Origin of the sequence: Paenibacillus mangrovi, assembly GCF_022898935.1 — a bacterium.
GTDB lineage: Bacteria > Bacillota > Bacilli > Paenibacillales > Paenibacillaceae > Paenibacillus_AQ > Paenibacillus_AQ mangrovi.
In genome coordinates this window covers 115,343-173,013 of record NZ_JALIRP010000004.1, presented here as the reverse complement: position 1 = coordinate 173,013, position 57,671 = coordinate 115,343, and the positions used below count along the sequence as shown (strand labels likewise).

The 57,671-nt window shown below is 42.2% G+C and carries 55 protein-coding genes and 5 pseudogenes (2 of these 60 running past the window's edge); 10 read left to right on the top strand and 50 right to left on the bottom strand.

Going from position 1 to position 57,671, the window contains the following annotated elements; translation table 11 throughout:
- Positions 1-903, top strand: the 3' portion of a protein-coding gene (locus tag MUG84_RS11470; protein ID WP_244725153.1) for a Gfo/Idh/MocA family protein. The gene continues 369 nt to the left of window position 1, outside the view; 903 of the gene's 1,272 nt are visible here — the last part of the coding sequence; its start codon lies off the left edge, out of view; the stop codon is at positions 901-903.
- 80 nt (positions 904-983) lie between these two features.
- On the opposite strand, the gene MUG84_RS11465 is transcribed toward MUG84_RS11470, so the two are convergent.
- Both MUG84_RS11465 and MUG84_RS11460 read right to left on the bottom strand, forming a co-directional pair.
- A complete protein-coding gene (locus MUG84_RS11465; protein ID WP_244725152.1) occupies positions 984-1,292 on the bottom strand; it encodes a hypothetical protein in 309 nt (102 codons plus the stop codon).
- Between the two features lie 20 nt (positions 1,293-1,312).
- Positions 1,313-1,546 carry a hypothetical protein gene (locus MUG84_RS11460; protein ID WP_244725151.1) on the bottom strand — a complete coding sequence of 78 codons (234 nt, stop codon included), beginning with the start codon at positions 1,544-1,546 and terminating at the stop codon, positions 1,313-1,315.
- A 113-nt stretch (positions 1,547-1,659) separates the two neighbouring features.
- On the opposite strand from MUG84_RS11460, the pseudogene MUG84_RS11455 reads away from it, so the two are divergent.
- A pseudogene (locus MUG84_RS11455) lies at positions 1,660-2,036 on the top strand (fructose-bisphosphatase class II); the annotation flags it as partial.
- Between the two features lie 53 nt (positions 2,037-2,089).
- Here the strand turns inward: MUG84_RS11455 and MUG84_RS11450 are convergent.
- Genes MUG84_RS11450 through MUG84_RS11440 form a run of 3 tightly spaced genes read right to left on the bottom strand, consistent with a single transcriptional unit; the run spans position 2,090 to position 5,388 of the window.
- On the bottom strand, positions 2,090-3,094 hold the full coding sequence (locus MUG84_RS11450; RefSeq protein ID WP_244725150.1) for a phosphotransferase: 1,005 nt from the start codon (positions 3,092-3,094) through the stop codon (positions 2,090-2,092).
- Positions 3,091-4,227, bottom strand: a complete 1,137-nt coding sequence (locus MUG84_RS11445; RefSeq protein ID WP_244725149.1) for a glycosyltransferase family 4 protein — start codon at positions 4,225-4,227, stop codon at positions 3,091-3,093. Before MUG84_RS11445 ends, MUG84_RS11450 begins: the two co-directional genes overlap by 4 nt.
- Before the next feature lie 60 nt (positions 4,228-4,287).
- Positions 4,288-5,388, bottom strand: a complete 1,101-nt coding sequence (locus tag MUG84_RS11440) for a glycosyltransferase (protein ID WP_244725148.1) — start codon at positions 5,386-5,388, stop codon at positions 4,288-4,290.
- A 902-nt stretch (positions 5,389-6,290) separates the two neighbouring features.
- Between MUG84_RS11440 and xerS the strand changes: the two genes are divergently transcribed.
- Positions 6,291-7,361 carry a tyrosine recombinase XerS gene (xerS, locus tag MUG84_RS11435; RefSeq protein WP_244725147.1) on the top strand — a complete coding sequence of 357 codons (1,071 nt, stop codon included), beginning with the start codon at positions 6,291-6,293 and terminating at the stop codon, positions 7,359-7,361.
- Between the two features lie 1,269 nt (positions 7,362-8,630).
- A complete protein-coding gene (locus tag MUG84_RS11430) occupies positions 8,631-8,876 on the top strand; it encodes a phosphatase (RefSeq protein ID WP_244725146.1) in 246 nt (81 codons plus the stop codon).
- A gap of 419 nt (positions 8,877-9,295) precedes the next feature.
- Here the strand turns inward: MUG84_RS11430 and MUG84_RS11425 are convergent, their stop codons facing one another.
- The 4 genes from MUG84_RS11425 to MUG84_RS11410 all read right to left on the bottom strand — a co-directional run bounded on the left by MUG84_RS11425 (position 9,296) and on the right by MUG84_RS11410 (position 13,959).
- Complete coding sequence (locus tag MUG84_RS11425; protein WP_244725145.1) at positions 9,296-9,751, bottom strand: hypothetical protein; 456 nt, start codon at positions 9,749-9,751, stop codon at positions 9,296-9,298.
- A gap of 53 nt (positions 9,752-9,804) precedes the next feature.
- Positions 9,805-11,493 carry a site-specific integrase gene (locus MUG84_RS11420; RefSeq protein WP_244725144.1) on the bottom strand — a complete coding sequence of 563 codons (1,689 nt, stop codon included), beginning with the start codon at positions 11,491-11,493 and terminating at the stop codon, positions 9,805-9,807.
- On the bottom strand, positions 11,494-12,777 hold the full coding sequence (locus MUG84_RS11415; RefSeq protein WP_244725143.1) for a tyrosine-type recombinase/integrase: 1,284 nt from the start codon (positions 12,775-12,777) through the stop codon (positions 11,494-11,496).
- 189 nt (positions 12,778-12,966) lie between these two features.
- Positions 12,967-13,959, bottom strand: a complete 993-nt coding sequence (locus tag MUG84_RS11410) for a DGQHR domain-containing protein (protein ID WP_244725142.1) — start codon at positions 13,957-13,959, stop codon at positions 12,967-12,969.
- A gap of 132 nt (positions 13,960-14,091) precedes the next feature.
- Between MUG84_RS11410 and MUG84_RS11405 the strand changes: the two genes are divergently transcribed.
- The gene (locus MUG84_RS11405; protein ID WP_244725141.1) at positions 14,092-14,433 is read left to right on the top strand and encodes a helix-turn-helix domain-containing protein; all 342 of its coding nucleotides are present in this window, start codon (positions 14,092-14,094) and stop codon (positions 14,431-14,433) included.
- A 39-nt stretch (positions 14,434-14,472) separates the two neighbouring features.
- Here the strand turns inward: MUG84_RS11405 and MUG84_RS11400 are convergent, their stop codons facing one another.
- The 8 genes and pseudogenes from MUG84_RS11400 to MUG84_RS11370 form a co-directional block, all read right to left on the bottom strand.
- Complete coding sequence (locus MUG84_RS11400) at positions 14,473-14,889, bottom strand: hypothetical protein (protein ID WP_244725140.1); 417 nt, start codon at positions 14,887-14,889, stop codon at positions 14,473-14,475.
- Positions 14,890-14,931: 42 nt separating this feature from the next.
- Entirely contained in the window at positions 14,932-16,329 is a 1,398-nt protein-coding gene (locus MUG84_RS11395) for an ATP-binding protein (RefSeq protein WP_244725139.1), read from the bottom strand.
- A gap of 128 nt (positions 16,330-16,457) precedes the next feature.
- The gene (locus MUG84_RS11390; protein ID WP_244725138.1) at positions 16,458-16,700 is read right to left on the bottom strand and encodes a hypothetical protein; all 243 of its coding nucleotides are present in this window, start codon (positions 16,698-16,700) and stop codon (positions 16,458-16,460) included.
- 69 nt (positions 16,701-16,769) lie between these two features.
- Positions 16,770-17,258: pseudogene (locus MUG84_RS27650) on the bottom strand (DUF6615 family protein); the annotation flags it as partial.
- Between the two features lie 521 nt (positions 17,259-17,779).
- Positions 17,780-18,397, bottom strand: a pseudogene (locus MUG84_RS11385) (tyrosine-type recombinase/integrase); the annotation flags it as partial.
- Positions 18,398-18,450: 53 nt separating this feature from the next.
- Complete coding sequence (locus tag MUG84_RS11380) at positions 18,451-19,116, bottom strand: P-loop NTPase family protein (protein ID WP_244725137.1); 666 nt, start codon at positions 19,114-19,116, stop codon at positions 18,451-18,453.
- A 935-nt stretch (positions 19,117-20,051) separates the two neighbouring features.
- Entirely contained in the window at positions 20,052-20,597 is a 546-nt protein-coding gene (locus tag MUG84_RS11375) for a GNAT family N-acetyltransferase (protein WP_244725136.1), read from the bottom strand.
- Positions 20,590-20,754: pseudogene (locus MUG84_RS11370) on the bottom strand (cupin domain-containing protein); the annotation flags it as partial. The pseudogene MUG84_RS11370 and the gene MUG84_RS11375, both read right to left, overlap by 8 nt.
- A gap of 1 nt (position 20,755) precedes the next feature.
- Between MUG84_RS11370 and MUG84_RS11365 the strand changes: the two are divergent.
- Positions 20,756-20,990: pseudogene (locus MUG84_RS11365) on the top strand (lysine transporter LysE); the annotation flags it as partial.
- Positions 20,991-22,275: 1,285 nt separating this feature from the next.
- Here the strand turns inward: MUG84_RS11365 and MUG84_RS11360 are convergent.
- Entirely contained in the window at positions 22,276-23,211 is a 936-nt protein-coding gene (locus MUG84_RS11360) for an NHL repeat-containing protein (RefSeq protein ID WP_244725135.1), read from the bottom strand.
- 90 nt (positions 23,212-23,301) lie between these two features.
- The gene (locus MUG84_RS11355) at positions 23,302-24,123 is read right to left on the bottom strand and encodes a phytanoyl-CoA dioxygenase family protein (RefSeq protein ID WP_244725134.1); all 822 of its coding nucleotides are present in this window, start codon (positions 24,121-24,123) and stop codon (positions 23,302-23,304) included.
- 127 nt (positions 24,124-24,250) lie between these two features.
- Here MUG84_RS11355 and MUG84_RS11350 point away from each other — a divergent pair, with 127 nt between their 5' ends.
- Both MUG84_RS11350 and MUG84_RS11345 read left to right on the top strand, forming a co-directional pair.
- On the top strand, positions 24,251-25,120 hold the full coding sequence (locus MUG84_RS11350; protein ID WP_244725133.1) for a helix-turn-helix domain-containing protein: 870 nt from the start codon (positions 24,251-24,253) through the stop codon (positions 25,118-25,120).
- 215 nt (positions 25,121-25,335) lie between these two features.
- A complete protein-coding gene (locus MUG84_RS11345; protein ID WP_342346114.1) occupies positions 25,336-25,503 on the top strand; it encodes an AraC family ligand binding domain-containing protein in 168 nt (55 codons plus the stop codon).
- An 89-nt stretch (positions 25,504-25,592) separates the two neighbouring features.
- Here the strand turns inward: MUG84_RS11345 and MUG84_RS11340 are convergent, their stop codons facing one another.
- The 3 genes from MUG84_RS11340 to MUG84_RS27485 all read right to left on the bottom strand — a co-directional run bounded on the left by MUG84_RS11340 (position 25,593) and on the right by MUG84_RS27485 (position 28,366).
- Entirely contained in the window at positions 25,593-25,925 is a 333-nt protein-coding gene (locus tag MUG84_RS11340) for a phytanoyl-CoA dioxygenase family protein (RefSeq protein WP_244725131.1), read from the bottom strand.
- A 520-nt stretch (positions 25,926-26,445) separates the two neighbouring features.
- Positions 26,446-27,918, bottom strand: a complete 1,473-nt coding sequence (locus MUG84_RS11335; protein WP_244725130.1) for an Msr family ABC-F type ribosomal protection protein — start codon at positions 27,916-27,918, stop codon at positions 26,446-26,448.
- 256 nt (positions 27,919-28,174) lie between these two features.
- On the bottom strand, positions 28,175-28,366 hold the full coding sequence (locus MUG84_RS27485; protein ID WP_342346113.1) for a putative RNA methyltransferase: 192 nt from the start codon (positions 28,364-28,366) through the stop codon (positions 28,175-28,177).
- A gap of 579 nt (positions 28,367-28,945) precedes the next feature.
- Here MUG84_RS27485 and MUG84_RS27645 point away from each other — a divergent pair.
- Complete coding sequence (locus MUG84_RS27645; RefSeq protein WP_425313218.1) at positions 28,946-29,077, top strand: ArsB/NhaD family transporter; 132 nt, start codon at positions 28,946-28,948, stop codon at positions 29,075-29,077.
- 645 nt (positions 29,078-29,722) lie between these two features.
- Here the strand turns inward: MUG84_RS27645 and MUG84_RS11330 are convergent.
- The 23 genes from MUG84_RS11330 to MUG84_RS11220 all read right to left on the bottom strand — a co-directional run bounded on the left by MUG84_RS11330 (position 29,723) and on the right by MUG84_RS11220 (position 51,056).
- Positions 29,723-30,235, bottom strand: coding sequence for a DUF3189 family protein (locus MUG84_RS11330; protein WP_244725471.1), 513 nt, complete (start codon positions 30,233-30,235; stop codon positions 29,723-29,725).
- Positions 30,236-30,656: 421 nt separating this feature from the next.
- Positions 30,657-30,824, bottom strand: coding sequence for a site-specific integrase (locus MUG84_RS11325; protein WP_280521303.1), 168 nt, complete (start codon positions 30,822-30,824; stop codon positions 30,657-30,659).
- 243 nt (positions 30,825-31,067) lie between these two features.
- Complete coding sequence (locus MUG84_RS11320) at positions 31,068-31,934, bottom strand: class I SAM-dependent methyltransferase (protein ID WP_244725128.1); 867 nt, start codon at positions 31,932-31,934, stop codon at positions 31,068-31,070.
- Between the two features lie 212 nt (positions 31,935-32,146).
- A complete protein-coding gene (locus MUG84_RS11315; RefSeq protein ID WP_244725469.1) occupies positions 32,147-33,370 on the bottom strand; it encodes a serine hydrolase domain-containing protein in 1,224 nt (407 codons plus the stop codon).
- 155 nt (positions 33,371-33,525) lie between these two features.
- A complete protein-coding gene (locus tag MUG84_RS11310; protein WP_342346112.1) occupies positions 33,526-33,684 on the bottom strand; it encodes an SRPBCC domain-containing protein in 159 nt (52 codons plus the stop codon).
- 3 nt (positions 33,685-33,687) lie between these two features.
- Positions 33,688-34,263: a DUF3995 domain-containing protein gene (locus MUG84_RS11305; protein WP_244725127.1), complete on the bottom strand. Its 576-nt coding sequence runs from the start codon at positions 34,261-34,263 to the stop codon at positions 33,688-33,690.
- 5 nt (positions 34,264-34,268) lie between these two features.
- On the bottom strand, positions 34,269-34,730 hold the full coding sequence (locus tag MUG84_RS11300; RefSeq protein WP_244725126.1) for a hypothetical protein: 462 nt from the start codon (positions 34,728-34,730) through the stop codon (positions 34,269-34,271).
- A 27-nt stretch (positions 34,731-34,757) separates the two neighbouring features.
- Positions 34,758-35,444, bottom strand: coding sequence for a response regulator (locus MUG84_RS11295; protein WP_244725125.1), 687 nt, complete (start codon positions 35,442-35,444; stop codon positions 34,758-34,760).
- 24 nt (positions 35,445-35,468) lie between these two features.
- Complete coding sequence (locus MUG84_RS27480) at positions 35,469-36,929, bottom strand: sensor histidine kinase (protein WP_244725124.1); 1,461 nt, start codon at positions 36,927-36,929, stop codon at positions 35,469-35,471.
- 703 nt (positions 36,930-37,632) lie between these two features.
- On the bottom strand, positions 37,633-37,944 hold the full coding sequence (locus MUG84_RS11285; protein ID WP_244725123.1) for an RNA polymerase sigma factor: 312 nt from the start codon (positions 37,942-37,944) through the stop codon (positions 37,633-37,635).
- A 330-nt stretch (positions 37,945-38,274) separates the two neighbouring features.
- Complete coding sequence (locus MUG84_RS11280) at positions 38,275-39,129, bottom strand: GNAT family N-acetyltransferase (protein WP_244725122.1); 855 nt, start codon at positions 39,127-39,129, stop codon at positions 38,275-38,277.
- 515 nt (positions 39,130-39,644) lie between these two features.
- Positions 39,645-40,811, bottom strand: coding sequence for an ABC transporter substrate-binding protein (locus MUG84_RS11275; protein ID WP_244725121.1), 1,167 nt, complete (start codon positions 40,809-40,811; stop codon positions 39,645-39,647).
- 638 nt (positions 40,812-41,449) lie between these two features.
- Complete coding sequence (locus MUG84_RS11270; RefSeq protein ID WP_244725120.1) at positions 41,450-41,947, bottom strand: VOC family protein; 498 nt, start codon at positions 41,945-41,947, stop codon at positions 41,450-41,452.
- A gap of 217 nt (positions 41,948-42,164) precedes the next feature.
- A complete protein-coding gene (locus MUG84_RS11265; RefSeq protein ID WP_244725119.1) occupies positions 42,165-42,620 on the bottom strand; it encodes a MarR family winged helix-turn-helix transcriptional regulator in 456 nt (151 codons plus the stop codon).
- Positions 42,621-43,309: 689 nt separating this feature from the next.
- Positions 43,310-44,851, bottom strand: coding sequence for a DUF1349 domain-containing protein (locus MUG84_RS11260; RefSeq protein ID WP_244725118.1), 1,542 nt, complete (start codon positions 44,849-44,851; stop codon positions 43,310-43,312).
- Between the two features lie 77 nt (positions 44,852-44,928).
- A complete protein-coding gene (locus MUG84_RS11255) occupies positions 44,929-46,032 on the bottom strand; it encodes a sensor histidine kinase (protein WP_244725117.1) in 1,104 nt (367 codons plus the stop codon).
- Positions 46,016-46,711 carry a response regulator transcription factor gene (locus tag MUG84_RS11250; RefSeq protein WP_244725116.1) on the bottom strand — a complete coding sequence of 232 codons (696 nt, stop codon included), beginning with the start codon at positions 46,709-46,711 and terminating at the stop codon, positions 46,016-46,018. Before MUG84_RS11250 ends, MUG84_RS11255 begins: the two co-directional genes overlap by 17 nt.
- Positions 46,712-47,681: 970 nt before the next feature.
- Entirely contained in the window at positions 47,682-48,452 is a 771-nt protein-coding gene (locus MUG84_RS11245) for an ABC transporter permease (RefSeq protein WP_244725115.1), read from the bottom strand.
- Positions 48,453-49,211, bottom strand: a complete 759-nt coding sequence (locus MUG84_RS11240; protein WP_244725114.1) for an ABC transporter ATP-binding protein — start codon at positions 49,209-49,211, stop codon at positions 48,453-48,455.
- 15 nt (positions 49,212-49,226) lie between these two features.
- Positions 49,227-49,577 (bottom strand): DUF1048 domain-containing protein, encoded by a 351-nt coding sequence (locus MUG84_RS11235; protein ID WP_244725113.1) that lies wholly within the window; start codon positions 49,575-49,577, stop codon positions 49,227-49,229.
- 9 nt (positions 49,578-49,586) lie between these two features.
- On the bottom strand, positions 49,587-49,934 hold the full coding sequence (locus MUG84_RS11230; RefSeq protein WP_244725112.1) for a DUF1048 domain-containing protein: 348 nt from the start codon (positions 49,932-49,934) through the stop codon (positions 49,587-49,589).
- The gene (locus MUG84_RS11225; protein ID WP_280521299.1) at positions 49,931-50,239 is read right to left on the bottom strand and encodes a PadR family transcriptional regulator; all 309 of its coding nucleotides are present in this window, start codon (positions 50,237-50,239) and stop codon (positions 49,931-49,933) included. Before MUG84_RS11225 ends, MUG84_RS11230 begins: the two co-directional genes overlap by 4 nt.
- A gap of 355 nt (positions 50,240-50,594) precedes the next feature.
- Positions 50,595-51,056: a M20/M25/M40 family metallo-hydrolase gene (locus tag MUG84_RS11220; RefSeq protein WP_244725110.1), complete on the bottom strand. Its 462-nt coding sequence runs from the start codon at positions 51,054-51,056 to the stop codon at positions 50,595-50,597.
- A gap of 326 nt (positions 51,057-51,382) precedes the next feature.
- Here MUG84_RS11220 and MUG84_RS11215 point away from each other — a divergent pair, with 326 nt between their 5' ends.
- On the top strand, positions 51,383-52,306 hold the full coding sequence (locus tag MUG84_RS11215; protein WP_244725109.1) for a hypothetical protein: 924 nt from the start codon (positions 51,383-51,385) through the stop codon (positions 52,304-52,306).
- A 1,491-nt stretch (positions 52,307-53,797) separates the two neighbouring features.
- On the opposite strand, the gene MUG84_RS11210 is transcribed toward MUG84_RS11215, so the two are convergent.
- The 5 genes from MUG84_RS11210 to MUG84_RS11190 all read right to left on the bottom strand — a co-directional run.
- Positions 53,798-53,953 (bottom strand): hypothetical protein, encoded by a 156-nt coding sequence (locus MUG84_RS11210; protein WP_244725108.1) that lies wholly within the window; start codon positions 53,951-53,953, stop codon positions 53,798-53,800.
- A 220-nt stretch (positions 53,954-54,173) separates the two neighbouring features.
- On the bottom strand, positions 54,174-55,361 hold the full coding sequence (locus MUG84_RS11205; protein ID WP_244725107.1) for an epoxide hydrolase family protein: 1,188 nt from the start codon (positions 55,359-55,361) through the stop codon (positions 54,174-54,176).
- Positions 55,362-55,446: 85 nt separating this feature from the next.
- The gene (locus MUG84_RS11200; protein WP_244725106.1) at positions 55,447-56,391 is read right to left on the bottom strand and encodes a helix-turn-helix transcriptional regulator; all 945 of its coding nucleotides are present in this window, start codon (positions 56,389-56,391) and stop codon (positions 55,447-55,449) included.
- 289 nt (positions 56,392-56,680) lie between these two features.
- Positions 56,681-57,136: a carbohydrate kinase family protein gene (locus MUG84_RS11195; RefSeq protein ID WP_244725105.1), complete on the bottom strand. Its 456-nt coding sequence runs from the start codon at positions 57,134-57,136 to the stop codon at positions 56,681-56,683.
- A 55-nt stretch (positions 57,137-57,191) separates the two neighbouring features.
- Positions 57,192-57,671 carry the 3' portion of a LacI family DNA-binding transcriptional regulator gene (locus MUG84_RS11190; protein ID WP_244725104.1) on the bottom strand. Its footprint extends 525 nt past the window's final position, so the window shows 480 of its 1,005 coding nt (coding positions 526-1,005); the start codon falls outside the window, past its right edge; the stop codon is at positions 57,192-57,194.

The window sequence follows — 57,671 nt, the reverse complement described above, 5'->3', positions numbered from 1 at the left end:
ACGATCTGCCATGTACTGAGATATACGTCGTTTTGGAGTACGATCAAGAAAGTGATCCAGGAAGGGCGTATCGGCGAAATCGTATCGATCCAATTAAACGAAAATGTCGGCTACTGGCATATTGCCCACAGCTTCGTTCGCGGAAACTGGAATAATTCCGATACCTCCAGTCCGATGATTTTGGCTAAATCGTGCCATGACATGGATATTCTCTCCTGGTTGATGGACCGTTCATGTCTTCGGGTCAGCTCATTTGGTTCCTTGAAGCATTTCCATGAAGGAAATGCGCCTGCTGGCTCCGCAAACCGCTGCCTGGAGTGTGCCGTGGAGCCAACTTGTGCGTACTCTGCTCCACGTTTTTATCTGAGTGATGATTTCAAGGGCTGGGCCCGTCATTTTACACCTGAACTGACAAAACCTAATATTATTAAAGGGCTGCAGGAGACGGACTATGGCCGCTGCGTGTATCGAAGCGATAATAACGTCGTCGACCATCAGGTGGTGAACATGGAGTTTGAAGGCGGTGCGACGGCCATGTTCAGCATGTGCGGATTCACATTTGAGCAGGAACGTAGAATCCAAATCATGGGCACTCAAGGAGAACTGCGTGGTGAAGGGGACCACATTACGTTGTATGATTTTTTAACACATCAAAAGACTACCATTGAGATCCCTGTTCAGACTAGCGGACACGGCGGCGGCGACAGCGGCATTGTCCGGGACTTCCTGAACCAGGTGCGCGATAATAACGGTCTAGAGAGCCTAACTTCAGCAGCTGCATCCGTCCGCAGCCACATGATTGCTTTTGCCGCGGAAAGCTCCCGTCTGAGCGGAGGGCAAGCGATTGAACTGAATGAATTTATGAGCCGGTGGTCACCTGCCGAGACTATTTCAGGGGAATAGACCCATTAACTATTGAAATTTTGAAAAGATCTGTTTTCTTCCCATTAAGGAAAGAGGACAGATCTTTTTTTGCCGAGTGATTAGTCCAGTACATTCATGGTTTCAATATGTTCTCTTGTTTCGCCCGTGCCAAGCTTGTAGAGCAGCTGGTAAATATCCTTTACGTCACGTGCGTACATATCGTTATCATAGTCATAATGCTCGGGAATGCCGGGGTAATGCATACGGAAATAGGTTTCCATATCAAAATGATACATAGAGCTAAATATATCACGAAGCTGATTGGCTTCTTCAGGGGTAGCTTCAATGACAAGTTCATAAGCCGCCTCATCTTGACGTTCCATAATAGTTCTGGACTGTACGGACACATAATATTTCTTTTTATCCAAAGACAAACACTCCTAACGAATTAAGTTAGTCCTTTTACATCCATATACCACCAGAGCAGGCCACCAATGAGGACTAAAATGGGGAAGGCCAAATAGAGAATAACAATGGCATTAGCCATTAACGGATGCTTGGCGACTGTAGGATGAATATGATCTTTGCTATGTTTTGCTTGTTCACGCATGATGGACACGGACATGAATACTGAGATTGCGCATGCAATTACAGCAATAATGATCAATATGGTATAGATCAAGTTGATTTCTCCCTTGTCAATCGTTTTAATTAATTCATATGATTTACCTGTAAGATAAAATTATTCATGTGCGGTGTTGGTGGGTGCACTGGTACTACACTGGGAAAAGTTATGGTGAAAAAGTATGCAATCGCCGCGGACCTCGAGTGGAATCGCCGTGGATCCTTTAGAAGGAACCGAAACGGTGGCAAGCGGGCTAAACAATGCCATCTCCGTAATTGCTGCGGCTCCGGAAGGGGTTTTGGCCGCTGCTGCACTCAAATGTATGGGCGGGGAAATGCAGGGACGTCATCTGCCAGATGGTCTGGAAGAAACGGAACGCTGCATCCGAATGGGGATTTCCAACCCAAGCCAACTGCTGTATATGGACGATATGGTAGGCGGGGACAGTGTCTTTTTCGTAGCAACAGGCGTAACACCAGGAGGACTTCTGCAGATCATCAGCTTCTTGCACACCATTCATAAAATAGAGATTTCAAGTGAGATTTTGACGGAAGCAGCGATGTAAGTGAATTTTGTGGGGTATTAATGAACTACCGACCTCTAATGCCCTGCATTCTTGGAGCTATTTCGCACGGCATATTTATCAAGTTTTTTTAGAAAAGGACCGATCCTTCTTTCGGATTTCAGTGCCCATTGTAACCTGCTTTGTGTCAATGGAAATCTCTTAAAAGAGGATAGCACTAAATAAGTAGAAAATGGAAACCGCAGCCAGACTCGAATAAGTTTGTAATCGTCCATATTCAGTTGAGAAACTTGACGGTATCCATCCAGAATAGCGGCAGCTATCGAAAAATCCCATTCATAATCTTTGCATGAATTATAAATGACCCTATATAAATCGTAAGCTCGCAAATTGACATGCAAAGTTTCAAAGTCGATAAGGTAAGTGCCTTTATCATTTAGAATAAAATTGCTTGGACCGCCGTCCCCATGGCACAATACTTTCATATGACGCGGATTACGGCGGAAGGTATAATATCCACTATTTTGCAGTAGAGTTTTCGCCGAGATTGAATAACCTATGATCTCCGGTCCGTTTTTTTTGATAAATTGGCTAATTGGCAAACTATATCTGTTTTTTTTCGCTTTTGAAATCTTGTTTTTTATAGAACGTTCCCAGGAACTAAATGTTGAATACCATGTTCCAATCTCACTATTATCGAATGTTCCCATAAGATTAGCACGACCTGCCTTGTGAAAGCGTGCTAAGGCGATACCACAAGCTTGCATATCTTTTAGAGAGTGAGGAGATGGTTTTCTTCCTGAGATCCAAGGAGTTAGTACAAAAAGCTCTCCTTTTGGTGAAATTGCATGCGGTTTGTGTCCTTCAGGTGTTTGTGGATTTCGCCATGCCAGGTGTGAACCTTTTCGCCGGACTCTCAGCAAACTTTGATCAATCCATCGAAATCGAGCAACCTGTTTTGGCATCCGCTTTAAACTGAACGTATTACCATCCGTAGTAACAATTCGATATATTCCTTTTTGTATTTTCTTTTGCTTGCTTACTTTCACCCCAAATTGTTTAGCAATACTGGGTACGTTCATTTTATTTTCTCCTTCATAAGGCTTGTAAATAATGACTTATATTTACCAGAGATAGCCGGCCATTTATATTGAGTAGCAGTAGTTCTGGCATTGATCATCCTTCTCTTGGATTGTGAAGGATGATCCCAAAATTCCTTGATCGCCCGGGCTATACTCACACTATTTACGGCATGAATGATTTGGGCATTTCCCTTGTTCACGAATTCCTTTAATCCTCCCGATCGTGTAGCAACAAGCGGAACACCATTTGCCATCGCTTCCAAGGCGACCAGACAGAACGATTCTGTTTTGCTTGGAACAATAACGGCACCATAAGAAGCATACATCTCTTGAATCGTTTTATACGGACTGCTTTTAACCCAGCGAATTCGTTTTGTGATACCAACTTGCCTTGCTAAAGACCGTAGTTTTTGCTGATAGCTTTTTGTTCCACTACCAACAATCGTCAAATGAACACTTTTATGTTCATTCGATAATAGCGCGATCGCTTTAAGTAATGACTCAATTCCTTTGGAAGGAATTAGTCTCCCAGCGTAAAGCAATTTAGTCGGAGCACCATTTGACTTCTTCGATACCGGTTTTACGCCGTGTGGGATGACTGTAATTTTATTACTGGCAGCATCTGGATAATGCTTTCTAATGGCATCCGCCAGCCAATGGCTCGGAACGATGATTCGTTTTGCGATTCGAACCAACTTTGTTTGATTTTTCCCACTTGGTGAAGATAGGCTTTGAGATGCGATTGAGTGACACGAATAGACAATAGGAATGCCAAACTGATCTCTGGCTTTTTTTGCGGTGTTGGCAAATTCAGTACTATGCACATGAATGAGATCTGGTTTAGTATAACCCATTCTTGACGCAACACGAATGATAGCGTCTGCATTGAAGGAATTTTGGGTGCGATTGAAGTATTGCGAATTATTAGGAAATCTCAGAATACGCAAATTGCGATTCGGGTTCGATATCGTCAATCGGTTGGAATTACCAGAGCACAGAACCGTGACTTTCATACCTGCCTTACTTAATGTCCTCGTCAAATGAGTGGCGACGATCCCCAATCCTCCGATGATTTTAGGTTCAAACTCATAAGACATGACCCATACTTTAAGTTGTTTGGTTTCTTCTTTCATTGGTTCCCTCCTAAATTCATAACGCGACGAACTGGGTTGGAAAAGAATCATTCTTGATTTTCAATGTGACGGCATAACCTCCTTATATAATTGGAGTAACCGAAAACCAACGTTATTAATGGAAAATTGACGCTTAACTGTTTTAATGCCATCTTTCCCAAATTCCCTGGCTCTGTTTGGATCACTTAACAGTTTGTTTATATCAGTTGAAAGCTTTTCGGTTGAGATAGGCGCGACTGCTCCATGATCACCGAAGTGGTATTGAATCATCTGATTAATATTTTTCTGGTGAACAATACCACAGTATCCTGCAACGCCTGCAGAAATAACGGGTTTTGAACAAGCCATAGCTTCAAGTGCAACACGCCCTGTTCCTATAACGACATCTGCGGTATAGTAGGCGTTTTGGATGCTAGACATTGGAGGACGAATGATGACAGCTCTTCGACCAAGACGATGATTGACTGTAGCCGCAAGCTGAATCAGGTTTGAACGACAGGGTCCCGGACCAACTAGAATAGCTATAAATTTATCGTTTTTTTTAGCGATACGTTCAGCTGCTTGGATCACGTTTTTGGCTATAGGATATTTATCAGGCGAGAATCTTCCAGCATATACAACAATTTGAGCAGAGGATGGTAAAAGAAGAGACTTTCTCCAGTGGTTTTTATTCAATGAAGGACGAAATATTGCTGTATCAATCCCATTAGGGATCACCCGGATCTTGTTCTTAGGGATTTTCTTACTAGCCAACCAATGGGAGAGATTAGGAGATACCACAATTATACGTTTTGATGTTCTTGCCGCAGCTAATAAGGCATTCTGACGATGATAAGTTCCATGTACTGTAATGATCAAAGGAATGTTATGCTGTCGAGATAAGGCTGCTGCTAGTGTAAATGAGTTGGAATCATGGGCGTGGATTAGATTGTAACTTTTTTTAGCTATGATCAAGGACAAAAAGGATACCTGTTTCAATTTATTTCCTGTTGGCAAAATATGAAGCGAAATCCCCGCTCTTTTAAATGAGTCTGCAAGCGGTCCTTTATGAGCTGCAACACCCACTCGAATCCCATGTGTCAGTAGAATTTGGGATATAGAAAGAATATATTTTTCGGTCCCCCCAATATTCAACCGTGATACCAACATTAAAATGTTCATATTTCACCTTCCAAAATTAAGGACTTGCGTTAGTCCTGATATAAGACGGCTAAACGCTTTCTATGATTTAAATCTATAAATTGCTGGACGTGGGGTACTTTACACTATGAAGTTTTTTTACTCATTTCTTTTAATCCCTCCTGACTTATCTAGATTTCCATTTCATATTCTATGTATTTTTCTTTGTGCCCGAGAAGGTAATCGTACTAATTCATACAAATGGACCTTTCTCTCAGGCATACTTGTCATCAAAAAAAGAATCCGGTATTAGGGGGATGTAATTAAGGACTTTCAAGGATAATAGAAGATTTGTGAAACGGATTTCGAAACAGCATGGAAGGGGAGGTCGATCAACTGCATAATCAAATATATTGTATAAATTGTATAATACAATTTGTGAAATGATTGTTGTTAGATGTTAGGCGACAAGAACATATCTTTACAAGATCATAGATTGTTACACGTAATTGAGAGACATTATCAATTATATATTGAGGATTTGCTAGGTCAGAGAAGTTTGTAATTGGCTTGGATTTATCAAAGGCGAAAATAATTTCGTGAATTAATTATATTTTGAAGGTCGAGCGGGAGCGGGATCTTTTAACTTTGAGGAAGATTCCTCGAAAAAATATGGCTGGGCCGGAGCCGACAGTTTCCTATAGTTGTTTTCTTTTTATACATAAACACAAAACTCGTTATGGCGACTTTTTTGCATGCACATATTTATCCATATTAAATGAAAAATATTTCGGGTGATATAGACCGATGAAGTCATATTTATCCATATACTTAACTTATTATTATAGGAAGAGAACACGAGCCAATATAATTACGTAAAATAATAATTTGACGAATAAATAATGAATATTATATTATAATATTATAAGGAGGTGGTTCTGATTATGGATAAAAGCATAAAATCACATTACATGAATCGGATTGACGATAAATTAACGGAGTTACCTTGGTACGTCTCTGAATACATAGATAGCCGTAAACGCAAATTGTCGCATACAACGCTCCTGAATTATTGTCACGATTACATTATCTTTTTTGATTGGCTCGTTTCGGAGAAATTTTCGGCAGCAACCCGTAAAGAAGTTTCATTAACCTCATTAGAAAGTTTAACGGTTCGTGAAGTTGAAAATTTTTTGTCGTTTTTGGAGTATCAACTTGGCAATACTAAATACACCATTAACCGCAAGCTGTCTGCGTTAAAATCACTGTTTGATTATTTGCAAAATAAAGCGGAAACATCGGATTTAAAGCCATATATCCAGCGTAATGTCATGGCCAAGATCGAATTTAACTCCGTTAAAGAAACCCAGGAAACGATCGCTAACCGCATTGAAGGCAAAATACTCCGTGAAGACGATTTTGAATTATTCCGGCAATTTGTCGCCCATGATTATGGGGTGCAGAATCAATCCAACCTTAGAATATTTCGTTTCCATGAAATTAATCGTGAACGGGATACGGCGATTGTATCTTTGATCCTGGGATCCGGACTCAGATTGTCTGAAGTCGCAGGAATCAACGTTGATGATTTGGATGTGAATAAAGGTTTGGTTCGTGTATTGCGTAAAGGTAATAAAGAGCAATATGTTTATTTTAGCCAACAAGCATTGCTTGATTTGGAAAATTACCTGAAGATCAGAGAAACGCGTTACGAAGCGGAAAAATCCGAAAATTATTTGTTTATAGCAGCGCCAATCGGTCGTAAAGGAAAAAGCCGGCGATTAACACCAAGATCAATTGAGAAGTTGATTGAAAAGTACGCTGCAGCTTTTGGAAAGCCGACGTTGACGGTGCATTCCTTAAGACACTCCTTTGCGACACGGTACCACCTGGAGAATAACGATGTACCGCGATTAAAAAATCAATTGGGGCATTCATCGATACAGACGACCATGATTTATACACACTTAACAGATGAAGAGATGAGAAATGCAGTGAATAATATGGACAGGTAAAAACGCGATGTTATGCGGTTTTCTTCAGACATGTTCACAAAACTCGTATTTTATACATATGTCTATAAGTAAGCTTAAACCCTTTATGTGATTGAATTTGTATGGATTGTGTCACAATCATAAGGTTTGACTGTATCATTCGTTTTACCACTTCCCCTGGATTGGATCTACTTCTTATAAAAATAAGATTTATTTTTAAACCGATAAAAGAAAAAGCCGGTTCTCTTGTCAAGAACCGGTTTGTGAATTTCATGTGCCACAGTCTCGTCAATATCATCCCGATACATGCGAATGGCCTTTACTGAAGTTCCGAAGCCCACATCCTTCTCGCCTGCCTGTAAACCTTTGAAAATCCGTCTGCGAAATCATTTATTCTTTGGTTGGTATTGCCGGTCTATATTCGCCCACTCACAATCACCGGACATAATTTCTATATGGGAGTCAATAATAAAATAGGTTGCCATTAAAGCAACTTCTTAGCCTTTAGCGGTGGTTATTTGATCTCATATGCTGCATAACAAAAGCCAACTTGTTCTAAAGCAGTACCTTGTCCAGCATACACATCGATATTTCCTACTCTATCATAAACGTCAAAACTTTTACCTTCATAATCATCATATGCAACTATCTGATTGTTTTTTCCTTTTGTATTTACCGAATAACCTGTTGTTCTACTCCGATCACAACAAGGATTTAGCCCCGACTTACTACATCTGCGAAGACAAGTGCATCTTTAGGGAGACGGCAAAAAGGACTCCCCGGGCTTCCAGCTGGCTAGCCTTTTTTGTTAGCTTTCAGTTCAGTTAATCCTGCTATAAACATCATTATCCCAATCAGAAGAAACGAAAATATAGTACAGTACAACAATGGTTCATATACGTTTGTTAGATTAATATTATTGAAAAACTTATGAAATAAGAAGTATCCTAGAGGGACACTGAAAAATATTAAGATGAATGATAATGTAAACCATACATTAAATTTTCCCATAAAAACCCTCCCTTCATTTTTGGGCGCTTCGGCTGCAGCACATCGATGTGTGATGTACTGAATGTAATGTAACCATCATTGCGACTAAAATTGATAACGATAAGATCATTAATAGAGTTTTTTTGTCACGTAAATAAAAAGCATAGACTATCCTTTCCTTCCTTTTTTAGTACAAGTATACTAGAATTAACAATCAAGAAATTTCTTATCTATTACTGTAAAGTATTTTTCGATGTATGTAAATTACAAAAGTAGATATATTTAGGAGGTTATGAGTTAATGAAGAAATTATATGTTGGTTTGACCCTTTTGTTGTTTAGTGCCATTATCTATAGTTCAAGTTTAATTTCTGCGGCTATTTACTCTCAAGTTCTAGTAAAAGAAGGTGTAGGGTGGGACTCAAATTATGGTATTTTTAAAACTGCTCTAATGGAAACAGGGGCCATGCCTATTACAATAGCAATTTTCTCGGGAATACTAGGAATAGTATTAATTATCAAATCACTAAAAAGAAAACCAACTTAATGTCAAGAACCGGTTTGTGAATTAATCACGTTATTTAATGGAGTCTTTCGTTACGTTGTATACATGTGCCACAGCCTCGTCAATATCATCCCGATACATGCGAATGGCCTTTACTGAAGTTCCGAAGCCCACATCCTTCTCGCCTGCCTGCAAACCTTTGAAAATCCGTCTGCGAAATCATTTAACGTGGAAAGTGCTGATTTTATGTACAATCTCGGATGATTTCAAGCTCTTCTTTGGTTGGTATTGCCGGTCTATATTCGCCCACTCACAATCACCTCAAGGCGATTATAATGCGAATGCACGTTCTAATTCGAGTCTTGACATCACACTTCAAACTGCAAGGATCTCCTTAACTCGGAACTAAAAAATTAGGGTATCTCATTGTCACTTAATGACTTATGAAATACCCCAAACATTTATTTGAAATTTTCAAACTGAGATTTAAGCCATGTCTGATTCTGCACTGCAATAAACTGCTCAGCATTAATAAGCAATTCCACAAGTTCTAACTTTGATAACTGCAAATATCGTGACTTAACCCTCTCTAGATCCCGATCTATTTTGATGTTTCTAAAATCAACATCTCCTACCTTAATTTTAGTCCTCTTTGATGGTTTAGGTTTGTTTTTCGTGTGTTTTAAGTAATAGTCGTATAGATCCGTATTGTTTTTGACGCTATTTGGGTGAATACCCTTTCCCGATTCATCAAATTCCTTTGATCTTTCTGCAATATTTCGATAGGAAATTGTTTTTGAATCCCTAAGCAAAGAATGAATTGCTTTAACACCAAGTTTAAAGATTCTACTTTTTGATTCCTCATTATTTTCTATTAACCATGGCTTTTCAGTTGTTGATCTTAATTTTTGGCTCATAACGATCATCCTTTTGACAACGCTCCATAAGTTCAATTTCTTTCAATTCATTTTTAGCCTACAGTATCTGAAATTTGTTGATGTGTAGGCGCCGAGTAGTACTCAGTTACAGATATGTCTTTTTGATGTAACAGTGATTTTACAATATCGATCGGAATCTTTTCCGTTTGAACAGCATGCGTAGCGAAGGCGTGTCGAAGTAAATGAGCTTTTAAGACAACTTGATTTCCTTCACTTGTCTGAATTATAGTCCCATGGAGTAAAAAACGGATGATTGCATTGATTGTAAATTCATTGATATGCCGACCCTTGTATTGAAAAATATAACGTTTTTTGCTCATTAAATGCTTCCGAGTAGCAGCACTATATTCTACTTCGGGAATCGATGAGGAATTATACGATTCCTTTAGAAGATTAACAATATCACTCATGAAACGGTATACTTCCTCAGGCATGTAGTAATTTTCTTCTTCCTCGCGACCCTTAGGTATTAATCGGTATATATAATTTTTACTTGGTGGTGTCACGCTATTATCAACAGTAACAATACAACAGTTCTTGTCATAACTAATTTGTAATAGCTCGTTCATTCGGGCGCCGGATGAGGTGATAATATCAAGTGCAAATCGAGCAAAAGTACATGCTACGTAAATTGGCTCTAAATTAATTAACAATTTATCAAATTTTCTTGAGTTTCGAACTATAAATACACTCTGTGTTAATAACCCGGGATTCCTGATTTGGAAAGGTGCCTGACCTTGCACTGCATCTTCATATCCCCATTGATTTAAATACTCGACTATTTTTAGCCGTTCATTATCTTCTAAATATTCTTGGTCCCATATACCAATTAATCTAAGGCGAAGTATTTCAAGAAACCATAGTCCATCTCCTGGTCTTCCGTCATCCAGGTTCTCAGCTCTAACAAATTCCAGAAAAACTTCATTTTCTGATGAAGTTCCTACTTTATAGTATCGGCCGAAGCTCTCTTTATCCCATAAGACAAAATGCCATCGCTCATTAGTATATTCGGATTCATCATAACTAAATTCTAGTGGTAATGTTATTCGATCATGCCTAGCCTTCTCTAGGACGTCTCTCATAGCTTTGCGGAGTCGATGCACCTGGTTCCACCTGAAATGGCTTTCCGCCCTTATTTCAGGCAACTGAGGCGTTACAGCAGAGGTTTCAGTTTTCCTAGTTTCTTTCGCAACATCAAGAGCTTTGGTTCTAACTGAAAAATCACGATTGTCAAAAGGCAACTTTGGAAAGAGAAATTTAGAAAAATAACTTTGTTGTTCGTTAGTAAACTGTGTGGTTATCCATTTTGACACGTTAAAAATGAAACTTCCGTAGGCTGTGAGAAAGGACTGTCTCTGTCGATCTGTATGATCAGGCATTAAGCTGCCAGTCAAGTATTTTTCGACGACTGAGTAATTAAACTCAACCATTTCAGACAGCTCTGCAGCTGCGAAGAGGTTTTTCAGTCTAGCATTAATAGTACTCATTAAATTATAAATCGACTGTGGCGACAGTTTTCTATCAGTTACACTTAACAAGCTTAGACCCATATGATTCTGCCAAGGGGTGCCAACAATATTTGAAACAAAGTATCTTAATGAGTTGGGATCAACGCTGTCCCAATAATAGTTGCCATCATAATCCTTTAGTTCTAATAACGCAGAATCGATTTTCCCAAAAAGTAATTGGTACCATTGTTTAAGTTCAAGTTCATTTGTCATCTATTCCATTCCTTCATAAAAGTCATTTAACCACTCTTCTTCAAAATGTTTATCTTGGATAGATACTATCTTGGAAGCTGGAACATCTTTATTAGTCTTTTTATTTTTCAAGTATTCTTTTTCACGGCGTGTATATGTTTGAATCATCTGTTCATGAATATCGCGATATTTTTCTTCATCATATAAATGCTCATATATATTAATCGTTTCGGAATCCCGCCATTTCATGTAACCAATCAATTGCTTTTTTTTATCCTCAATTTCAGCCTTTGAGGTAGAAGTTTCGTAAATTCCTCTAAGTCGAGAAGTCACAAACCAATGTCTTGCTTTATGAATGTTCAGTTTCATCCCTGAAGTGGAGATTATTTTATGCCAATGATTATAAAACGCATTATATTTATACTGGTCTCCTCTTTGGGAAATGAAAATAAAGTCATTATCAGATAAACTCTCGAACTTCACTTGATTTTTGGCGGATTTTCTTCTCTCTGTATTTATATAGCGAATTAGCAGCTTTAAGGTTTCAGGGGAGATGCGAACAAACTTAGTTCTTCTCCTGAAGCTTCCTTTGTTAAAGGCTGATAATTCATGTTTATCCATACGATTCCGGTAATCCCCGATTGTTAAATCCAATATCTCACTGATTCTGGCACCGGTTTCAAATAAGAACCGGATAATTACTTCATCTCTTAACGTCCAATTTGATTTTTCCCCAGCATTATAAACTTTATAAGGTAAATCCCAATCACCAATAACTTCGGGTATCCATTCATCCTTCATAATTTTGAAATACGATTCAGTAATTTTCCTGTAATTCACAGGTTCTTCAGTACCAGCGATCTTCGGCATGCGCTGTCGACCTTTTCTTTCTCCTGGAATCTCAAAATCCTGTTCTATAAGATCTAGATTTACCAAAGGGTTACCATGTTCATACAGGCCCAGTTTTATCATAGCTTTGTAAAATGCCTTAATCGCAGCTAAAAAGTGATTAACCGTTTTTTTGCTCTTGTTTGTTAGAAACACTTTTTCATATGAATCCTGGTCTCTAACTTTGCAACCTAATTCTTTTTGAAGGTATTGTTTAATAGCGGACTTGACAGCTAATACTGAACTGTCCCATAAAATTCTTTCTCCTTGGAAAAGACTTTTCGTTTTTAGCCAATAGAAAAAAGGCTCCAAAGCATTCAGATATGAAAGCGATGTACTCTCACTTACTCTTCCTAGTTGGTAATGATAATACTCTGTAAGAGGCATAAAATGATTTTTCTCGTCATCAAATACCATTAGTGAATATCTGCTCTCAATATCTGGCGGACAAAAATAGTGCTTGAATCTATTGGACACTAGTAATAACCCACTTCCTATTAATGATTCACAAATATTATAAAGGTTACATGTCTACAAACCGATATGTAAATAATTCCAAGCAAAAGAGGACAATTCATATATCCTGAATGTCCCCTTTTCGTTGTATTAACTAATCATAATCTCTGTAATCTCTTGAGATAATGCCCTCGAACCGGTTAACCCTTTAATAAATCTTAATGAACCGGTAGTAGACCAATCGATTTGTTTTAACTTCTTTACTGATTTGATAAGTGACGAGTAATCAATTGACTTCTTATTACTGCTCAGATGTTTACTTAAAATATTACCAGCTGCAATGGATAAAGCATCCATGCAAACGATATGAGTTAGTCTATGGCCCGAATAGTCCAGCCATTCGGTGGGTAGCGTTTCCTTAACAGCTGTAAAATACATCAGAGCTATGTTTAGTTTCTCTTCTTTAGATAGAACAACTAACTGATCTTCTTTAAATAAGAAATGAAGGGTACGGTAAAGATTTTGAAGAGTGATATGCCTGCCCTTTACTCTCTTACCTATAATGCTGCCGATAAGTATAAAAGGACTTTCTTTGCGTGTTAACAACTCAGTTGCAACCCAGCTAAGATCATCTGTATCTCTTCGGAGGTATTTACTTAAAGACGGACCAATGCCTTTCGCTTTGGTATTTATTGTGTCAAAAAGTTTAATCTCTTCGTCATCATCAAGGGCGTGGAATGCAAGGAATGGGATTGCAATATCAGAATTTGTCTCTTGAACATACTTCCTTATTCCACCTAATCGATGTTGTCCATCCATTAGAGAAGCTTTCCCCTTACAAACTAATCTCCCGTAATTAGGTCGCATTTTATCGTAACACGTGAACTCCCAATTACCACAGGCATTAAGCAAAACTGGTGTAAATAGCGCATCTTCCCCTTTGGACAAATAAACGGCAAAGTCATGACAGCGCTTTGGATCAACTGGGCGCTGATAACCCTTACCGTTTGGATCATCATAGGGTTTTACAAAAGTGATGTTCAGCGCTATGGCTGCCGGTAAGTGGCTTTGATAAGCAACTTTTCCCCGCATCTTATATTGCAAGACATTTTCAATTACATTATTAACTGGCAAATTACTCATGATGTCATCTCCATGAAGTTTCTCATATTAAAATATAGTACTTATAAGTACTTTTATCAATGGTATTTATAGTTAGATGCTCTGTTTATGCTACATTCACTTGCCTAATGTATAAATTAGGTGGTGATTTGTATGGCAAGCCTGGCAAAATTAGTCGGGGAACGGATTAGACAAATTCGTAAAGCACAGAAGATGAGTCAAGAGGGACTTGGAGAATTAGCAAACTTACAGAGTTCTTATATTGGTGGAGTAGAGCGTGGTGAGCGAAATGTCTCAATAGAAACTCTGGAAAAGATCATAAAAGCACTTAACATGTCATATTCAGAGTTTTTTAGGTTCGGTGAAATTGGGACATCTTCTAAGCTCTCTAAGGAAGAATTAATTGAAGTATTTAGCGGGGAATTACTAACAAGAGACATCTCTGATGTTAAAGAGATATTTGAGATCTATAACATAATTAAAAAAGGCAAGTAGTCACTGGTACTGTGAACTGCTTGCCTCTTTTTTATCTAACTATTTCGTTTCAGTACCAGCTGCAGCTTCGTTGAAAAACATTCCTCTACTTAATCTCTTTTGGATTTCATTAAACCAACCTTCAATTTCTTTCTCCTTATCAATTGCACATAAATGATCATATGTCATAGTTGCTGCAACCTTATCATTCAGCCATTTCTTTATTTTTGACTCTCCCAATTCTGAGATTCCACAAAGCAACTTTGGTACATCATCGAAATCACCAAAAGTAACATCTAGATTCATTACATGCTTGATACATTCAGGATGAATATAATTCTCCAGTTCTTTCTTTGAAGTAATAAAAGCAATTGAGCCATCCTGTCTTTGGTTAACACTATTTGCAGAGAACAGATATTTGGGTTCTGCAGGAGGTTCATAATCCCTATCATAAATGTGTACTTCAATAGCTCCCAAATTTTTGAGATAACGATGCTTAACCCACTCTGCTAACGAACTTCAACCTAACGGTAAGATAGTTATTCTTGGATCATTATTTATGTCCGGGAAAGATGGCTCTCTTTGATGTAATACTTTACTAATGTGTTTTAGGAAGTTTACATCGTTAGATCCTTCAACACATATTATTACAGGTGTAATTGCTGTGGACACGTCTGGAATGATACCAAGAGCAGAAGAAACCTGTTCAAAAACAAATTCTGAATTCTCAAGAACAACTTTTTGGCCTTCTGGGTTATTTGTGATATATCTTAGTGAATCAATCGGTATTTCACCAGCTAAAGCTGGAACGTGGGTTGTAATCAACACCTGACAATTATCCTCGTTCGAAAGTTCAAGCAATGTCTTAATTATTTTGAGTTGATTTGAAGGATGTTGAGACGTTTCTGGCTCTTCGATTGCATATATTACTGGTACCGAGGATTGACCGCCTTTTCTCTCTACTTCAGCTTTAAAAAAGCTAAGTAATATTAATCTTCTGACCCCACTGCCTCTTTTATTAATCGGAATGGAATTATCGCCAGTGAGTGAAAGTTTAAATAAACTATCCCATTTTGGATCATTTTTAAAAATAGGCAGTAATTCATTTGCTAATGCAGAGTCAAATCCTTGCAGGTGCTGAAGAGTGCGATTTGCAACTTCTTCAACGTTACGTCGAATCTCTTCAACTATTTGAGTGATTTCATTTTCTACTTTCCTAATTGCCTCAGAAATGGCCAATTTCATTGGATCTTGAACTTCAGAATCGTCGTCTTTACTTGGGCGATCTGCTTGAAATAATGCGTAAATTGGCAACTTCTGATTAAGACTCTCCCAGATACTTTTTCCATCTTCTTTGTTCAGTTGTAAATATCGTTCAGAAAGCTGTAATTGGCCATCATAGTGTTGGTATATTGCTTTTCGAATAGATGAACTAGATCGGAGATCCACATTACTTTCATCAATTTCGAGTTCCTTGATACGTATTTTAAGATCTGTAATTTTTAACTGCAGTAGATCGTTCAAATGAGGTTTATTAGGATGAACGCATTTAATGTGGACACTTTCCTTTGGAGATCTGTTGGAACAATCATAGAATTTATGTATTTCAAGATTACCTTCATTATTTAATAAATACTCATGTACAAGACTTGTTGTAGACGTTGAATCAATGACTATACTTGCTGGAACGTCTGTAAAAACGCAGCCTATCCGAACTAACTTATTATCGCTATGAACACATGAATCGTTTGAATCAACTTTCACTACCTCATTATTGAAGAAAATTTCCATTGCCTCGAGTAAAGTTGATTTACCTGCATCGTTTGCACCTATAAAAGCAGTGAAATTGGAGATATCTATACGTACTTCATGTTTATAAGATCTGAAGTTCTCAATAATCAACGTTTTTAACTTCATACGGCCTCCAAGGTGTTACTAATCTGTTTATTACTTTCTAAAACACTGTTTTTGGAACAATGTCTGTATTGATTAGTAGAAGAGAAGATAATAAGCACATTGATGATATGTTAAAAATGTTAAAAGTACTAGGGAATGGGCACATTCGTCCCGTTAAATCCTGGATTTTCCAATAATGACACAACGACGTAGGAAACGGTTGGCTGAACCAGCGATTCGGAAGTTTCGGCCTGTGCAGGGAAATGCTCTGCCACTGCCTCCTCTCCGTAAGATTGAACAAGAATATCCCTTACGTAAAACGGTGGATCGACTGATACGACGTCTTCCCGACTAACCCCGAAGGTTTGAAAATAGTCTTTGAAATTCGACAAAAGCTGTTCGAGAAATCCTGTACTACTGGGGCCGCTTGAAGATCGGGAAGGATACGTGCAGAACAAGCAGCTCATAGGCAAAGAAAGGTTATTAACTTCATCGAATGCGAAAGTCCTTCTCGCCCTCGTCCCCCGCCGCATCGCTAACAGTCCATAAATTCGATCGGCTGAGGTGTATGTCCAGCCAAAATAGTTGTTTGTGTTCGCGCAAGTACAAGAATGCCCGGTGATCGTGTCATTGTAATAGTTATAAAATACGTATATCGGGAGCGCCCTGTTGGATCTCGCTCTACGCATCAACAGATCAATCTGGCGCAACCCTCGTCTTGATCGACGAATGTCGTGATTTGGTTTATACACGAAGCTTTCTAACAATATCTTCTTTGCTTGGACGCGAAGCTTGATCCACCGGCGACATGGTGTGTATAGGTGCCATTCCCAATCTGCTCCCGTGATTGACCCTTCCTCCAGCTTGTTGTATTGCCTCACAAAATTGTGAGGATGTGTAGCGAGGTCTAGCAGGATAAGCTCAGTCAACGTCTCCTCTTGGATTTGCATCCCACCGGGTGTACGATTTGGAGAGTGTATCCCAGACCCACTCTGAATATAACTGTATATTTGAACATAACATGAGCCCAACTCCTGCCTATTAGCTTGGTACCGAATCATTAATACAGTAAATTAATCTCTCACCCTCAATGAAGCTCTAGGCTACCACTTGCTCCCGAATTATCATGACTTCCTTTTTTATCCATCAGTAATTCTACCATAGTTTACAACAGAATTAATAGCCTGAATTCGACAAAAAAGGACAGCTAAAATGCTGTCCGTTAATAGTAGGTTTTTATTTGTGTCACAATCCATGGAATGTAGCGTAATGACGGCCATTCTAGGTCGTAGTTGTATATGTAGATTACATAGTATTTTATACATATGTCTATAAGTAAGCTTAACTTGATCTTTTCTTTCATGAATTTTTCCAGGTCTGGTAGGTAACTTTATGTCATTCTCCAGTCTGGTGGGCAACTTTGTGTCAATTCCCCAGCCTGGTAGGCAACTTTATGTCACTCCCTACCAAATTATTTGTCCATGTTGTTTACAGCGTTTCTCATTTGATCATCTGTTAAGTGCGTATAAATCATAGTAGTTTGTATTGAAGAATGTCCTAATTGATTTTTTAATTTTGGGACATCATTATTCTCAATGTGATAACGTGTGGCAAATGAATGCCTCAAAGAATGTACCGTCAAAGCCGGCTTTCCAAAGGCTGATGCATATTTCTCAACAAGTTTTTCTATAGAACGTTGTGTTAAACGTCTATTTTTACCTTTGCGTCCTACAGGTGCTGCAATAAACAAAAATCTTTCATTTTTTTCTGGGGTATATCTCGTTTCCCTTACCTGCAGGTAATTATCTATATCTAGAGATGCTTGGCTGCTAAAGTAAACATATTGCTCTTTTCCTCCTTTACGAGTTACTCTTACAGATGATTTTGTAAGATCTAAATCCTCCAGATTGATTCCGGAAACTTCAGATAATCTTAGTCCTGATCCTAAGATTAATGAAATTATTGCCGTATCTCGTTCACGATTAAACTGATGAAAATTCATGATACGTTTGTTTGTTTTATTTAATTCGCCATAATCGTACGCTACAAACACTCTAAACGCTTCAAAATCATTTTCTCTTAATATTTCAATCTACAAACAGAAAAGGCCTGGCTAAGAATTACAGCCAGACCTGGTTTTAATTATATGCTGAAGCCAAAATGCTCTTCAATTTGTTTAATGGTATCCATAGGGTCGGTTCCGAGTGTATTTCGTTTAAACCACCTGAACCCGCTCTCACAAATTTCCTTTTCACCCTCTTCCACCTTGTAAAACATGGTTTGAAAGACGTTTTCGAGGGCTGCTTCAGGATTCCTTAGCCCCATGATGCACTCGTACATATCCCTTTTGCATTCCCGATTGAAGTAATCACGGCGGACCACTTCTTCGGAGGAGAGCAGAAACACCACTCTGCTGTAATCCGAGATCTTCTTTAAGGTCTGTACGTCAAAGAAACCATCAACAATTATTTTTTTACCTTCTGCATTGCCAGCAAGTTTGAGAAGGTGTGCAATGACCATCTCCGTTTGTTCACGGAATGTTGTGTTCAACCACTCCGAATATTCCTCAGGTGGTCGCATGAAATACTCCTCCCAGGACGGAAACTCTGGTCGCTGACTCATGGCTGGTTGAAAATGTGGATCAACTAAAAGTTGATACGAAGCAAATTGTTCGTCCCAATCCAACAAAATTAGATCGTACTTATCTGCGAGATACCTGCTGGCCGTCGTCTTCCCGCCGCAGGCCTGGCCAGTAATCACGTACACGTTCTGCAGATGGTGCTTCAAAATGTTATCAGAAATTTTCATATATCTCATCCCCTATTATTCGTATTTCGTTGTGTTGGAATAGGGGTTAGTAATCAAACATACGTAATCCCTCCTTAAAGAAATATTCTTTGCAGATAGGGATGTACTTTTCCATAGTAGTAAGCCTCCTTTCGTGGAATACATTACTAATTCTATGCACTTTCATGCATTCCTTTACGTTTCCCAAAAAATTCCTCTTCCGCATTATTGCCCGTCTACACTAATGCCTAACACGCTGCACTGTTGCACTAATCTGCCCGTTAGCTTAATGACGGCGGAGCTTTTCTCAAGAACTAACGTTTATTTTGGCCTTTTTTAATTTGAATAGGGTCGTACCTTGGCCCACTGGCTATGAATAGATGTTATTGTCCTCAGACATACGTACTTATAGTTCCGCCAGAATGTAGGCATTTTTGTGTCATTATCCTACAATGTAGGTACATTTGTGTCATTAGACAGGTCACATTTGTGTCATTAGACATTGTCTTTTCCCTTGTCTCCATTTAAAAATCTTTGCACTAACGGGACACGTGAGTTTAATAGATTAATAATCGGCACGAGCCCTCATCGTACAACTAAACACGCCTTTGAAGCTTGACATTACATTCTGACGTTGTCGCAGTGTCGTACTCCATATAATTCACAGAGCCGTTAAAGTTCAAATAAACTTCATAACGCATGCGGATTGCAGGTAAAGTAATCAAATCCAGAACATTTTCCTTTGGAACCCACCTACACTCGCTCTTTTCATCAGAAGTAGCTAACTCTCCACCCACAGCTTTGCACACGAAATCAAACATGCGGCTGCAGACCAGAATGATATTGAGACAACAAAAGAACCTCACTCCGCGCTAATTCTGTACGGAAAAGAGGTTCAATTACTTAAGCATCCAGTTCGTCGCAATCTAAACATAAGAGATTTGGGCTGCAATATCCTACATCTGGTCATGAGGATTTATTATAGCTAATACCTGATGATCTTCCCATATCCCATTAATCTTCACATTTTTTTGTGAAATCCCTTCTTTATGAAACCCGGCTTTTTCCAACACTCGCATGGATGCAATATTATGAGGCATTACACCCGCTTCTATCCGATGTAACATCAATTCATTGAATGCATAATCGATAACTAATTTTACTGCTTCTGTAGCGTACCCCTTACCATTACTCCTTTCATCCAAAAAATAACCAATGATAGCATTTTGAAGGGAACCACGAATAACTTGAAACAGGCTAATGGTTCCAATGAGTTTATCATTATTATTGATAAAGATTCCAAAGTTATATTCTTGGCCTTCAAGCATGGTTTCTTGATTTTTAGTTATTCTCTTAATTTGATTTTCCATCGTATAAAAATCATTACTACGAGTCATTGAAAACTTCTCAAAGATTTCGCGATTCTCTGTTTCTAATCTAAGTAGTTCTACTGCATCCTCAATGTTTAGCGGCCTAATGTAAATGTTATTACCTTTAATCATTTAAATCTCTCCTAAATTTATTTTTCTTACTTTTGAAAATGGTATTAGTCCGGTAATATATTGTCATACTCAGACGAGTTAACTTTTCCCCCGAATTATAGTATGTGTGAGGTCTATCCGCCTTAAATCTAATTGAATCACCATTTTTTAGATGATAATTGCTTATAAACATCTTACCAATGATACAAGCACCTTTAACCATTTTAGGTGTAGGTTATATGTTATATTTGCTTATAAAGCATTACAAGTAAAGACGTTAATAATGAAAGAAATGAAGGTAATGATAGATATCTTATCACAATAGGTATATTGGTACAATTTATAAAACCAAAAGGTATTCTATATGGTATAACGATAGTATCAACCTTCATATTGCCTTATTATACTTCTTACTTTATTTTGTCTGACAAAAGATAAAAAGATCACCAGAATTTCAAATGAGCAGATGATCAGCACGGTATCCCCGCAACCACAACACACCGTTAATTCGTGCATGTCGAAAAGCACTTGAATGAGTTCCTTCTGTTCCTCGATCACCTTCTCTATCATGTTATTTCCTTTCTCTGGAATTGACGTATACACCACCCTGCGATCGTTTTCCGAGACCGGCGAAGAGTATCCCACAGGAGGTGTGTTCCTCGATGTCGTACCTTTCGAACGGCTCGTCTTCACCTGGGGTTACCCGATGATCCCATCGAGAACTCCCCTGTCGTGACCCTAACTCTCACCGCACATGGCGACCGCAGCGAGATGATCTTCCACCTGCGCGGATTCGCCGGTCACCCCGGCGATCAGTACGTGTACGACGGCTGGTCCAATACACTCGACGATCTGATGACGCACCTGCTCCTACGGCGGCATTGGCCAAGAGGCACGGTTCGGCGAACTGAAACCTTTCACAGTTGAAGCACTGGGTTCCCTATACTGATAGTAGCGCGAAATTGGATTGCTTGGTGTTTAACATCTACTTTAGTGCAGAAAGACGTAGTACATACCACTGGTCAAGCAGCCCAGAATAAACCTTTTTTGTTGCTTCCATTGATCTAAAACATAAAGATGTCGTTGTAGTCCAAGAGAAACCTGAGATTCACCAATGGTTTGTCTTAGAAAGAACACATGGATAAATGTGCCTAAAAAAATATATATCCCTCGAGATTTTTAATATATTATATGGAGAAATACGAGGATTGCGTGGGACAAATAATGCCTTCAACGGCAGGATTGTCTTTTTGGCTGAGCAGGTAGATAAAGGCCAGACCGGAGTCCTTGTCCGTCGGTCGTTTATTTCGTCCCAGCGAGGAACACTGGTTTTTTGACTTCTCTTCCCTGCTATACTCAACCACGCCTTAAAGAAGTTGTCACTAAACTTAGTCACTATTTCCTGTTCCAAACCTTACTTAATTATACTGTAAAGGGTTGACCCTCAACAATGTGAAGGTCAACCCTTTTGAGTTTTCATTTGACTATTGAGAATACTTTCAATTGAGTAAGATATTTCTCAGCTTCTTGTGTTTCTTTTTCTAACCCTTGGTTGATCGCTAATCGGAATGGTATGAATGACATTTCATCTCTTGTAGTGTTTATCTGCATAAGGGCATACAAAATTTTTTAGAGGTAACTCCCCTACCAGGTCTTTATATCACAATTGATTGATCATCCTCATTATAAAGTGTAGCAATCATTGGGATAATGTTCGAGAAAGCTTCGTTACACGACCATCAACAATCCATTCAGCGACATACACAGAACCTTGGGAATCTACACAAACACCATGAGGTGAGCTGAATTTATTATCACGATAATAAGACTTCGGCAAATTAGGCCAGCCCGTTTGTTTATATGCCTGCTGATCTTCACCTAAATGACAGATCAACCGATCATTCTTGTCGAAAATTGTAATTCGGCTATCCAAGTCAGGGATGTAAACTTCATCGCCTTGAAAATAAAAGCTACAAGGCATGTCCAAATCATCCATGATTACTCTTTTGAAATCACCTTGCAAAGTGAAAACTTGAATACGGTGATTGCCACGATCCGCTACGTAAACTTCTTCTTCACCTTGTCGTGTATCAATGGAAATGCCATGCGGACAGTTCAATTGTCCGCATTCTGTACCCTTTCCACCCCAAGAACGGATATATTCACCTGCTGCTGTATACTGATGAATCCAGCTTTGACCATAACCGTCAGCTACATAAATATCGCCATTAGTAGAAACAGCTACATCCGTTGGTACAAATTTCAACTCTTCATTATAAATGTCCGCGCGATCTGGAGTTTCCAATGTAAGCAAGTGCTTTCCGCTTAAATCCATTTTCACAACATTACGTCGCGTAGTATCTGTTACATAGAGGTATTCGCCATCATGCTCTTTATTCAAGTAAAATCCATGAGCGCCTCCCTCAAACTCTTCGCCCCACGCTTCTAGAAATTGTCCGTTTTGACTAAATTTGAAAATCGAAGGTTTTCCCGTATGAAACACATAGACGTTATCTTCCTGATCAACGACAATTCCATGCGTATATCCGAATTCCAAGTCAGCAGGAAGTTTGGCCCAGCCTTGAACAAGATTATAACTTCGTACGGTATTACCTAATTTTGATTGATTAGACATTTGTTAGCCCCATTCCATATTCCCCTATACCAAAACGATGATATTAATGGAAATTAGTTTGTCAAAAAGCACGCGTGAGTCGCAAAAAAACTAAGGATACACAATTGGATTAAGCGGACTTGCGGCAGCATCTCCTGCTTTTTGTCCTGGAAACCAGTTTTCTAAGTCATTTTTTTGTGCATTACTACCCGGTTCAGCAATAGCGAGCCCATCAGCAATATAGATAATGGTCATCACTTCACGCATTTGATCCGTTGGATTTCCCGGAGCGCTGTGAAGAGTCCATCCAGAGTGAAAAGTAGCGTCGCCCGCTGCCATTGCACCGTAATTTACCTGTTCTATGCCTTTACCTTCAATATAGTCCTTGAAGGTTCTATGCGACTCATCCGATATTTCCTGCTTCGAGATATAGCCATTGTGATGGGTTTCAGAAGCAAAGGTCATCGATCCAACTTCCTCAGAGATTGGAACAAGCGGCATCCATAGTGTTATTGTTTTGTCGGTGTCCAATGGCCAATAGATTTGATCCTGATGCCATGGCGTATGACCGCCTCCGGGCTCTTTGAACAATGCTTGATCATGGTAAATTCGTACTGATGGAACGCCCATAAGGTCAGCAGCTACTTTTGCAAAGCGCCGCGCCATCACAAACTTTTCAACCGATTCACTTATTTTCCATAGGTTTGCGATTTGAATAAATGCTTTACCATATGTATCCCGTTCATGAAGTGGTTTTGTATGGTTGTTATGTTCTTTGACGATCTCACTAATTACCTCGCGATAAATGGAAATTTCATCTTGTTTGGCTAGTCCTCTTACAATGGTATGTCCCTTATGCTTGTAATTTGCAATTAGTTCTTCTGGAAGGTGATGTAACTCATTCAAGCTAGGAAGATTGTTTAATTTGCTCATATTAAATTCTCTCCTTTTCAACTATTCATTTATGATATAGTTAATTGTAAGCGGTTTTAATCATTTGGTCTTTGTGTGTAATGATCGTTTTACTTGTATAAAATTACTGAATTAAAAGGTGGCTCTTATGAATCTATTTTCATTTGCGAATACACATCCCATTGCCCCCTACATTAGAGAAAGTGATGTTGCAGTACGTTCTGCCTATTATCATCCTTTCCGAAAACTACTTGACTATTTACTCATCTATATACAAAAAGGACAATTAACGGTCGTCGCTGACGGAACGACTTACGAACTCGAAGAAGGACAGTTCTGTTTGCTTCAACCTGGAACCGTGCATGATTTGCAATCTTTTGCTCATAATGCAACACCATTTGCCCATATGGACTTTTTCTTTCACGCTGATCGAGAGAAGAGCTTTCCGACAAAGCCTGGACAGATCGATGTACATTCCTTCCAGCATTTGATGCAGCCAAGGCTTAACGATTTTGAAGGTTTATCAATCCCGGTTGTACTAGCACCGAGTAAGCCGTATCTATATCGTAATTTGCTAATGGATATGATAGAAAGCTGGCTTGAACCCAATCCTTTGTCCAAGTTAAAGGCGCAAGCAACAGCCGCCCAACTCCTCTATCACATCATGCATGACCATTCTAATCCTGCCAATCTAAAATCAAGTCATCCGCATGATCTGGACTGGATCCCATCTTACTTTTCGTTTCACCTTGCCGAAACACTATCAATAGAAGACTTAGCTAAGCGGACGAATCTTTCTCCTTCTCGATTTCGGGCGGTTTTCCGCGAGCGATATGGAGTTCCACCGCATCAGTTCCTTATTAATCTCAGACTGGATCATGCTAAGGACCTGCTGACCACTACTACATATTCGATTGCCAAAATAGCAGAGTTTTGTGGGTTTTTAGATGTCAGTCATTTCACAAATAGATTTCGATCTGTTACTGGTCTCTCTCCAGGATCCTTTAGAGGGAAGTAAGAGAGTTTCCCATAAATGGTTAAGGCTTAGATGAATGAATGCATTTCACCTGCATCTCGCTATGTATACCAGATAGAGATCTTTATATTTTTCAGACAAAGGGCGGTGAGTGATACCATAAATTTAATAGACGCTTCAAAAACATCCTACATCTTAAATAGCTTAGCGAGTGTACTCAATCAACATTCGATCACCTTGACGTCCATTACTGGGGAATAAATCCGCATCATTTGCATAATCAGCTACACAAGCACTCTTTTTTTGAAATATGTTACGTATTGGAGGGTCAAGGGGTTTACCTGGATGATGGAACACAATATGCGTTGGAAACAGGAACCTTATTCTGTTCAAGACCAGAGATATGGCATCAAATCCGCAGCTAAAATGAAATGTATCTGGTTTATGTAGTTTTCGATGTTGATCCTTATAGTTAGTATCGCCCAAGCCCTACTCCTTTCCTTCTATACCGCCTTCACAGAGCACACTGAAAAGACGTTTCAATTGTCCAAAAACAAAGAAACCCTCTAATGAGCTGCCGGTTAAGGAATCCTCGCTTATGCTCGCCTGAAACGAACGTCATCGAGCCGACCTCCTCGGAAATCGGAACAAGCGGCATCCACATCGTAACCGTATGATTCGTCGCAACTGGCCAATAGTTCTGGTCCTGATGCCAAGGCGTATGGCCGCCTCCCGGCTCCTTGAATAACGCCTGGTCGGAACCCATTTGACGCCCATCAGATCGGCGGCCACCTTGGCAAACCGGCGAGCAAGCACGAAACGGCGAACGGCCTCGCTTCTTTGCCACAAATTTTCCATTTGAATAAACGCTTTGCCGTACGTGTCGCGTTCGTGGATCGGTTTCGTGTGGTGATTGTGCTGGATTACGATATCGCGGATGATCGGACGGTATGCCGCCAGCACCTCGGCCGTGGCCAAACCCCGAACGATCGTATGACCGTCCCGGTCGTAACCGTCGATGCACGACATGAGTGATGTCGGTTGTTGAACTTGTTCTTCTTTACTTTTGTGTCATTAGACATCTATGCAAACATTACACTATCCTTCTGCTCCTCTTTTTGAGATACCCATTCTTCTTGATTTCCATGTGTAGTCCCAAAAGAAACAGGCCGAGGAATTCCGCAGCCTGTTTCTTCCGATTCGCTTTTCGGCACACCGCCAAGTCAGTACACGGTATTTAGTTCTTTGGACTGGAATGTCTTGATATTCTTCCGTTATCATCGGTGATCTTGCTCACGAGCTGCGTCTTTAGCGGCTTCACCCCAGGTGCGTCATAGAAGCGTGACTTTCCCTCCTTGCCTGAGAAACTATTCCTTGTAAGAAATCAATTTCAGTTTTTTATCTTCAATCGCATATTGGCAATCTGCGACAGCTTTGACAAACTTGCGGTCATGGGAGACGAGCAGAATTGTTCCTTCGTAAGCTTTAATGAAATCTTCCAATGCTTCAATACAGAACACATCTAAAAAAATGGTGGGCTCATCTAAAATCAGTATGTTGTAGCGTCCAACGAAAAGATCGCACAAGACCAGCCGGATTGCCTCGCCACCGCTTAAATCGCGAACATTTTTTTTAATATCATTACCCGTAAAATTCATGGAATGAAGGATTGCACGAATTTTGCTCTCGTCATACTCGCTTCTTCCCTTCATATAATCCAGAACGTTCTGTTCTTTATCAAATCGATAACCCATTTGTTCATAATACCCGATGACCGCTTTTGGAGAAATGATGGTCCCTTCTCCCCTGTTAACAATATGACGCAGTAGGGTGGATTTCCCTGCCCCGTTATTTCCTTTGATCGCAATGGTACTGCCTAATGGGAACTGAAAAAATGCATCTTCGAGCAAGATTTTGTCCCCTGCTTTCAGGGTCAACTGCTCGGCCATAATGGGGAATTTGTTGTGCAATTGAAGAGCCGTCGATTGACTGAAGCTTGGTTTTTGTTCTTCTTTGGGTGCTTCGGTTGCTTCAAGCTGCTTTATTCTTTGTTCCATGGCTTTGGCTGCGCGCTGGACTGCCTTTTGGCTTGTGTCTTTAGATTTGGTCATAAACATTTTATTGGCTTTCGATTTCGACTCCTTTTTTGAAATGTGACCATTCGCTTGAGTAATTTTATCCGCCTTTTTCATTTTTTCCTCTGCGGCTTTTGTGAGACGGGACTTTTCTTTGATATATTTGTCATGCTGTTCTTGCTGCTGCTTTCGCTGAAGCTCTTTTTGGTCAACGTATTCTGAGTAGTTTCCTGTATATTCGGTAACGAAACCATCATCAATTTCCCAAATTTTTGTAACAAGCTTGTCAAGAACATATCGATCATGGCTGACAAGTACAAGTGCCCCATAATAATAAGTCAATTCATCGATAAAAAATTGAGTACCAGCTTCGTCAAGGTGAGTCGTTGGCTCGTCGATCAATAACCCTTCATGGTAGTCGGACAGTATTTTAGCCAATTTCAGTCTGGTTTGTTCTCCGCCGCTGAAATTTTCAATTTCGGTTTGCGGAATCGACAGCTTCCCCAGCAACTCATAATTGGCTTCCCGATCGTCCGGCTTGACCAATTGATCAAAATAGGCAAAATCCGCAAAAGACTTTACATGACCTTGATCCGGCTTGATTTGGCCGTTCATAAGCTTCAGCAACGTACTTTTGCCCGACCCGTTCTTACCGACAATCCCGATACGATCGAACTGATATACCACAAGCCGCGGAATATTTAACACGACTTTATCCAAATAGGATAATTCAATATTTTCTATTTCTAGGCATACTTTCTCCATGATATAACACCTCATTTTTTATTTATTCAATCCGATTAAAATATCGATATCAATCGTAATTTCAGCAGATCCCTGACGAACTAATGCATCCCTATGCGCTTGATCTGAAGTCCAAGACAAGGGAGACATTTGAACCAAGTTTCCGAGCTCATCTCTATTTAAGCTTCTGGTATAACATAAGCTGATTACATCCGAGAGATGGAAGTGCTTTTTGAAAAGTGACACGGTATCCTCATTGTTAAAGCTTTTCTTCTTATCAGCGACATCGAAAAACGCACAGTTCCTTACCGTAATTGCTATTTAAGGGGCGAGTCATCAAATTTACATAACCTTGTTTTGATATATCAAACGTATGGTTGTTGGGACATCCCAGGCTCTTTAAATCAACGACCTTTAACGCACCTTCACAATGCGGGCACCTAAAAGTCTCGGCGTATTCGCTGAACATCTCAGCGCTTATGATTTTTTGGCTCTTCGTCATGGATGACACCCCTTTGCTTATTTTTAATGGATTTCAACAACGATCCCATTTCTTTTTGTTTACTTTCGGCCAATACTTTCCCTGCATTTTGATTCTTTGTGCATTAAATGCTGCCCGGAAAAATTGGGAGGCTCTCCACGGCTCAGCTTTTTCCCACTGTACTCTCCCCTTTCAAAATAAAAAAATCACAGGCAATTTGCCTGTGATCAGAGTAAACGGGTAGCGACCTATTATATGGATCAGGAATGCTCGGAATGTCGAATGCAAATAAATCTTTCCTTATCCAAGGAAAAATTCATCATCAACATAAAAAAGAAAGGCATAGAGAATCTGCCTTTCTTCACGACATTCGAGCAAATGAAGATTATTAAAAATGGGCAGACTGATCCCGTTTACTCTGTCATGACAAACAGAGCCTTTGAACAGTATTTAATTACTGGTTCAAAGTAAGGGAACGTAGTCTGATAAAAAACATTGTTAATAATCCTCCTTCAATTATCAAAATATTACTAACAAGAGTAACATGACTTCACGAATAATTCAAGGATTATTACTTATGTTCCCTCCCGTTCATCTGTCGCAAACGCTGATCCTATCTCCAAAAAACCGCTGGTGGTCAGCAACCTTGTTAATATCGTTTCCGCAGACTTTTTCGGGATCACATTGCTCCCTTTCTGATGACTAATAGCTTCTCATCATTCAAACAAATTCCGTATGCACCTAAATGACGGTGCCATTGCTCATTAAAAATCATGTGCACCCCCTGTGGGAATCTATTCTATTCATCATAATTTCTTCAAATCATTTCCATTATCCTGCCCGTTAGCTTAACACCTGAGGTCAGTCTACAACTTTATTTTCACGGTCTAATACTTTATTTTATGATTCCAAAAGAAATGGCTGCAGAAGCTATCCGACAAATTCTTTATTCTCAATTTTAACTCTACAAATATGGATCTATTTCATCAAATCGGTAATCGGACCATGTTCTTGTCCTTGACTCGGGACAAGAACATGTACCGATAAAACAAAAAAGCCGCTATGATAGCGACTTTCAATGGGACTATGTTTTTGTCCCTCGACACGACATTAGTACTTATCGTTGAACTGCCCAGCATCTCCGATTTCTGCAACAATTGTCTCAAGCCCTCATTTACGAAAACAATATATGTTCTTGTCCTGTCCTCAATCAGCAAAGGCTAATGTTCTTGTCATTTGATTTTGACAAGAAGATATATTGTTAAAACAAAAAAAGCCGCAACTTCACGACTTTTAAGCATATATGTTCTTGTCACCCTACTTTTCCCCAATAGACCACTTCCCTTATTTATATATTTCATTATCTAAAATAATAACTTTTCCCTCATTAGAGGACTTCCCTGTTCGTTTCGTATTTTCAACCAACTGGAAAATATTATTACAGCATTGTTTAGCACCCATAATTAATAACGGAACACCTATGAAATCGATTTTTAATCCTCTTGAGAAGAAACCCCCAATTGACATGACGAACGGTACAGTCGGTGACGTATTAGAGAATATTATTTTTTCTTGAAAATGATGTTTGCTTTGTAGTAACAAGCTTAAGTCTTTTAATGCCGGAATAACAAGTTTGGAGGATTTTCGTCCTATTGTATATACTGAATCTCCATTTTCGTCTATCCCGTGAAAAATGATTTTCCCCGAATCATCTTTAGTTAATTTATTGAAATAGTTAACATTTAATATTTCTTCTTTAGTTAGTTTTCGTTCTGATTGGGTAATTTCTCTTAAATGATAAGCAGCTGCAATAGCTGTTGTATGTGTCCCACCATAGTCATTATAGATATAAATCATGATATCATCCTTTATATTTTTATCTATAGCTATTATTGTCATTAATTTTAGTTTCAATTCGGCTTATTTCCTTTAGCTCTTATTACACTGTATCGTCCGGATACAACAGAAGAAGCCAACAAATATATATTGTTGGCTTACTCGTCAATACTTTTTCAACTAATGTGTCTCGTTAGCTGAATAGCATAATTATCTCTTTTATATCATGTTAAAACCGATTTTATCGTTTTCAGTGATAGGTCTGATAACTCTACATGGTACGCCTGCTGCAATAACGTTTGAAGGTATAAGTGAACCACCACATTGAAGGCTACCATTAATCATCGCTCTTATTATTAACGCATAGCTCTTCAGCTATTTGTTGAACACGTTCTAGGGGTAGTACCAGCGTAGCTGTAACCAAGGGCAAAGTAGATGTAAATTAAATGGGGAATTTATTTATAACCTCGTTATCTTCTTGCTGGGCATCTGTGATTGCAAGCTTCGAATAGATTTCCAATAACTTCCGGCTTTCATGACCGGAATACGGCTGTATGAGTGCGTCATCGATGCCCTGCTTTTTGAGCCAGGTCAACAGAAAATGACGCAGCTTGTGTGGCTACAGTTTTTGAGCAAGTTCAGCTTCCTCCGAATATTTGGCCAAAATCTTTCGTATTCCCCGATCCGTGTACTTTTTCTTCCACGATGATTCAAATAAATAGACCGCATGTTTTTTCTTCATCGCGTCAGCGTGCATGGCCAGCAGTTCTTTAAATGACTGAGGGAATGGAACGATGCGATCCTTGCCGGCAGCCGCGTATTAGTTATTTATTAAGCTAAAGTGTCCCGTCAGTTAATTTAATTCGCAAATAAAAGCCGCAACTGGTTTTGAAATGATCAATTCTCTACCACATGATTCAATTTTTTTGCTAGTTAAAGCCAGAAAAGTTTGGGAGATTGCTTCCCGTTGTTCTCGACTTAACGCTATGTCATGAAGAGGACCTTGATAGAGTTGAGTTGCCATATAGTATTGTAACACAGGCTCCGGATCTGTTACCTTGAATCCTGCCTCATAAGTTATTAGTTCTACTCGATTAAAGTGCTCTGACAGTATAGCCTCTCCATTTTCTAAAGAAAAAGGAATCGGATCTTCTTTAATTTCAAATGGTATATGTAACTGACACATTGTCTCCTGATGCAGTGCGAAGAATTCAGGCATCCCCCGGCTACTATTAGTAGTAGCTAAAAACTGTCCAGTATTTCTTAAAACTCTGCTGATTTCCTTCAATCCTTTTTTCAAATCAGGTAGATGGTATAGCATATGATTTGCCATGACGACATCAAACTCGTCAGAAAGAAACGGCAATTTCTCAGCGTCAGCAATCATGTGGAGGATAGGTAGCCCTTCCTGTTCTGCCTGAATACGTGCTGAATTCATAACTCCTTCTGTTAAGTCACAACAAACCATAAACCCGCCATTGTTTTTCAAAATTTTACTGGTGGGAATTGAGAACCTCCCATTCCCTGTTCCAATATCAAGAACGCGTTCACTGCCCAGCAAATTAAGTTTTTCTATTGTCCAAGTTTCAAACAACTCTTTTGATATTCCGTATTTACCCATTACCTCATACTTAGCACTAAGGTTATTACCTGTGTTATAAATTGATTGTATGTTTTCTTTATTTTGTGAATTCTCGTAGTAGTTCCGGACTTGACTCATATTCTCGCCTTCCTAACGTACTTTAATTGTTCACAAATTCAATATAAATTAAAATCTCGATAAAAGTTAGGGGTTAAATTTGTCGATATTCCTGTAGCCTAATTAGCACTATCCTGCCTTTTAGCTTAATGAATAAGAGCAGCCTGCCGCCGGCAAACTGCTCCATGGTTCGTTGAACTATCGTTTCCCGTTAGTCTAATGAATCATCGATGTTAGTCTTCGATTGCCTGGTAGACCGTGGTCCAGAAGTCGTGGATAAGATGCAATGAATCCAGGGTGGAAAACCCGACCTGGGTTAGCAGGACTCCGGTGAGCTGGTTGGCCTTGTCTGCGTAGACGGTGGTGCCGGTACCGCCGTCCCAGCCGAACTGCCCGATGGGCGCATAGTCGCCGCGATAGGTGCGCACCGCCATCCCGAAGCCCCAGCCGCCGTGCAACCCCTGGCCGGACGACAGGTGGGCGATTTTCCTATACATGGCGTCCCGGGCAGCTTGTTGCTTGGGCGTGAGGCAATTGGTGGTCATCAGCTCGACGGCGGGCCGGGACAAGATCCGTTCGCTCCCGTGCATCCCGTGATTCAGCAGCATCTGGAAGAAGGCGTGGTAGTCATCGACGGTAGAGACCAGCGCGCAGCTCTGGAACGCCGGAGGCTGGCTGGCCCGTCCGCCTGCTGCCTCGTCCCATACGAGGAACTCTCCGGTCTGCGGGTCGGGCCCGTAGAGGGGCGGCAGTCGGTCGATCTTGCCGTCGGGCACGTGGAAACCGGTGTCCTTCATCCCCAGCGGATCGAGGATGCGTTCGCGCAGGAACGTCTCCAACGGCTGGCCCGTGACCCTGGCGACAAGCACGCAGACTACCTCGTTGCTGAGGTCGTACTGCCACCGTTCCCCGGGCTGGTACGACAGCGGCAGCTCGCCAAGGCGGCGCATCCACTCGTCCGGCCCGGGTGCCGGCCCGGACGCCACGCTGTAGTCGGTCTTCTCGAAAATCGCGGCCCTGATCGGGGAGTCTAGCAACTCGAAATCCACTCCGAGCCCGAACGTGGAGGTCAGCAGGTCCCTTACAGTGATCGGCCGCCGCGCCGGTACGGTCTCGTCCAGCGGGCCGTCGGGCCGTTTCAGTACCTGCCGGTTGGCGAGTTCCGGCAGCCACGGGTCAACCGGCTCGTCAAGTCGCAGCCTGCACTCATCGAGCAGGATCATCATCGCCGCCATCGTGACCGGCTTGGACGTCGAGGCCATCCGGAAGATCGTGTCCCGGCGCATCGGAGCGCCACCGTCATGACGCATCGTGCCAAGCGCTTCGACGTGCGTCTCACCGTTCCGGCTGACCAGGGCTACGAGCCCAGGAATCTTCCCGGACTCGACATGCCGTGACAGCACGTCGCTCATTCTGCGCAGCCCTGTTTCGGAGAAGCCGTTATTGCTTTGTCCCATCATCTTTGTCATTTAGTTTCCCTCACTTTACTTTTTTATCAGTTCTATTGTTTTATACTATAAGTTCTCTTTTGTTATTCATGCTTGAAAGCCCTTTGTCAAAAAGGTGTATTCGATGCATTAATGATATTGAATATTGGCAATCAAAATCTGACTCATCTCCTGTTCTGGGCAAACAGAGCGCCGCCAGGCTTTAGTTCGAACTCCTGAATCTTAATCGTGAACCCTTTGGATCCCCACCAGTTCGGAAGATGCTTCGGGACCGTCCAAGCCTGAAATACTATCTCGTGGGGCGCATCCTTCTGCCTGCCAATTGCTTATGCAAATCGCACACCCATAATCCCAGTGACCAAACCGACAATAATGCCGATCATGCAAGCCGCTAGCCAGAATTTTCTGCTGCGGGCGTTTTTCAAGAAACAGTACCCTAATAGGCCAAATAATATCCCCTCGATTAAAAACCAAGGCTCAAAGAGCACTAGATCCCACAACACAAAGGCATCTTCATGGATGTCAAATGATCCCGATTCCAACCCGACTACCCCACTGATTTGAAGTATTCTATAAACAATTCCATAAATGCCGTGCGAAGCAGCTAACGAACATCCTGCCCAGGCTATAAATAGCCACAGATAACTAGAAAATCTGCCCTTACTCCAATAAATAAATGCAAGACCAATGATTCCGGCAACGGTTAGAAATACAGATGCAATCCCATTAATCAAATCAAAATGGATATGTTGTACGATATCAGGTTTTAGTAGACCCTCCCCTATCGTGCCGCCTAAAGCCCAGTAAAGGTGTGGTAGCATATAAACGATGGACCAAATAAAAACTGCGTAACCCGACCAAACCAACGATTTTGTTTGCGTATGTTGCGTTTGCGTATGCATATCTATCACGCTTCCCTAGTCATGCCGTCTATCAATCTGCGCCGTGCACGCCACGCGGTGAAACCAAACAAGACTGCTCCAATCAGAGACCATGGACCTGGCCCTAATATATAAAGGAAAATCATGAAGTCCTTGCGTTGCACCGCGAGAATCAAATGCCAGACATCGTGTAAACTCATAAATGTAGAAGCGGTCCATGTGAGAACAAGCGCTGCCCGAAACCATTTTCTTCCTCCCCAGAAGCGGACAAGAGTCATTGCCGCCGCCGCAAATATGAAACAGATGAGGCTGGGAAGTACACCCCATGCGAAAAACAGTCCTATCTTCTGTTCCGCAGCAGGTGCGTTAACGAAACCGATGAGGTTTACTATAAAGTGGATAACGCCAAGCGCGAACGCCGCGGCAAACGCGCCGTATCCCATCCATTTCTCACCTGTTGTTTGAATCCTTTCATTTCGTTCTTTCATATCACATCACTCCTTTTTCTCTGCAACTTATACATCTCCTCGCTTGCGCTGAACGACGCCTTGTTCCCAAGCGAAGACCGCCGCCTGGGTCCGATCCGACAGCTGCAATTTGCCAAGGATATTGCTTACATGGCCTTTCACTGTTTGCTCGCTGATGACCAACGATTGCGCGATTGCTGCATTGGCGTTTCCTTGGGCGATAAGGCGCAATACTTCAAGCTCACGATCGGTTAAATCATTAAAAACGTTCGGAATATCCTTTCGTTCCTCGCGAAACTCCTGCACTACCCGAGCGGCCACGCGCGGATGGAGAAATGCTTCACCGCCACGCGCTTTTCGGATAATGTCAGCAAGATCGCCCGACTGGACATTCTTTAATACGTAAGAAAGAGCTCCCGCACGCAAAGCGGGAAAAATATAGTCGTCCTCCTGAAAAGAGGTCAACACAACAATCTGGGAATGGGGGCTGAGTTTCTTTATTCGGCGGATCGCTTCAATCCCGCCAATTCCCGGCATCGACAAATCCATCAGGACGACATCGGGCACCAGATTGGCTACAAGATGTTCAGCTTTCTCTCCGGAAGCCGCTTCCCCCACGATGCGCAAATCGGATTGCGTTTCGAGAAATGAACGAACTCCCTGGCGCACCAAGCTATGATCATCAACCAGCACAATGTGAATGTTATCCTCCATCGGTATTCTCGCTCCCTTCACTTATAGACTCGTACTTAGGCTCCATCATGCTTCATTGTCCTGCTGCCCATGGTCCGGCACCGTTGCAGTGACGACAAAACCTTGCTCCGGCTTGCTCTGGTAGCTAACCTCTCCTCCGAATGGAAAGAGCCGTTCAGACATGGAAAGGAGACCGACCCCTTTTCCTATTTTGCTTGAGACATGACACCCTCGGCCATTATCGGATATTTCCAGTGTCGTCCTATCCGGTTCAAACATGAGTTGAATACGAACGGCACGCGCCTCGCTGTGGCGGGCAACATTCGACAACGCTTCTTGTGTCAGACGGTATAAGGCTTCTTCCAGCTGCAACGGGATCGGGTTCATCCCTTGGACTTGAAAAACAGCATCGATCCCAGTTCGCTCTGCCCATTGCTCGATTTGCTCGCGCAGCGCTTGCGGAAACCTTTTGCCTTCCAACATGGCGGGACGCAGCTCATGGATCAGATTCGTGAGATCGTCCTGCACCTGCCCCAGCAAGTCCTCTGCTTGTTCCAGTCTGGGGAGCGCACCTTCTTTCCCCTGCAAGAGAAGTGCTTTCGCTCCACTAATTTGCATGAATAGCGCGAACAACTGCTGCTTGATGCTGTCGTGCAAATCACGCGCCATTCTCCCCCTCTCGTCCATAGCCGCTTGCTCTTGGCGCACCTGCACATGGTGCCGGAGCTGTTCAGCCATATGATTCAAGCGGCGTGATAGCCGTCCGATTTCGTCTCCGCCCGGATCATCAACCAAGACGGAGAAATCGCCGCGACTCCAATTGTCAGCGGCATCCGCCAATGTTCCGAATCTCCGGATGAGCGGCCGTGAAGTGACCGCACCAAACACAGCGCCTGCCACTCCAACACATAGAACTATGATTACTGAGGCTGGAAGCAAGACAGTCACGCCGATTCCAAGCCATAACGAGGGATGAATCTTGAAGTTTTCCGCTTGCATAACGAGAATTCCATCTGCCTGCTTCTCCGTTGCCCCAAGCGGTATGAATACGAGAACTCCTGTTGATGCGCTATCATGCGTTACCAACTTGACGTCACCCTGGCTGTTGAGATACATTTGCAAATGATCCGCTGCCTGATTTGTGAGCTGTGCCGACAGCAAAGTTCCATGTGACGGAGGGCGGACGCCGGCCCCTGTCGAAGCGATAACTTGCCCTTGCCGGTCAACGACAGCAAGTATGCCCGTGTAAGAAAACACTTTGTCTACGACTCGCTGTTGCTGCTCTAGCCAAAGAGTCAAGCCTGCACGATCGGGTCCTTGATCGCCTGCCAGCAAAGAACCGGCCACATTCGCATTGCTTTTCAAGGCACTCGTTAGCAAAAATGAGCGCGACATATACATTCCCCACCCGAGCGCCAAGAGGAGCAGAAGCTCTACAAGGAGCCAGGCCAAAATGCTGATCAGCATATAGGATCGCGTCAGTCTCCAATGCAGCGGTCGAAATGACTTGAAAAAACGTTTCCGCACACTCGCCTCTTCTCTAGCTAGCATTTTTCATTAATTCCCAGATGCACACCACGTAAACACTCCCCATCCACCAAGGACTAACGGTGCTTTTTGATAAAGCCCAGAATGTTTTTTGATCCACCATGATTTCTCCTTTCGTAAATGTAATCATCACACCATTACGAATTCCGTTATGGCAGGGTACGAAGTTATCACTTCTACAAAAAAAGTATATATTATAACCTACGATATGGGATGCCTCTGTAGGAGTTTTCAGACGATACTTCGGATGCATAACGGACTGCTACTTAACGTTAGTGAAATAACAAAAATAGCAGGCCAAAACAGGAACATACACCGTTTGATGATTTCGCATGACCAAGTGAATCAATCCAATTGTATTGTTGCTCAATATATTTAACATGACGATTTAAAAGCTGAATATGTACGTCCTTTTCCATCGATCTTAATATGCCTTGGTATGAATGCAAGACTTGTGAATAGTGTTCACTTATTGCAATTATCGTTTTTTCAACATTGTGCTTTTGACTATGTAATCTCTTTACTGCAAAATACTGATGTTTTTCCTACAGTAGACAACCCTTCGATTATTTCGGAGTGCTTTAATCCCACAACAATGTGCATTTCTACAATTTCACGCTCAATGACATCCAGTTGAAGCAGAGCTTTAGTAAGTTCTAATCGGTCTAGAATCTACATTTCATCACTGTTTAAACAATGAAATTCCTCGTTCAAACGAACTTCGTTGCGGTATGTTACTACGCAATAATTCGTAAGAAAGGTTTCGTGCGATTGAAATTATCCATGCTTTAGGGTTGGTTCCGTGGCGGTAATTACTTGCTTTTTCATAAACCCGTACAAACGTTTCTTGCATTATTTCTTCAGCCCACGACTTATTTTGTAAAATGGATAATGCCAATCCATACACAGGAATACGCAGTTCTTTATAAATCGTTTGAAGTGAATCAATTTTACCTGAAACAATTGAATCTAGAGCTTCATCCAAAGCGCTCACTTATCTTCACCACCCCTTGCATGTACATAACGGATGAGAACCCACAGCTAAATTCATTTAATGGTAATAAAGTACCTAATCTCTTTCAGTTTCGTCACATTATACACGCTCCCACTTGTATATATGAAAAAAACTATCGTCACAAAAAGACGATAGTTTTTACTATTAATCCTTATATCCTGCATTTATTGAAATAAACTGCTCGTTAGCGTTACGCGGCTGCCGCGTTATAGTTATTTATTAAGCTATACTGCCCGTCAGCGGAATATAGCTGCCAAATGGCAATCGTATAGTCCACTTATTTACACATTAGTTCTCTTTGCTAAATAGCTAAACATCCAATGCCTTGAGTTCCATTCTTACAGAAAAGGTATACCCCATTGACTCTAACAACAACATAGCTTCCTTATCCTGTTCATTAACCATCGTATAAATTTCGTTTCGACCATTCTTAATATGATATTCAAAACCCTTTGTTATGAGAAACTTGCCCAGCCCTTTATTACGCCATCGAGGAATTACGAATAATCTTTCAACTGCGCCAGTTTGCCAACACATAACGCTGCCAACAAGTTCTTCACCTTCAAATGCAGAAATGGTATGTAACTCTGGACCACCCATCATCCATTCCAACATATTTACACTTCTGTATACAACACCTTGATAAAATTGATTTTCTAATTCGGTATATTTGATTCTTTCCTCTTTGGATTCCATCGGGTGAAATTTGACATTAACTCCAACAGGCGTTATGACTTCAGGTATGGTTTTTTCTATTGAACGTTTTGCTATAACATATGTTTGATAAGGGATAAAACCTATCTCTTCGTAAAACTCTCTGTCACCATAGAAGTCTTTCCATGCAACCAACTTTGTCTTCTTGTTTGGATTACGCAGTTTTTGACAGGTATTTATGAATGTAGGGTAAAGAGCCTTTCTCACTTCATTCATGCGATTTGAAGCTAATTCATTAGTGGGTATTTCAATTTCGAATACATCATGATCATCAGCTATTCCATGTCGTAAGTATCCCACACAAATTAAATTACCGTCCTCGTTAAATACACAACTCATCCTCTCATGATCGAAATCTTTATTGTACTTAAAAAGTATCCATGCTTTGTGACTTAAATTTTTAACTGTATCCTCTAATTCAGTGCAATATGGACGAACTTGTAATGACATCCTAATGTCCTCCCTTAACGGTGTTTTTTCAATCATTGCAAAGGAAACTGTTAATAAATATATAAAAGATAATTCAGAATCATTTTCGTCAGCTTTTTTCCACACTTCTCGCTATTTGTATTAGTCCCTCTCCCCTTCATAGGAAGAGTGCGAAATTATATTCTGCAGTAGACCAACTGCTTTTTCTGAAAATGCGGTTGCTCCAAACAAAGCTGCCGTTTGATCTAAGTGGGATATTATGGCTCGTATCATTTGTATATCGGATGCCGTCAGTATTAGCGCGGGCAGTACATAAGTTTTATCCTCGTATTGGTACCCCCGCCTTTTAGGATTGTATACCAGTGGAGCACAAAGCGTATTTGTTAAATATTCGATGTCCCTGCAGGCTTGCCGGACGGATATCTCAAAATGCTCCGACAAATGACCGCTATTAGGGTACTTCCCGAACCGTACTTGTTCATCAAACCACAGGATTCGATGCATATTGCCCATTTTGTCTCACCACACGTTCCGTTCTAAGTGTGAAGCATTTCGTCGTACTCTCTTGCGATTCTTCTTAAGCGCTCCTCTACATTGATCCGATTTTCACGAAAAATCCATTCTTGGAATACATCATTGTTCCAAAAGCGCCATAGCTTCATGCTGGACACATCAAACGCGCCCTGCCTTGCATTCTCTAACGATTTGAGAAAAGGGCTATATAAGGGATCGGACTGCTGTCCGCTTATTTCAGCTACAGTACGCGACACCGCCAGATTATGTTTAGCCCATTCTCTTCCCGATTCTGTATGTGGTGAAGCAAGCTCCTGAAGAAATGCCCAGGCTAACTGGACATCTTGGCACTGTGCGGAAATGCAGTATCCATATACTTGTACAATGTTGCGCAGCGGCCCTTCTCCCATACTAGGAGGCATAACAACGCCAAACTGTTCCCGTTGCTCACGCCTCATTGGTTTGATCGTCCAGTTCGCATCGTAATACATGGCCATCTTATTATGTCTGAAGCAAGAGATCCATGTATCCCTACCCACATCTTCAAACGGCGTCACTTCGAGGGGGTGATACATCTCCAGATACCTTTGAATCGTTTCCACGGTTTCGGGGGAATCCAGATAACCAGTTGCTCTCATGCCATCCTCGGATAAAAACGCGCCTCCGTTGCTCCACACAAGAGGTTCCACCGGAAGAAGCCTCGGGACCAAATAAGCCCCGTAGCGGATCACTTCTCCGTCAACGTCATAGCTGTTCAATATTCGTGCCTTTTTCACAAACTCATCCCAGGCCCAATTCTCCTTTGGGTAAGTAATTCCCGCGTGGTCAAATAGAGCTTTGTTATAGAAAACCCCTGTCACTTCCGCCATGACCGGAATGGCTCCAACTCTCCCTTGATCCTTAACTGCTTGAAGCACCGACGGATAGAAGTCCAACAAGCCGAACGATCCATCTTCCAACAGCGGGGTGAGTTCCTGAATGAGCTTCCGATCGAGAAGGTTTCCGATGTTGCTACCGTCCCACTCGATCAGATCAGGGGCATTGCCATCTTGGATACGCTGCTCGAGGATCTCTCTAGGCAGAGTTTCGATCTCAATAACCGTCCCTCTGTGCTGCTCCTCGAAGCTTTTTTTTGCCAATTCAAGTACATTCTTTTTTTTATCATCGCTCACTGTTACCGTCAATCTCATTTGCATGCACTCCTTCTCTAACTGACATAATCATACAATAACTGGTATGACATAACGTGTCATGGTAAGTAAAATTGTTTTGGGAAAGGCTTTTTTACCTTATCGGGAATGAAGCAGCATGCATATAATTATTTTCAATACGTCAAAAGTCGGGCTGGGTAGGCTTCAGATAAAGCTCCAGATTGCCTCTCTTTAGGGCATTACGTTGTTCTGAAAGATGTGGCATTTCTTCTTTCAAAGGAATGAGTAAGTTTTTGAAAAGGGAATCTAGTGAATTGAGTTGGATGGCAACTGGTCTCCTTGGCCATGTCGATTCCGACAACAAGATGAGAAGTGGTAATTCGTTCAATTCGTTGATTTTGTCTGGCCGATTGCTTAAACTTCATATAAGAGCGCCTCCTTGATGGTGTTGGGTATCATACCCGTCGACAAACCCATCATGCCGAGGTGCTTCTTTTTTGACAAAGTCCATTTCTTGAACTAACAGGAATGTTTAGCGCAATGACGGCTGCCCTGCGGCGATCAGTTTCGTTCCGCTGCCAGCCACGGCTACCCGCACCTCATTGGCATCTGCCAGCATATGTGGGGAAAATTAGGCTAAAGCAAATCCGTTCCTGATCTCTATTCCAAGCTTGCTCCTAATGATTTCGCTCCTTGGGCCAAGCGGCTTCCAACTGAATTCCGTTATTATCAATAAAAATGAAATTACGCAGGCTCCCCTGATCATATATATCCGTCATCACAACTTCGTGGGCATTCAATTTCTTGCGGAGAGTCATTCCATCTTGTTCGGATGTGAGAGCAAATGCAATATGTTGAAGCCCTCCGGGTAGGAACCGATATAGATCTAACGACTCCGGCTTTACCGATAGACGCCTTAAAGAATCAGCACTTTGAAAGATTTGGGCATCCGGGTATTCGAAAAAATGGATTCCCCAAGATTTTGTATTGCCGGGCTTTACAAAACAGTGCCTACCCCGTTGTGGTGTTGCCGGATAGAGCGACGTCACTTGCATGCCAAGCACCTTCTCATAGAAGTTAATAGTACCGTCCAAGTCAGAAGTAACTAAGGCCACATGGTGGAAACCTGACCAATTGAAACTTTCTAATCCAGATTTTTGCGATTGCTCATTCATGAATGGCTCTCTCCTTTATTCTCATTTGAGAAATCAATTTGAACCGTACTCCTGCGATGACAGCAAATATGATCCCCACTGTCCAACTAACACGGCTTCGAAACCATGGTTGTTGATCATTTCAGTTACCGTCGCACCAATCACACGCATCCATTTTTTTATTTTATAGCCTCTTCTATTAATTAATTAGAATTCTAACTATATGAGTAAAAAAACGTTACTCCTTTTGAAATATACCGACCATTTTCACAAGGAGCGTCTTCAAGGATTCAAACTCAGCAGCTGTCATCCCTTCCTTAACCCTCTCTTCCACTAAAGCAGTAAAATGCTTTGTCTCTTCTGCTATTTTCAGGCCTGCGTCCGTTAGATAGATTTGTTTGTATCGGCCATCCTGTGGATGATCCTTGCGGATAATGAGTCCCTTATTCGCCAGTCCGTTCATCAAACTGGTAACGCTCGGCCGCTCGATCATTAGAATAGGTTCCAATTGCGATGGCGTGATGCCCGGATAATGGCGGATAACGCCCAACGCGCTCCACTGAGTATGGGTTAGACCCAGCGGTCTTAACTGCTCCTCCACTTCTTTGCGGAGCGTAATATAGCCTGTTTTTACTACCCGACCGATCGGTCCTTTATCCCATTGCCAATCCTCATGCTCGCTTACTTTCATCATTACGCCCCTCCTATAGTTAGATAGTTAGAATTCTAATTAAATTATACCTAAAAAACTTGAATTGTAAAGGGGTTCTTCATCAAACTAATCCGCTGCCTTCATGGGGATCAGCAGCTTGTAAAGAAGTTCTTCTTTCAGAAGTAAAATACCGAGCATAGAAAGAACGCCGGTAAAACCCCAATACATCAAAGGGGACTGACCCCATAACGTGAGACAAATTAAAACACCTTCAAGAGAATGCAACCATGTCGTAAGATATGGAGACAACCCTGGAGTTGTTTTTGCATTGGCAATAAGAGTTAGTTACCCCACCAGTCCCGGTTCATTTCCGAAGACTGGCTGCTTAGACTTGAAAGGTGTTTTGATCCCTGTCTCACAAACAGGGGGCAGTCCCGTCGATGAACTATGGTGCCATAGAGCCCATCCGTTAGTCTGACTCCAACGACCACGGTGCATCACAGATTGTCGCTCCCTTTCGAGAAGCATTCATGGGAGATTAATCCTACTCTGGCTGCACCAGCCTCACTTTTATCGCAAATAAAACGCGGAAACCGTACGCTAAGCAATTATAAGGAAAATGCCGGAATTTCCGTACGCTAAGGAATTCCGGCTTCTGTAGTGTTTCTGCTAGCTATCCGGTCCAAAGGTTGACTGTACAAGATATCCTCATTTAGACCCTGAAATATTCTTTATATCCTTGTGAAAACCTGCCTCAGCTGTTCACGTTGCAGCATGAAGACGGTCAGACCGAAAGCCAGCGCAGTGTAACCGCAAAGCACAGCAAAGCCAGCCCATGGTGTCAACGGGTAATATCCCATCTGCGGTACATAGGCGCCAATTACCTGTGGGTACTCCGTTAAGCTCTGATGGATCGCGAACCCAGCAGCTGGGGTGAGTTTTAACAGCCACTGTGATGCGCCCGGGTGCAGAACGTTAGCAAGGATATAGGGGAGGACGACTGCCGCAATACTGGCAATCACCGCCACAATCCTACGCCGGAATAAGGCAGCGAGTGCGAGTGAAAAAATAGCAACTACGGCGAGGAGTGCAGCGGTACCAAGTATTACACGCAACTCGGTAAACAGAGTTATAGGAAGTATTTGAATTCCGTTTGAGAGCAGGATTTGCCTGCATAGTGAAACTGTAACTATAACGGCAGCCAGCCCGACAACAAACGTGACGGTACCCAGCACAATTGCCTTCGCTGCGAGCACCCGGTCTTGCCGTGTACTCGCAGGTTGAGTGTTGCGAGTCAAGCCTCGTCGATTATCGGTGGTGACAAACAGCACCGCCACAATAATCACTGCTATCAGCCCGAATAACACACCAATAAGGAATTGCTCAATACGCCAGTTACCATTAGTTCCAGTTTGCGGCGCGATGTCACCAACTCCCGTTACTGCGAACCGACTACCAGACTCCTCCACCCTGCCTGGGTGATGCAGCGTTTTCCCATCGGGTTCGATGTCGACGCCCACATCGTCACGGCTCCATGGGCCATGTAGGTTGACCTGGTCGAAGACGGCAGTGACCTCACTAAAGCGGGCCGCATACCCGACACCGTCGAACCTGAGGTCACCGGGGGAAGCAGCAAACATTCCGATCTGCACTATGTCCGGCAGATCCATCTGAACCGTGTCGATCTTGATCCACTGCTTACCATCAAAGGACTCGTAGCCGATCAGCATGTCCCCCTCGCGGGTGAGCCGCAGCCAGCGAGGAGAGTTCTCCAAAACGCCACCCGGCCGACTAGCCGTGTCGTGGGTGAAGTTGTGCTGCATGTGCACACCATGCTCGGCGGTGACCATTACCGCCACATACGGTGCACCCTGGCGAACACCGTCCTTGATCATGACACCGGCCTTCGCCCATGGTACCATCCCTGGCACGGGATTGGGGCCAGGTCCGATCGTGCCACTAGGTGGAGGTTCCTTGATCCGGCCCGTCATTGAGGTCAGCCGGACCGTGATACTGCCGTCTCTCGTCAGCGACCTATGCACAAAGTAGAACTTATCGGTCACCGCTTCGCCATCCGGCCCCACCAGAATAGGGGGAGAGCCACCTCCGTTCGAACTGGTGACAGAGATGAACAGACCGGGTAGCATGATGAGTAGAACCGCGCTTACAATTCCGATCACCAAGCCGCGGTTTTTTAGGAAATTAGTCCACTCTGCGCGCACCAATTTCGCGAAGCCATCGGCCTCTGTGTTTATTGTCTGTTTAAAAGTCATCGCTTTGCCTCCTTAACCGGCTATCCTGTACCAATAACCTTGATACTCACGATAACTTAGGCAAGGTTAAATGACGGTTAATTTTTTGGCAGTATAACTGTTACTTTTGTAAAAACATCAACTTCACTCTCAAATAAAATTTCTCCGTTGTGCTTTTCTATGATGGTTTTTGCGATGGAAAGCCCAAGCCCACTGCCTCCCAATTCCCTAGAACGGGAGGTGTCAATTCTATAGAATGGCTCGAAGATACTTTCCAATTCCTCCTCAGGAATGCCTATCCCGTTATCCTTGATATTGACAGTCACAAAATCATCATTCTGTGCTGCTGTAACCACAACTTCTTCGTTCAATTTATTGTATTTCACGGCGTTCTGAACAAGATTAAAGAAAGCCCTTTGTAAAAGCACTTTTTCACCGAATAGCATAATATCTGAGATATTGTTTTTTATGAGGACATTTTTAACTTTGCTGTTTTCCGATAATGCCAAAATAATATCTTCAAACATATCTTTCGCATCAAAACTTTCACAGATATCAGCATTAATGGCGTTATTCATCTTCAGCAAATCATATACCAGGGTACTCAGTCGCTGAGCGTTTGTAAGGGTATCGTCCAAAACCTCTTTATATTCCTGAACAGAAGGATTTTTATCCAGTTGTAACACCTCAATATTCGCAATAATACCGGCAAGTGGCGTTTTTAGCTCATGGGCGGCATTTGCCGCAAATTGTTTTTGATGATTAAATGACTTCTCCAATTTCAAAATCATATGGTTAAAGGACGCTGCGAGCCTTGCGACTTCGTCATTCGTGTCAAAACCTTCAAGGCGCTGGAACAGCTTGTTTTCGTCAATAGTTTCAATACGCTTGGTTAGATCGGCGACCGGTTTTAACGTCTTTCCGGCGACGAAATAAGAGGCGGCCGTACCTAATACGATCATAATGAACATATAAGCGACGCTGGCGTAAGTGAAATTATTGTTTATTCTATCAGTTGCGGGTGGCTCCTTAGATAGATTCGACAGTGTTGTATTGAAATTATAGTCTTCAGCAGGTACCGCGTACATTTTTTGCGCCGTAAAAACAGATGAAGTCGTCAGCAGTACACAGATGGTGGTCAGAACAACCGTAGTCAAAATGGTAAGCCTTAACCGCAGGGGGAACTTATTTAGTAGTATCATCAGCAAACTCCTTAGTGATGAAATATCCAAGCCCTCTGGTGTTGTTAATCAGTTCCTTATCCCCGATATATTTTGCCAGTTTCTTTTTCAAGGAATTGATATGTACCTTGAAAGAGTTGGAGAACAAATCCGCCTCGCTGTCCCAAACATGCTCAATCAGCTCTTCGGCGCTCACGATTCGGTCTTTATTCATAAAGAGGTATTCAAGTATGGAGTATTCCTTCTTTGTCAATTCAACCTTTTGTTCATTCACAGTAACATACTTCAGAGCGGTATTGATCTTAACATTTTCATGCATATGGACAGAATCCTTTTGAATAAACTCCCGGCGGAGCAATGCGCGTATACGGGCCTCAAGCTCTTTGAAATGAAAGGGTTTTGACAGATAATCATTTGCTCCGGCATCAAGCCCGGAAATTTTGTCCTCGACTTCCGCTCTTGCGGATAAAATCAACACCCGAAGCCCCTTATTCGTTTTTCGAACTTCTTTGAGAACATCCATTCCGTTCATTTTAGGTAGATTCAGATCGAGCACAACCAAATCATATGGATATATATCGATAAGCTCCAAAGCTTGCTTGCCATCGTTTGCCGGATCAACAGCATAACCATATTTTTTCAACCCATTGCACAAAGCTTTTTGTAAGGACATTTCATCCTCAACAACTAAAACTCTCATTTCTCCACCTCCGTTATATAATCCTATATAGTTATACACAATTTCCAGCACGCAGCCTCGTTGATGGTTTTTGACGATTACGTTTAAGCAGTTGCAACTTGTCGATCCGATTCTTCCGGATTGGGTCAGCTAAGTTTGATTTTATAGTTAGCACAACGCGGCTGCCGATCATACCGGTGTCAGCCGCGTTTTAGATATAGTGTCCCGTTAGCGTAACTCACTATCTGACCCAAGACGATAAATAGCAGGTCTGAAATATTTCCCAACCTTCTCAAGCTCGTTCATTATGTAGCTTATTAATACCGGTCCCTCGAAAATACAAATTGATAAGTCAACAGCGCTCTCCGTGCATGGTAATTCTTGCAGACCAGAACAACATTCTTGGGTTGTACTCCTCGTTGTTGTATAACCTTCAAGAATCCCCTGGTGAAATAACATTGCAGCCCTTTCAATTAATTGAGGATGACTCGCGCCAGGTATTAATATTACATCCGATATCTTTATCTCGGTTTAAAAAAACATAAAATCACTTATGCAATCAAACGGGTAAGACACAATAAAGACCTCTTCAGTAATTCTGGAGAATTCCATTATAATCCATAAAACTGATATTTGGGCTCTAGGAATCTTGGAATTGTTGAGCAAATCTGCTCGTTACTTCAATGAATACAGGGAGCAGCTACGGCAGTAATCTCCTCCTTGGCTATTCAACAAACGTGTTCCGTTAGCTCGACGGCATCCACGATTTGACGCCTACTCCAATAAAAAAGAGAACAGGCCACCCGTGGCAGTCTGCTCCCTAATTATATTTAATACTCCTTACTTCGATATAAAAGGAGTGATAGAACATCCCTTCACTGCGACGGGATTGATTTCAACGAGCAAAACTGATGAAGCTAGCGCTTTGAAATGTGGATGGCCCTTTACTTGATGTTTTTATTGATCACTTTCATTATAATACATACAAACATTAAGCTGCATTCCGTTTGTATGCGCGCATCGCAAATAGATATGCGACGATCATTATCCCTAAGCACCACGCTAAAGCGACCCAGATATCATTGCCTACCGGTTGATTTGACAATAGTGCACGGATGGCCTCTACGATAGACGTCACCGGCTGGTTCTCGGCAAACGCGCGAACGGCTCTCGGCATCGACTCGGTCGGTACAAACGCCGAGCTGATAAACGGCAGGAAGATTAAAGGATAGGAAAAGGCGCTTGCTCCCTCCACCGTTTTTGCGGACAGTCCGGCAATAGCCGCGATCCAAGTCAAAGCCAGCGTAAACAGCACAAGTATACCGGCTACGGCAAGCCAAGACAGTACCCCGGAGGGCGAACGAAAGCCCATAATGAGCGCTACGAGTATGATGACGACAACAGAAATGACGTTGGATATCACTGAGGTCAGCACGTGCCCCCACAGCACGGTGGAACGCGCAATCGGCATGGAGTGAAAACGCTCAATGATGCCCCGCTGCTTATCCAAGAACAGGCGGTAAGCCACGTAAGCCACCCCGCTGGCAATAGCCATAAGCAGTATACCAGGCAATAGGTAGTTCACATAGTTATCCGTACCGGTTTGGATTGCGCCGCCGAACACATAGACGAATAGCAGCATCATTGCAATCGGAGTGATGCAGACCGTGAAGATGGTGTCCATACTGCGGAAAATATGGCGCATGGAACGTCCGAGCATCACGCTCATGTCGCTGAAAAAATGGTTTTTTGCCGTCTCCATTTACATGGCCTCCTTTTTACCGATGATTGCGAGGAATATTTCCTCCAATGTCGGCTGTTTTTCAACATACTCAACCTTTGCGGATGGAAACAGCTTTTTCAGTTCCGCGAGCGTGCCGTTGGCGATAATCCTGCCCTCGTGCAGAATGGCAATTTGGTCGGCAAGCTGCTCAGCTTCCTCTAGATACTGCGTGGTCAGGAATACTGTCGTGCCGCCGTTGGCAAGCTCCTTTACAATCTTCCAAACCTCTATACGTGCCTCGGGATCAAGCCCGGTGGTTGGCTCGTCGAGGAAAATGATCTGCGGTTTGCCCACAAGGCTCAAGGCGATGTCGAGCCTACGGCGCATACCACCTGAATAAGTAGATGGCTTACGGTCGGCCGCGTCAGTTAAGCCGAAACGTTTCAGCAAATCGTCCGCAACTTGACGCGGATGATCCAGATGCCGCAGTTTGGCAATCATGATCAGATTTTCCCGCCCGGTCAATATCTCGTCAACCGCGGCAAATTGCCCGGTCAAACTAATCGACTGCCGCACATGGTACGGCTTTGACGCGACGTCAAAGCCGTTTACGGTGGCGGTGCCTCCGTTCTGTTTGAGCAGCGTGGTGAGGATTCTAACAATCGTCGTCTTGCCCGCGCCGTTGGAGCCAAGCAGGGCGAAAATCTCACCTCGCTTCACTTCAAAATCGACGCCCTTTAGGACTTCTGTGTCCTTGAAAGACTTTCGCAGACCTTTCACATCAATTGCTTTTTCCATCCCGCTATCCCCCTTTTACTTTTTTTTATCCGTAACCTTTTTCATGGCCTTGCTAACTTCTTGGTTAACAGATTCTTGATAGATGTCAGCGTAAGTTTTGGAATCTTTGATTAGATCGTCGCAGAAAGCTGCAACGTCACTGCCCGTCACATCGAGTACGCCTTTCCCCAAGGCTGCGCCCTCTTCAAAAAGATCGATAATCCCCGATAGCAAACCCGTACCTTCGGTTAGTTCCACAGGGCCAACCTTAAAGAGATATTTTTGAATCTCTTTATAAACAATCTGATAATCTCGCGGGAGCGCTTTGACACGTGCCACGTGCGCTCTCCACTCTTTTTTGCCTTGGATGATATCTTGTATTCTCATTTTATCCTCCTATTTGCCTAATTTTTTAGCGATATTATTGTTGAGTTGCTCACGCCACTTGTCGCGATAAGACTTTGCCCCTTCTTCGCCGGCCAGCGCCGAACAGAAGCCTTTGATATCATCACCCAATACCTCTTGGACACTCTGACCGTCCTCCGCCGCTTCCTCAAGCAGGACAAGCACACCGTCAAGAATTGGTATGAGGTTTCGACCGGTGAAATCTGAGTGCGGCCAAAGATTGGCATTAATTTTTTTCCATGCCGCTTGATAATCAGCCGGTAGCTTTTTGACTCGCGATTCAAAACTTTTGAATTCTTTAGTCATATCACTGCCGGTGATTTTTTCCCAAAAATTCATTGTTTTTTCTCCTTTAACTCGTTAATTTTTGATGATACGAACTCCCATTTTTCCCAGAACTTCCGTAGTTCCTCGCGCCCCGCGTCATTGATCGCGAAAAACTTTCGCGGCGGTCCCATTTCGGAGGGCTTTTTGGTGATCTCCACCAACTTGTTTTTTTCAAGCCGGATCAGGATGGTGTACACCGTTCCCTCCACAACATCTGTGAAGCCAAGAGCGTTCAGCGTCCGCGTGATTTCGTAGCCGTAGGTTTCTTTGCGGCTTATTATTTCTAGGACACAGCCCTCAAGCACGCCTTTGAGCATTTCCGTTAAGTTTTCCAATTCAATCACCCTTCACTATTCTGTACGACTGGTATGCAGTGTTACTTACTACAGCTATAAAGTAACACGTAGTAGTTGAATTGTCAATAGCGTTATCTCTGACACGGATTTTATATTTTCAACTATCCTGCCCTTTAGCTGAACGGGCTGCTAATGATTCCAGCAGCCTGTTCGTCATGATGCTATTGTGTCCCGTATGCGTATTGGCTGTATCTTTGACATCTATCTACCTAAAATGACAAGAACATTGTCCGATTCCTCTTTGGGTTGTACTCCATCTTTTGTACGCCAACAAGAAAAAGCGTCTTGCAAACATCAGAAAAAAACATCTTTGATTTTATAAGTGGCTTAATTCATATAATGCTTTGGCGTAGATGGCTGTCGCTTTGATTAAATCATCGATTTCTATAAATTCATCAATTTGGTGAGAGCTATCTACCTTATCAGGGAAAAGCGCACCGTAAGCCACCGCATTTTTCATTAACGTCGCATACGTTGCCCCGCCCGATGTTAAAAGTGTGGGTTCATCCCCTGTAATCGATTGATAAGCCGATTGTAGTGTTTTAATCATTGGATGATCGGCAGGGATATAATGTGTAGAGAATTGCTGCGCATCAGCGATTGTGAAATGGCAGGTCTCAGCTTTTTTCGTGATCATTTCAATCGTATGTTGGTAATCATTATTTAATGGGAAGCGAATGTTCAACTGAATTGAACCACCATCTGCATGATTGTAATTGAAAATGCCGGCATTAACCGTTAAAGGCCCGAGCACATCTTCACTGTATTGGATTCCCAACTTTTCCCCAAAAGGTAGGTTCGTTTATATTTTGATCTGCAAAGCAATGACAACAAATGTGCAGACATAAGCTACACATAAGTTGGAACACTCTCGTCTGTCTCCTTTATTCCTCGCATGCTTGCTTTTGCAATGTATCTTACGGGCTTCTTAGGACTATTCCTAAAATAAAAAGCTAGCAAAGATGGAATCGTATGTGGAAAAGCTGCCGTGATTCAGTTTGGTTCGGCTTTAAGTATGTTTTTGGGTCACTTGACCATTATATACGTTCCTATATAGTCTATAATTAGATACATAACATACACATCGCGATGAGGGTGGTTTTCATGAGTACAATTATAAATAGGATTTTGAAACAAATTGGCGATCCAGAATTATTAGATAAACTTCTTTCCCTGTCAAAAGCAGACCTAAATTCTCTACTTCTAGGGCTTTTTGAAAAACAAACGGATAAATTTACTCCTGCGGATGTCTTAAAAACATTTCAATCCAACCGGTTTTCTACCCCCAGCGACGCTAGTCCAGCTAAATTTCATGCATTAGAAACACAGCTATTAACAGCAGCGAAGGAAATGGACATAGAAACTGTTCTACTTTCACCATCAGCGCCTCTTGGTAGTTGTAGTGTTTTTGGATGCGTAGACCAGTACAATGTGGTAAGTGCATTGCGCGGGACGGAAACACTTTCTGATCCCTCCAACATGTTGGCAATTATTATAGCTGATAAATTAAAGAGCAGGACAGAAAACAATATTCTTCCTTTGCACTATGCTACAACTGCAAGAGTTGTTAGAGCACAAGCATTTTCCGGGAGAGGATTTTTAGCTAATTTTGGTCTATTTTGTTTGGTATCTTCGGGTAAAGATAGTGGTTCTTACATCTGTGAAAAAGAACTACTGACAAAGCACTTCCTTTTCTATAAAGAGCTACTCCGAGAAAAATACAACGCAAAACTATCAATCGTTATGCGAAAAAGAGGCGGCTATACAGACGGCGATGGCTTCTTTGCAAGTATGACCGAAGTTGTGCAAACCATGCTTCCTGACACGCCGCTTTCTCTTAACTATGACAATGATGACAATAAGTATTACCAAGGTATCAATTTCAAGATATATATGGAAAATGAACATGAAAAAATGGAAATTGGCGATGGTGGATTTGTTGATTGGATGAATCAAATGCTCGGTAGCAAAAAGGAGCGGTGCTTGATCAGCGGCATCGGACTAGATCGACTGCTAATGTTGGGCTAATGAAAGGACATAAAGTGACCTTTATTTGCGCATGCCCCTTTCCATTTCAGTCCAGCCACAAGCTCCTCCATGTCTTCTTCTCTCATCTTAATCTAGGGTGAAATCCTGCGAATTCATGAGTCTGAGTGAGGAAACTGAATCATATCGAGGGAGCTTAACGAACAATTATGTCATCCTAATTAAGCCCATCATCCGAATAAGAAAAAAATCGTACCGAATAGTGCTAGGTAATATACTTATATCCACGTTTGAAACGATTTATTGACCATCTTTACATTGTTCATTTTTGCCCAACTCTTTAAATCTGAGGTACCTCCATCTTCATCCTTTAAATACCTAAATGCCATATCCATTGGGACGATTCTCCTCCTGTAAGGTAATATCCCGATAACAGGTTTAAAGTACCCCATGGTCATTATCACTTTAATATCCCTCGAATTAATAATATTCCCATTTAATATGATTTGCTCATTGGATAGGCATAACTCAGTTGGTTTCTTGAAAAATGTTCTGTAGAATGCGAGTAACAGTACAACTAAACATAGAAGAATCACCGTTAACGAAGCGTAGAATACACCTCTATGATCCCATGATCTAAATACAAGAATAGATTGAGTCAATATAATAACAATCATGCCTATAATGCTTCTAATCCTTGTAGGACTCTTAACTGTATGCTTTATTTCCCTCAACATTGTCCCCCCTTGTTCAAATCCCTTATCTTAATATACCATATATTGGAATCACCCTGCCCGTTAGCGCAACGCGGCTGCCGATCCATGCCGGCAGCCGCGTTTTAGTTATTTTATTAAGCTATAGTGTCCGGTTAGCGTAAACCACTCTGAGTAATATTCTTCCTCATCAGTATCCCAGTAAAAAGGTAGCAAAAAGAAGTAACTATAAACAACTTAAATACACTAGGCGTCATCGCTAAGTAAAGGCTTATAGGGAGTGACCAGGGGCTAAAAGGAATATGCCGTTCTTACTAAAACATCATTACTAGCTGGTTCAGGATTGTATGGGTTAATGAAGTTATGAACTATCCATAGTGCTATAGCTCCTAGTGATGAGAACACACCAATATATGTCCAATACTTCACCATACCTCCCCCTTATCAGACTACTTTATTACTCATCAATATGATACCACATATTGGAATTATTCTGCCCGGTAGCTTAATGAAATGGCTGTTGAATAATAATTAGATATTGGTCTAATCGGTAATCGGTACAAGTTCTTGTCCCTCGACATTTGATGACTGACAATTTGGTCTGCAAAGTACTCTAAATGATCCCATATAATTAATGGTGCTCCTATAGGAGGAATTAGTCCCTCTTATTCTCCACAGGTTGTCACCGTAGAAATATTCTTCCTTGAAGCGTAGACTTTCTCCAGAAAAATAAGCATACGCATATGGACATATGATGGGCGCACCTGATCTTTGTTCATATCCAAATCCTCAATATTAATTCATGCTACTTCGGATAACCTCAGTTCGGATCCGAGGATGGCTGTATCCCGCAACGGTGCTTTTCCTGTAAGCTCTCCATCCACCGCTGCAGCTTTTCAAATCCCTCGATAGTGTTACCAAACGACAGGTGCCGATTCGTGAGCACGATTCCACGGTAGTTCGTAACCTGTGCCACATGTGTCTCCTTGGCTATGTCGATCCCTACGACAAGATGCGTACGACGGATTCCGCGGCTCCGTGATTACTTAAATAGCTGACAACGACCGTTGCGCCTCACGCAGCCAATAATAGACACGTTGCTTTTCCGATTCCTCTGCCTCCACCTGTTACAATGACGACTTTTCCTTTTAATTGCATTCAATATACATCCTTTCGTTTACTGGTTTGGAATGAAATTAGCGTAGCTTGTTAAAGAAAGCTCGAATGTCTTCGATTAACAAGTCCGGCGCTTCAAGTGCTGCGAAATGGCCACCTCTGTCAAATTCCGACCATTGCACGACATGATGATCTCGTTCGACCAACCGCCGAATCGAAGAATCGTTCGGAAATACGGCAACGCCTGTCGGAACGGAAGTTCGCGGCCCTGGTACCCCCCACGACACTGAATCTTCCTTGTAAATACGAGCCGAGGACCCCGCAGTCCCGGTAAACCAATATAACGATACGTTAGTCAGCAGCAGGTCGCGAGCTACTGCTTCTTCCGGGAGCGAAAAGGAAGGGTCGGTCCATTCTTTAAATTTCTCGATAATCCATGCCAACTGTCCGACTGGCGAATCCGTGAGGCCATACGAAAGCGTCTGCGGACGCGTTGCCTGAATGACGGCATAGCCCGAGGCTTCAAAGCCATGAGAGGTTAACCTTTTATATCGGTCCATTTCCGCATCGGTCAAACCCACGCTTTCCGAAGGATCTCCTATAGGGAAAGTGGTCAACCCGTTAGAATGAATGCCAATAACACGGTCCGGCGCAATGGATCCTAGTTTTGGAGAAATAATTGCTCCCGTATCTCCTCCTTGAGCGCCAAAGCGATCGTAGCCCAAACGACTCATCAGTTCCGCCCACGCCTTTGCTACACGATTGGTGTTCCAACCAGGTACCGTCGTCGGACCGGACAATCCGAAGCCTGGAATCGAAGGGATGACTACGTGAAAAGCGTCCTCCGATCGACCGCCATGCGCCTTTGGATCGGTTAGCGGACCGATGATATTGATAAATTCGATAATGGACCCCGGCCAACCATGGGTAAGAATCAGCGGTATGGCGCCTTGTTCAGGAGATCGCACATGGAGGAAGTGTATTTGTTGTCCGTCAATCGTAGTTGTATATTGCGGAAATCGGTTCAACGTTTCTTCATACTTTCGCCAGTCGTACCCAGTCCGCCAATATTCTGCGAGTTCGGCAAGATAATGGACAGGTACACCATAATTCCAGTCAACTCCGTCTAATTCGTCAGGCCAGCGGGTGCGTGCCAAGCGCTCACGTAAGTCGTCTATCGATTGCTCAGGAATATGGATTCGGAAAGGTTTGATATCGATGTTATCGTTGCTAGCGATGCCCTCAAGTTGTTGTTCAATCTTACTCATTCGGATTACCTCCTCAAATGTTCGGATCATGGCTTGAAGCATGATCTTGAACCTATGGTAATCCATCCTTGTTGACAACGGGCTGTCAACAACCCCGATATATTTCGCTGATTTCTATCGCGGCTTTTTTTACAGCAGTAGCGATTCTCGTGGGTTCTACCACGAACACCCCTGTTCGAAAACTGAGCAGAAAGCCAATCAACCAGTCGTTGTCCGGGTAATGTACGCGTACGATTAACGACCCATCGGACTGCCGTTCGATTTCGGACTCGTCGAAATGATCTTCGGCTTGAACTTTTGAAACCCCATTGAATTTGAGAACCAAATCGATCATGTTATCTTCGCGCTTTGGGCCCCATTGCTCGTTTAATTCAGATAAAGAAACCGCCCGTCGCTCAAACTTGTCATGGAGCACTGATAATCCGCGGATCCTCGAAAGTCTGAAGTTGCGGAAATCGTTTCGTTGTAAGCAGAAGCCGTACAAATACCAGGTATACCCCTTCAAAACAAGACCCATCGGTTCAATCCGCCGCTCGGTTTCATTTCCCTGCATGTTTGTATAAGTGAAGACAACCACCTTGGATTCTTCGATGGCTTTGCTCAATGCTTCGTATTTTAACTTCTCGGCGTGACTCTTTCGCCAAGGGTTTAGGTCGATCATGACGGGTTCCGTCTTATTGAAACCCTTCCCCTCTGCTTTCGACACTAATGCGCCGACTTTTTCCAATAATACGTCAAGTTTCCCGCCGTTATATGCTTTTGCTGATTGAAGTCCATGCAAGGCAGTCGTGAGCGTGGCGAGCTCATCCATTGATAACATCTGCCTGTCCAGGCGAAAACTCTCCATGATTTCGAAGCCACCTTCTCCACCTGTATAAGAAACGATCGGGATACCTGCCATATTCAATCGTTCCAGATCGCGGTAAATTGTCCGTAAAGACACTTCCAATCGGTCGGCCAAATCCTGCGCTTGCACCCGTTTTCGATTCAATAACAAGATAGTAATGGCCATAAGTCTTTCAAGATTCACCACTTCTTCTCCTCTCTGACTCTCTTCTTTCCATTATGAAATGTGGGGCTTTCGATTAATAAAGATTATTATACAAGCCATCGTTAGTAATGGAAATCAACTTGGTTATTGCGCTAATCTGCCGTTAGCGCAACGAGGCTGTCGATCTATGCCGACAGCCTCCCTTTAGTTATTTATTAAGCTATCGTTTCCCGTTAGTTGAAGTGCACATGTTGCCAGATATCCTTCATCGATTTCGGGAAATTCGACCACATGTCCAGTTTCAGTTTAAACAACTATATCTGATTTTTTATTGTATTAGTAATATCGAAATGGAGGATGACATTAATGTCAAACATGAACAAAGCTGGGATGGCATGAGGTCTTCGATGGCAACATGCTCAACTTGAAGCTCAGCATTCGTCCCTGCATATAAAATGAAGGAGCGATCGTTCTCGGGATTAATCGCGATCGAAATCCTTGTTTTATTCCGATCGTTTCGTTCGATAAATCTGGTATCGATACCACACTCGCTGAATTGTTCGAGGATATATTGTCCGTAATAATCTGTGCCTACGATTCCTTTGAAAGCTAATTTCTTACCCAGTTTGGCAAGCGTCATGCTGAACAATGCCGCGCCGCCTCCGACATGTTGGTTCATGTCGCAGACGAATATCTCTTGTCCCGGAAGCGGCAATTGGTTGCAGCCGACAATCACCAAATCTACGTTTGCCTCTCCGATCACAAAGGCATCATATGTTTTCAACGTAACCCTCTCCCTGTCTCTTCCCGCGGAAACACGCCTTCTCGCCTGAGTTCATTTATATGTTTCTGCAGCTGTCTCGCACTTCCAAGCGGTGGCCTAATATAATGTCTACTTCCTGTTGGATCTCGCCAGATATCAGCTGGAGCAACGTCTCAACGGTAACCTTACCCATATGATGGATAGGCTGTTCCATGGAAGTAATTCTTGGCCGAACCAATTCCGTCAATTGGCTTCCGTCGAAGCCCATCACGGAAATATCCTCAGGCACTCGTAATCCGTGGTCAGCGATACAATTCATGGCTCCAATCGCCATATCGTCGCTGACGGCGAAGACGGCCGTAGGTTGGTGCTTATAACGAAGGAGTTCGCCCATCATGTCATAACCGCTCTTCACTTTATAATCACCAAATCGAATATGCTCGTGGACGATTTTGATCCCATGATCGCTTAGAGCATTCCGATAACCGCTATAGCGATTCTGTCCTGACGTGATATCCCGCAGGTCTCCCCCGATAAATCCAATCCGTTCATGCCC

What these genes read in the sequence shown, in the direction of transcription:
- MUG84_RS11255 (WP_244725117.1), bottom strand. Translation starts at nt 46,032, where the DNA reads ATGATACTACTAAATAAGTTCCCCCTGCGGTTAAGGCTTACCATTTTG.
- MUG84_RS11275 (WP_244725121.1), bottom strand. Translation starts at nt 40,811, where the DNA reads ATGAGATTGACGGTAACAGTGAGCGATGATAAAAAAAAGAATGTACTT.
- MUG84_RS11445 (WP_244725149.1), bottom strand. Translation starts at nt 4,227, where the DNA reads ATGAAAGAAGAAACCAAACAACTTAAAGTATGGGTCATGTCTTATGAG.
- MUG84_RS11280 (WP_244725122.1), bottom strand. Translation starts at nt 39,129, where the DNA reads ATGTCATTACAAGTTCGTCCATATTGCACTGAATTAGAGGATACAGTT.
- MUG84_RS11260 (WP_244725118.1), bottom strand. Translation starts at nt 44,851, where the DNA reads ATGACTTTTAAACAGACAATAAACACAGAGGCCGATGGCTTCGCGAAA.
- MUG84_RS11265 (WP_244725119.1), bottom strand. Translation starts at nt 42,620, where the DNA reads ATGATGAAAGTAAGCGAGCATGAGGATTGGCAATGGGATAAAGGACCG.
- MUG84_RS11440 (WP_244725148.1), bottom strand. Translation starts at nt 5,388, where the DNA reads ATGAACATTTTAATGTTGGTATCACGGTTGAATATTGGGGGGACCGAA.
- MUG84_RS11235 (WP_244725113.1), bottom strand. Translation starts at nt 49,577, where the DNA reads ATGAGAATACAAGATATCATCCAAGGCAAAAAAGAGTGGAGAGCGCAC.
- MUG84_RS11350 (WP_244725133.1), top strand. Translation starts at nt 24,251, where the DNA reads ATGAATCTATTTTCATTTGCGAATACACATCCCATTGCCCCCTACATT.
- MUG84_RS11300 (WP_244725126.1), bottom strand. Translation starts at nt 34,730, where the DNA reads ATGAAAGAACGAAATGAAAGGATTCAAACAACAGGTGAGAAATGGATG.
- MUG84_RS11420 (WP_244725144.1), bottom strand. Translation starts at nt 11,493, where the DNA reads ATGACAAATGAACTTGAACTTAAACAATGGTACCAATTACTTTTTGGG.
- MUG84_RS11305 (WP_244725127.1), bottom strand. Translation starts at nt 34,263, where the DNA reads ATGCATACGCAAACGCAACATACGCAAACAAAATCGTTGGTTTGGTCG.
- MUG84_RS11215 (WP_244725109.1), top strand. Translation starts at nt 51,383, where the DNA reads ATGAGTACAATTATAAATAGGATTTTGAAACAAATTGGCGATCCAGAA.
- MUG84_RS11410 (WP_244725142.1), bottom strand. Translation starts at nt 13,959, where the DNA reads ATGAGTAATTTGCCAGTTAATAATGTAATTGAAAATGTCTTGCAATAT.
- MUG84_RS11425 (WP_244725145.1), bottom strand. Translation starts at nt 9,751, where the DNA reads ATGAGCCAAAAATTAAGATCAACAACTGAAAAGCCATGGTTAATAGAA.
- MUG84_RS11450 (WP_244725150.1), bottom strand. Translation starts at nt 3,094, where the DNA reads ATGAACGTACCCAGTATTGCTAAACAATTTGGGGTGAAAGTAAGCAAG.
- MUG84_RS11380 (WP_244725137.1), bottom strand. Translation starts at nt 19,116, where the DNA reads ATGAAAATTTCTGATAACATTTTGAAGCACCATCTGCAGAACGTGTAC.
- MUG84_RS11355 (WP_244725134.1), bottom strand. Translation starts at nt 24,123, where the DNA reads ATGAGCAAATTAAACAATCTTCCTAGCTTGAATGAGTTACATCACCTT.
- MUG84_RS11430 (WP_244725146.1), top strand. Translation starts at nt 8,631, where the DNA reads ATGAAGAAATTATATGTTGGTTTGACCCTTTTGTTGTTTAGTGCCATT.
- MUG84_RS11415 (WP_244725143.1), bottom strand. Translation starts at nt 12,777, where the DNA reads ATGGTATTTGATGACGAGAAAAATCATTTTATGCCTCTTACAGAGTAT.
- MUG84_RS11320 (WP_244725128.1), bottom strand. Translation starts at nt 31,934, where the DNA reads ATGAGTCAAGTCCGGAACTACTACGAGAATTCACAAAATAAAGAAAAC.
- MUG84_RS11270 (WP_244725120.1), bottom strand. Translation starts at nt 41,947, where the DNA reads ATGAATGAGCAATCGCAAAAATCTGGATTAGAAAGTTTCAATTGGTCA.
- MUG84_RS27485 (WP_342346113.1), bottom strand. Translation starts at nt 28,366, where the DNA reads ATGTTCAGCGAATACGCCGAGACTTTTAGGTGCCCGCATTGTGAAGGT.
- MUG84_RS11315 (WP_244725469.1), bottom strand. Translation starts at nt 33,370, where the DNA reads ATGGGACAAAGCAATAACGGCTTCTCCGAAACAGGGCTGCGCAGAATG.
- xerS (WP_244725147.1), top strand. Translation starts at nt 6,291, where the DNA reads ATGGATAAAAGCATAAAATCACATTACATGAATCGGATTGACGATAAA.
- MUG84_RS11240 (WP_244725114.1), bottom strand. Translation starts at nt 49,211, where the DNA reads ATGGAAAAAGCAATTGATGTGAAAGGTCTGCGAAAGTCTTTCAAGGAC.
- MUG84_RS11225 (WP_280521299.1), bottom strand. Translation starts at nt 50,239, where the DNA reads ATGCTCAAAGGCGTGCTTGAGGGCTGTGTCCTAGAAATAATAAGCCGC.
- MUG84_RS11375 (WP_244725136.1), bottom strand. Translation starts at nt 20,597, where the DNA reads ATGATTAAAGGTAATAACATTTACATTAGGCCGCTAAACATTGAGGAT.
- MUG84_RS11230 (WP_244725112.1), bottom strand. Translation starts at nt 49,934, where the DNA reads ATGAATTTTTGGGAAAAAATCACCGGCAGTGATATGACTAAAGAATTC.
- MUG84_RS11335 (WP_244725130.1), bottom strand. Translation starts at nt 27,918, where the DNA reads ATGGAGAAAGTATGCCTAGAAATAGAAAATATTGAATTATCCTATTTG.
- MUG84_RS11330 (WP_244725471.1), bottom strand. Translation starts at nt 30,235, where the DNA reads ATGATTTATATCTATAATGACTATGGTGGGACACATACAACAGCTATT.
- MUG84_RS11245 (WP_244725115.1), bottom strand. Translation starts at nt 48,452, where the DNA reads ATGGAGACGGCAAAAAACCATTTTTTCAGCGACATGAGCGTGATGCTC.
- MUG84_RS11250 (WP_244725116.1), bottom strand. Translation starts at nt 46,711, where the DNA reads ATGAGAGTTTTAGTTGTTGAGGATGAAATGTCCTTACAAAAAGCTTTG.
- MUG84_RS11405 (WP_244725141.1), top strand. Translation starts at nt 14,092, where the DNA reads ATGGCAAGCCTGGCAAAATTAGTCGGGGAACGGATTAGACAAATTCGT.
- MUG84_RS11360 (WP_244725135.1), bottom strand. Translation starts at nt 23,211, where the DNA reads ATGTCTAATCAATCAAAATTAGGTAATACCGTACGAAGTTATAATCTT.
- MUG84_RS11205 (WP_244725107.1), bottom strand. Translation starts at nt 55,361, where the DNA reads ATGAGTAAGATTGAACAACAACTTGAGGGCATCGCTAGCAACGATAAC.
- MUG84_RS11395 (WP_244725139.1), bottom strand. Translation starts at nt 16,329, where the DNA reads ATGAAGTTAAAAACGTTGATTATTGAGAACTTCAGATCTTATAAACAT.